Raw genomic sequence first — 57,671 nt, 5'->3', positions numbered from 1 at the left:
TCCGGTCGTTAGTTTTGATAATAGTGGCCAGACAGATATAATTGATCATAAACATAATGGATATTTAGCGAAATACAAAGATGCTAATGATTTGGCTACTGGCATTCGTTGGGTATTGGATAATGAAAATAAAGAAGCTCTTTCTTTGGCCTGTGCGAAGAAGGTGCAAGAGAACTATACTGAAAAGGTTGTTGCAGAAAAATATCTTTCTTTATATAATTCATTATTAGAAAGAAAATAAAATTGCTTTTATGACATTTTCTATAATCACCATCACTTACAACGCCTCCCGATGGCTTGAGCGTACCATATTAAGTGTACTTAGCCAATCATTCCCCAATATTGAGTATATCATTATTGACGGGGCTTCTACAGATGGGACAGTTGATATTATTAAAAGGTATGAATCTGGTATTGCTCACTGGATTAGTGAACCGGATAAAGGCCTGTATGATGCTATGAATAAAGGTCTGCAAAAAGCTACGGGAGATTATGTCTGGTTCTTGAATGCAGGTGATACGTTATATACCTCGGATATAGTACAGCAAGTTGTAATTGCTATAAGCAAGAGAAAGCGATTACCGGATGTTATCTATGGGGAAACTGCAATTGTTGATGCGGCTGGAAAGTTGTTAGGTATGCGTCGTTTGAATGCTCCGAGGAAATTAACATGGAAGAGTTTCCGCAAAGGTATGCTGGTTTGTCATCAGTCATTTATATCAAAACGGGAGATAGCTCCGTTATATAATACGAATTATCGTTTGGTGGCCGATTTTGATTGGTGCATCCGTTGCCTGAAAGAGGCGAGAGGCGTTTATAATACGCATCTTATTTTATCGAATTTCCTGGAAGAAGGAATGAGTAGTGTACAACGGAAGGCTTCGTTGAAAGAACGGTATGAAGTGATGTGCAAATATTATGGTACATTGCCAACTATATTAATGCATGGTTGGTTTGCTGTTCGTTTTTATTTTGCTAAATGGTTTAAAGGACGAGTTTAAAAAGAAAACAGATAATTTATATATGCAAGATTTAGTGAAGAAATGGGGTAAGCATGTACTTGCCCTAATCGTGTTTTTAGCCATATCTGCTGTTTATTTCTCTCCGGCAGTGTTTGAAGGAAAACAAGTGCGTCAGGGGGATATGGAAAAACATGCAGGAATGGGCCATAGCCAAATGGACAAGTATGCAAAGACAGCCCAACCAGGTGAGTTTAGTGCTTGGTCTGATGCGATGTTTGGGGGAATGCCGTATGTTTCGGGATATGGAAATCCTGCTCCGCAATTGCCTAGCTATGGGGTAGTCTCCAGCTTATTGTTGAAACTGGGGGCTTATGATGCGGGTATCGTTTTTGCCGGAATGGTATGTTTTTATCTTTTAATGTGTATCATGGGAGTAAATGTATGGCTGGCTATTGCCGGTTCTATTGCATTTGGATTTACCTCATTTAATATTATCATTATAGAAGCCGGACATATTACACAAGCTTGGGTAATTGCATTTATGCCTGTGACGTTAGCAGGAATGGTTCTTCTCTTTAAGAAGAAGTGGCTCTGGGGAGCTGCTCTGTTCTTGTTGGGAGTAGCTTGTTCTGTAAATTATGGCCATATTCAGATGACTTATTATTTAGTACTGATTTGTCTCTTTATATACTTGGGATATGCTGTCTGGAAAGTAAAAGAAAAAGCGTTTGCAGAACTTGCTAAAACGACGGGAATTATGGCTGCTTGTGTCATAGTAGCTGTAATGCCGAATGCAGGAGGAATGTATGTAAACTGGGATCTGGGGCAACACTCTATTCGTGGGGCTACGGAACTGACTACAACTACACCGAGTGGTGAGAAGATATCTTCCGGATTAGATAAAGATTATGCTTTTGCATGGAGTTATGGCAAAAGCGAATTGTTGACATTACTTGTACCGAATGCCTATGGTGGTGGCTCCGGAGGAATGCTGGGTAGCGATTCTGAATTGTATAAAGAACTGAAAGCGAAAGGTGCTCAGGTGGGTAAGGAAGTACAAGCGCCTACATATTGGGGTGATAAATCGTTTACATCGGGACCTGTTTATTTTGGAGCTTTGGTTTGCTTCCTCTTTGTATTGGGAATGTTTGTGATTAGAAATCCTATGAAATGGTGGGTATTTGCCGGCACAATGTTTCTTATACTGATGGCTTTGGGACGTAATTTTGATTCATTCAATACGTTTTTATTCCATTATCTTCCGCTATATAATAAGTTTCGTACGGTAGAATTTGCTTTGGTTATACCGGAATTGATATTCCCGATTGTAGGGATTTGGGGGTTGAAGGAGATATTATCTGATAATGTGGATGCGAAAGCATTTAAGCATGGGATGATAGGAGCTTTGGCTATTACAGGTGGCTTATCATTGATTCTTTGGATAATGCCAAGTGCCTTTCTTGATTTTCGTTCTTCTTTTGATGCTCAATATCAGTTGCCGGATTGGTACTATAATGCATTATTGATAGATCGTGCATCTTTGGCTTCTTCTGATGCGTTACGTTCATTGGTCTTTATTTTGTTAGGGGCTGGTTTGTTATTTTGGTATAATAAGGCTAAGGATAAGCCGACGGCTGCAATAATAGTAAGTGCTGGGGTTGCAATTTTGATTCTTGTCGATTTATGGGGCGTAGATAAACGTTATCTGAATGATAGTAACTTTGTGAGTCCTAATAAGACAAAAGAGATATTCAAGCCTTCGGTTGCTGATACGGAAATACTGAAAGATACTACTTCTTATCGTGTACTGAATCTGAATAATCCGTTTCTGGAAACTAATACATCCTACTATCATCATTCTATTGGCGGTTATCATGCTGCTAAGTTAAGGAGGTATCAGGAGTTGATAGATCATCGTCTGCAAGGTGAAATAGGTACAACAATAGAAGCTCTTAAGAATGCGCAAACAGTGAATGACCTATTGCCTGCTTTGGCTGCAAACCACTCCCTGAATATGTTGAATACCCGTTATATTATTTACAACCCTGAGCAACCTCCATTAGTGAATCCGTTTGCTTATGGCAATGCCTGGTTTGTAGATAAAGTGGATATTGTAGAGAATGCGGATGCCGAAATTGCTGCATTAAATACAATTAATCCTTTGCAAACAGCTGTTGTGGATAAGCGCTTTGCTGATGATCTGAAAGGATTTACTCCACAACCGGATTCTACGGCTACGATCAAACTGGATAGTTATCGTCCGAATAGGCTGGTATATACTTCCATCACTTCATCCGAACAATTGGCTGTATTCTCTGAAATCTATTACCAGCCGGGTTGGAATGCATATATAGATGGTAAACCGGCTTCTCATTTCCGTGTGGACTGGATACTAAGAGGTATATTAGTACCTGCCGGAGAGCATCAGATTGTGTTTGAGTTTAAACCACAAGGGTATATTATAGCTACGAATGTAGCAGCGTATAGCGGATTTGTTATTCTGCTTTTGCTCGTTGTTGCTGTAGGTTATTCTATTTGGAATATTATAAATAGAAAAAAAAATTCTCCTTTCAGAGATAACGAAAACTTATAAATATCAAAAGAAAATGATTTGTTGTTGAATAATGTGGATAGGTTATTTTTAAAATTAATTTGGAAAAAATTTGCATTTCTCAAAAACAATCGCTTCCTTTGTAGGACATAATAATCAAGACCTTAACTATGAAAAAACAACTTAACTATGAAAAAACAACTTAACTATGAAATAAAAGATCTATTTTAACCAAACTTAATATATGATTGGAGAGATCTTTATAAGGTGATTGTCCCAGACAAAGGAGCAATCACCTTTTTTTGTTTTTAGGGATATTCAGCAAATAATAAAAAAATCAGCCAACTGATTCGCAATGCTTTGAACATGAAATAGTTGGCTTTTTGTGTCAACCGTCATTATGTACGCCCTATCGTAAGGGGTAAGGAGACAAAATCTGTCGAGTTCGGTGCAAAGGTCAACAACATACAGATAGACGGGATCTCGTTCATCGAACACATCTCGTTCAAGGCATTTCGGAATACATACGGCAAACGCTATATTGATGATTGACAAAATCAAAAACAGACAGAGTAAAGCCGCATAGCGCATGATTAAAAAGAATCTATCATTGAATGTCCCTAAAAAGCTTATGATATGAAGGTACGGGCATACCTATCCTAGAAGGTTGAGGTTCCGTTTTATAAATCTGTGTTGATAAAATGAAGCAGTTTTTTTGTGAGACTTTCCCATGAAAGAACAGCTTTTTCTTTTTCTATGTTGTCAGCAATAATAAGCAATTTTTCGGGTGATAGCAAGTCTTTAATTCCTTGGGCTATGGCTTGTGAAGATATTTCAGGTACGACAATACCCGTTCCCGGGTCGGCAATACTATGCTGAAAGTCACCTACAGGTGTACTAAGCATCGGTAGGTTATAGTGATAGGCTATAGATACTACGCCGCTTTGAGTTGCCGAACGATAGGGCAGAATCAGAGCATCGGCAGCTGAAAAAAATACAGGTATTTCATTATCTGCAATATACCGGTTGTATGAATAAATACGTTTGCAGGCTGGTGACGCCTCAATTAAGATCTGGTATTTGTCGTAGTTGCCATAACATTCTCCGGCAATCAGCAGCTGATAGCTTTCATCCAGTTTGGACATTGCCTCTATTAACAAGTCAAGCCCTTTATAATCGCGTATAAGGCCGAAAAACAGTAAAGTTTTCTTGCAGGGATCAAGAGCTAGGGATTGGTGGGCTTTTTCTTTGTCTTGCTTTTTACCAAAATGATTATATAAAGGATGAGGGTTTTGTATATACTTAGCACTGTTACAGAGCGATTCCAAATCATTCTTTACCGTATCACTCATCACGATAAAACCATGACTTTGTTTGAATAATAATTTTGCCATCGGTTTGTCAAAGAAACGGGGTTCGTGCGGAATAGCGTTATGGATAAGGGTTATTACTTTGCAATGCTTCTTCATCCGGTTTGCAATGTGTGCATACCCAGGGACAAAGAAAGACATCCAGTAACTTATGATCAACACGTCTGGAGCAAATGTTTTAATTTCTTTTACAGTTTTGCAATAGCTTATAGGATTAATGCTGTCTAATGAACGAACACTATCTACCTTTATCGCTCTGTCTCCTTCTTCTACATATTGCGTTTTGCCGGGGAAAAGAAAATCGGGATAAAGGCGTGAAAAGTTGAAAGCCTTTACTTCGTGTCCTTCTTTTTGCAATTGAGTGTATAGCATGGCGCTAAACTGGGCAATGCCTCCACGGTAGGGATAGACAGGGGAGAGGATAGCGATTTTCATATTGGTTGTAGTTGACGGTTGACAGTGGACAGGTGCGCAGCGGTATTTTTAACTGTCCACTGTCACCTGAATTAATATCTATAGTGATCAGCTTTGTACGGACCTTCTACTGGAACACCGATATAGTCGGCCTGCTTTTGTGAAAGAGTGGATAGCTTGACGCCAATACGCTCCAGATGCAAGCGAGCAACTTCTTCGTCCAGACGTTTCGGAAGACGGTAAACACCTACTTCGTAAGCCATCTGCCATAAATCCATTTGGGCTAATACCTGGTTCGTAAATGAGTTACTCATCACGAAAGAAGGATGTCCTGTTGCGCATCCCAGGTTTACCAAACGGCCTTCTGCCAAAAGGAAGATAGAATTGCCGTTGGGGAATGTGTATTTATCAACCTGAGGTTTGATATTGGTATGCTGGATATTAGGATAGTTTACTAGCTTTTCTACCTGGATTTCGTTATCGAAGTGACCAATGTTGCAGATAATTGCCTGGTCTTTCATTTGTGTCATGTGTTCGATAGTAATGATGTCGCAATTGCCGGTTGTAGTAACGAATATGTTTCCTTCTTTAATAGCTTCTTCCATCGAGGTTACCTCGAAGCCTTCCATTGCAGCCTGAAGTGCACAAATCGGGTCTATCTCTGTAACAATTACACGGGCACCGTATGTACGCATAGAATGTGCGCAGCCTTTTCCTACATCACCGTATCCGGCAACAACCACAACTTTACCTGCAATCATTACATCGGTAGCACGTTTGATACCATCAGCTAATGATTCACGGCAACCATATAAGTTATCGAATTTGGACTTTGTAACGGAGTCATTTACATTAATAGCAGGAACCAGCAGCTCGCCACGTTCCATCATCTGATACAGACGGTGTACACCGGTAGTAGTTTCTTCCGATACGCCTTTCATTTCAGCTATAGTACGGTGCCAACGCGTATTATCTTCTGCCAAAATGCGGTGTAATGTGTCCAGAATTACTTGTTCTTCATGATTACCACCTTTACGATTTATTGTTTCGGCGTCGTTTTCAGCACGGTACCCCATGTGAACTAATAAAGAGGCATCGCCACCGTCATCTACAATCAGGTTCGGGCCTTTGCCGTCAGGGAAGCGTAATGCCATATCTGTACACCACCAGTATTCTTCCAGTGTTTCGCCTTTCCAGGCAAATACCGGAACTCCTGATGCAGCGATAGCGGCAGCGGCATGATCCTGTGTAGAGAAGATGTTGCAGCTTGCCCAGCGTACATCTGCTCCCAACGCAACTAATGTTTCGATTAACACTGCAGTCTGGATAGTCATATGCAGTGAGCCGGTGATACGTGCACCTTTCAGAGGTTTCTGATCGGCATACTTCTTGCGAAGCGCCATCAATCCCGGCATTTCGTGTTCGGAGATTTCGATTTCCTTACGGCCGAATTCTGCCAAACCCATATCTGCTACTTTATAAGGCAGATTAGTTGGAAATAATTGAGACATAATAAAATTACTATAAGTGTTTTTAAAGGCTACAAAGGTAGTTACTTTATTTTGTTTTTTAATGATGTTTTTATTAATAGCTCATTTAAAATGCTTCCGATAAATAAGATGGAAGGTATATATATCGGCATTGCGTATCTCCATGTTGTATTGGGACTTGCTAAAGCAGAAATGCCAATGTATATGATAATAAAGGAAAGTAGAAGACCAGATGTTTGCCAATATTTATCCGCGAAACTACTTTTACGCGTTGTAACAAAGAAATAGATTGAAGCAGCGGCAAATATTATCCAATAAATATAGTGCAGAATGTGCCGTGCCGGGTTTATGTCAGAGAATAGATTGCAAGTGTGTTTATAGTTATCTATCTGAATGTTGTAGTAATCTTGATACATTTTCTCATTTTTAAATTCACCACCATGTTCTCCTATCTCTCTGAATTCAAAGAAACCTGTGAAAGAAGGAATAATGAAACTGGTAATAAAATCGAAGGGATATGTAAATATTAGTTTCTGTGCATATTTAGAATATAATTCTCCTGCTTCTACCCAGGCAATAGGGTAAGGACGGTTGGTCATTTGCATGTAGTAAAATACAAACTGTTTAAAAGGAGAGGTTTGATCCCACATAAGCCCGGTTGACAATGCCGCCTGGGTTGTGAAAATGGAATCGGGGCAGGAGATGAGGAATTTATGATATAGCTGTTCTAATTCTGTGTCAAATTTAGTTACGGGTAGTTGTTTAGCTTTAGGAATTAGTACAGAAGCGTTGTTCATTAACTGCCATCCTCCAAATCCGGAAGTTGTGTTTACTCCGGTTACTTTTTTATATTCGGCCCGTGTAGAATTTTGCAGAAAGAGCAATAAGGCTATTGGAATGCAGGCAATGATTATTCGTAATATAATAGCTTTTTTTTGAAAAGCCAGAAATAGGACTATCATTGATACTGGTACATAAAACATACCTGCATATCTGACATTATATAGCATGGCAAGGCAGCATAGATGAATAATAATTATCCAGATATTTGAACTGTAAACCATCCATAAAGCTGTGGCCATAAATAAAATTGTTAGTGTATTGAATAATCCGTCGCTCATTAAGAAATTGGTACTGAACAGGATGGTTGGTGATAAGAATACAAATAAACAAAGCCCATAGAATATCCATTTATTCTTTAGTTCGATTAAGTATTTGAACGAATACAAAAAGAATAAAGATATTAACGCATTGAAGAAATATGACGCAATGAAGATGAAACTGAAACTACTGTTTATGCTATGCAGAAATTGTAAGTAATAAGAATACCCCATTGGTCTATATATGTTTAATATTCCGCTTTGTGCCGATAGTATGTAAGCTCCTGTATCAGGAAATACAAAAGGAAAAGGGTATAAATTATAAAATAGAACGCCGATTATACTTATTAAAAGTATTAAAACGCAGAGTTCTGTTTTTTGTTCTTTAAACGATATGTAGCGAATAAAATCTTTAAAACTTTTCATGTTGAATAGGTTAATCAGTAAAACGATATTTAATAAGTATCCAAATAGCTTCTATACCATCTGTCCATCGGATTTTTTTGCCTTCATTAATCGAACGGGGATAATAATGAATAGGAATCTCTTTTATCTTAATTCCGTATTTTGCCACTTTGGCTGTTACTTCCGGACAGAATTCAAAGCCAGTACATTTTAAAGGGATTGATTTCAAGAACTCGCTGTTAAAAGCTTTATAGCAAGTAGGTTCGTCTGTTAAATGTTGGTTAAACAGTATGTTTGTGACAGTAGTGACTAATAATCCTCCGTAATAAAAGCTTTGGTATGAATGTTTATTTTCTTTTATAAGAAAGCGTGATCCGTACACAACTTTTTTCTGATTATATATTAGTTCCGGTAAAAGTAGATTATAGTCTTCCGGTTCATATTCTAAATCAGCATCCTGAATAATAACATAATCGCCTGATACTTTTGTTATACCCGTACGTATAGCCATCCCTTTTCCTTGATTGACTGTATGTTGAATTAAATATATGCTCTCATTAGGGTGAGATGAAATGTAATTGTTAACCAGCTCTTTGGTCGAGTCCTTAGAACCATCATCTACAATGATAATCTCCTTTTGGGTTTGTTCAATGAGTTGAACTGATATTATTTTATTAAGTATCTGCACTATAGTCCTTTCTTCATTGTAAGAAGGAATAATGATAGATAGTGTTTTGTTTCGACTGTTTTCCATAGATTGACTTTCTCAGTACTCTAAGAACTTTGTTTATTTATGCAAAAGTAGTAATAATTTCTTATAAAAAGCTGTGTTTCTATTTCATAGACAGTTGAAAAAGGATGTTTTATTAATTAGTTTATCTTATTTATGCCTGGTTTGAAAGAAAAATCAAGGAGTGTGATATGATTGTTAACCGTAGTTCTTAGAGAACGATGCTATACAAAAAGGGTAGGTAATAAAAAAGGACTGTCTAAATAGTTTAATTCATTAGACAGTCCTTTACCTATAAATTTCCAATCATGCAAAGCCGACTATTTTAGTTTCCTCATCATCTTCTTCAACCAGAAATAGTAACCTGTTACAGCAAAAATTACTCCAAGCAATGAGACCAAGCAGGAAAGTACCCGGGTTATAATACCACCCCAGGAACCTGCATGTACAGAATAAATCCATCCTCTTATCTTACCGGATTTTGGAAGGTCATCATATAACTGAATTTCTGTAATTTCACCGGTTGCCGGATTAAAAGAGTAACGGTCACTACCTCGCGTATTGCCATATTTAAGAGAAGATACAGTTGCCGAACCATCTTGAATTGTAATAGAATTAAAATTAGCATAGCGGTTTTGCAAAGCCGTTAACACATCCGCCCATTGTGTATAATCTGTTTTTTTCTGCCGTTTTTCTTTTCTTTCCGCATTGGAATGTTCATGAGAACCGGCCTTTTTTCCGTAAGTTTCTTTTGAGGTCAAAGCAGAAGAAGGCGAAGTATGTACTTGTGTTTGAGTTGCCTTAACTCCAAAAACCGTATAGAAAGCATTACGATACCAATCAAAAGACCAGGTCAACCCAGTTAAACACAGAACAAGCAAAAGCAATGCAGCATAAAAACCTCCCGAAACATGCAGATCATAAAAGAATCGGAACCAACCGGCTTTAGTCTTTATTTTTAACCTGTTCTTCATTACTTTCTTATTACGCGGAAACCAGACAAAAACACCACTGACAATAATAATAACCAGTATTAGTGTAGAAACACCAACAAGCGTTTTTCCCCACGAAAAACCTCCGTCCCGTTTATATTCATCCAATAACCAACGGTGGAGACGCATCATCTGCATAAAGAAACCTTGTCCGTCATCTATTCCTGTTATCTCTCCGGTATATGGATTCATAAAAACCGCAGCTTTCTTTCCCGGCAAAACCAACTGATATGTTCGCTTTGGATCAGAAAAAATACGAATGCCATTTATCTTCATAGAATAAGGAAGTTGCTGTTGTGCCAAGCTTATTAGAGATGCAGGCGGAAGCGGTTCGTTCTTTACCTCTTTTACAAAATAGCGTGAAGGATAACACAATTCCAATATCTCCGTTTCAAATACAAGTATTGCCCCTGTCAGGCAAACAATAGCAATGATAATACCAAAAGGTATCGATAACCATAAATGTATTTTTAAAAAAAACTTTCTCATTTTCCGAATACTTGTTTTATTCCATCATATATCCCCGGAACAGCAACCGTCCCTGATCCCACCACAAACTAAGATCGATAGCTATATAAATATCGAACAACTCCGTGCTCTTCAGTCAAAAAGCGGCTAAACGTTTCACTACCTCCCCCTTCTAATGTTGTACCTGGAGAAACTTTACCACCACGTCCGGCAGCCGAAGCTGTAGGCGTGAAATCCCGTGTCCGGTCTGTGCTTGATACACCGATAATTATACTTGGCGGAAAGTACTTTCCTCTACCGGAAGAAAAAGCCTTACTGATCCCTACCAAAGCATGGAAAAACGAATCCCCGTCAAGAAGATAAATCACCGGATAAGTTTGTGCCTTATCCTGATCATAGTTTTCCGGAAGATTTATCCAGTAACCCTGTCCCTCCTGCAAAGCCGCAGAATACAATGTTTGTTTTTTACCGATATAAATATCCTCCTGGCTCCGCGTAACCGATGAGAGCAGGAGGAATATTAAAAGAAATTGAATTTTAACCATTTTCCGTGTTTAGCAACTACTAATCTTTAGAAACTGTAAGCTTTCCAACACCGCTGATCTGTTCAGACTCGACAGTAACACCTTTTGTTGCCACAGCCGTTTTAGGATCAATCTGATAAATCGCCGGCTGGTTTCCGTCCGTAGTGGTTACAGGCATATACACCTTGCCATTCTCTGAATAAGGGCTATTTCCAAATCCTGAGATAATATCTGTCGAAGGCATCCCCGTCACATAAGTTAATTTCTTGTCTTCGCCTTTGTAAACAGCCAGTTCTTTAGCTACAAATCCCGATTCTGTCAAAGGTCTGTCATACATCAACAACAAGAAATAGTCTTCTGCGATATGCCAGCAACGCAAAAAGGCTTTGCCATTCGTTGCCGCTTCGATATTGAAATAATAGCCGGAATCGAAATCATCAGTTCCGGATTTGATACGCACCACGCCTGCAGGCAAATTTGTTTTCTGGACATCTGCCGTCATGGTTTTTGCATAACTTGGCGAAAACACATATATGTCGCCATTATCAGCTGCCCAAATAGTCTGATAGTATTGCGATTTATTGCGTCCGCAAGCATAACTGATCTTATCTGTTTTAATCAGTTTCGGATTTTCCAATTTCTCGTTCTCATAAATTGCAATCCATGCTTCATTCGGATGCTGGGTCCATTGCAGTTCCCCTTTTTCGTATGCGCTACTATTGCTACCTCCGGATTCTGTTTTCACTAATTCCGGATATACAACATATTTGCCACCTTCGGCTTTTACTCCATATTTGCTTAATCCCATCGGAATCGGAGCAGAATATATTTTATTATTGGCCTGCAAAATACCGGCCAACGTAACATACTCACCATTACCCAGGTAGTTTTCAGACATAATCACATTATTATTTGTGGTAAATGTTTCATTGACCACATCCAGATAAGACAACAGGAAACCTTTCGGTAAATAACCATTCTCATCAGCGTAAGACGAACCCAAATCACCGGTAGAAGATGTAATGATATAATTATTATAAATACCGTAAGAGGTGAAACGTTTAATCTCGTATGTATTATCACGTTCTTCCACTTTTCCTTTTGCATTCAGTATATATGAAGAAGTAACTCCTGCATTGCCTTGATTATATACCAGGCGATATAAATACTTATCCTGATAGAATATCCACTGCGTTCCGCTTTCCGTTGTAAGACCGTTGTTCTTAGCCGACACTTTTCCTTCGGCCAGTTCGTCAGCGGTTAACAGATAATTAGCATCACCAACAGAAGCAGCGATAACATAACTGGTTAAAGCTTCATTATCGCCGTCGCCACCACCATTTCCGCCTTCAACCATATCATCGTTGCAGGATATTATTGATCCTAAACATAAGATAGCAGCAAGACTCCAGTTTAAATAGTTCTTTTTCATATACAAAACAGATTTTTAATAATTAATATTTATATGTATGCCAGTATGAGTTATTTACCGCCGAAATAAACCCTTACCTTTCCATAGAAAGCCCGTCCGGCTTTCTGGAGGCTAAAATTGTCGTACAGTTTTTCATTTGTAAAATTCCGGCATTCGAAAGAGATATTGTATCGTCCGTTTTGTATGCCGTAAGATAAAGTAAGGTTATGGGAGAATTGCGTAGGAACCACAAATTCGGACTCACTACCCACAGCTTCCGAATAGAGCGGAAAACTGTGCATATACAAGTTATCGTATGTAACTGTCAGCATATTACTTTTCTTTCCTAAGTTGCGCCAATAAAATGTAAGGTCCGAATTAGCAAACTGATATGGTAAATTCGGTATCCGCGCCTTATATGTCAGGCTTTCCTGATTACTTCCGTTGCTAACGGTTTTCACATTATCACGCACGTTCATCTGTGTAAAGCTTCCACCTGCACTAATCCAATCCGCAAAACCATATCGTGCAGAAAAAGTAAATCCTTTTGTCAACACGCGTCCATGATTCACATAAGTCGCCCCATATTTACCGCCGCTTAAATCGGATATATTACGCTGGATGTAGTCTTTTGTATTTCGGTAAATCACTCCGCTTTCAACATATATGGAATGCTTCCCAAACATTTCGTCATAACTCAGGTTAAGGTTCAGGTTATCGCTATTCTCCGGTTTCAATGCGATATCACCGGATTCCAGATCCTCATCACCAAACATCTCTTCATTGGTCGGCAAACGATATGCTTTCTCATAAGATAACTTTGCCTGTAGGTTCTTTAAAATAAAGTAAGTTCCTGCCGCTCCATATCCCATTGCATTTACAGAGTTGGTTGTACGTACATATTTATCCTGTGCAGCAGACGTAGCAACCGGGCCGGCTATAAACTGATTATAATATTTACCAAACACAGACACGTTCCAGTGCTCGGAAGGCATCAAACGATAAGACAGGCCGCTAATGTTCTTGCGGGTTTCCTTAGGAATTGCATTTGCCTCCGAATCTTCATTCAGAAGAGAACGGTTCGATCGCCGGAAAGCATTCAATACATGATTAAAGGTAAACATGTGTGCTTTGCCCAAACGGTAATTAGCTGTCAATGTTCCGTTCCAGTTGTTATTATCCGAACGGGTATTCTGATAGGATTGTTCGCCCGGCATTTTAAGAGGACGCATTTCACCACGCCAATTAAATTCATAAGAAGAAGTATCGACATTGTTCGTCATATTCTTATTATAGTTAGCCGTCAGTACCAAATCTAATCCTTTTGTGAACAGGTCTTGTTTACGGTAATCAAGTGATGGCATAAGGGAGTACCCTTTCCGGTACTTTCCGCCAAACACAACTTCCTGCCGGACACCGGTTTGAATGTCTTTATACATCCGTGAGTAGGTAAAACCAAACATGAACCGGTCAGCCCATTTCTTATTAACAATACCAATCTTTCCTACCACAGCTTCATTATGGAAATTGTCGTGAAACCGTTTCACATGTTCAATCTTTTTTTTATTAATTGCTCCGGTAGCAAAGTCTTTCACCGGAGTATCCACATAATAGTCGTTATCAGAATAGTTCTGAAAAGCATTGATTTCATAAGTAAACCCATTACTTAAGGTCTGTCCGAAATTAACATACGATTTATGTGTATTAAATGACCCAAAAGAATAAGAGGCATCTAGAAACCACTTTTTCTGATTCTTTTTGGTAATGATATTGATAACTCCTCCTATTGCATCGGTTCCGAAGCCAACAGGCACGACACCTTTATATACTTCGATCCGCTCTGCGTAATTAACCGGGATATTATTTAATCCGAATGAACTTCCTACGCCTTCCTGCGGTACGCCATCTATAAATATCTTAATATGTTTACCGCTGAATCCATCCATCATCAACTGCATATCCGAGCCAACACCTCCGGATTCACGTAATTTCATCCCCGGAGCTTGTGTTAGCGCTTCACTCAGGTTCTGGGTGGAATTTTGTAAAGCTTTCGTATCAAGAGCCACAGCATTGAATGCTGAACGTTTCAAGCGGCTTATTCCATTGGAAACGACCACAACTTCTTCCAGTTCTGTAGTTTGAGGAGAGATAGTTACATTCTGTTTCGTTCGTTCGCCGGCAACAAGTTTCACCGGCTTTTCTACAGTTTTGTAGCCAATAGCAGACACTACCAGTGTATAGTCGCCTGCGGGAGCTTTCAGATGGAAAATACCATCCTTATTAGTAGTGCCTCCATAATTCGTGCCTTTCAAGTAAACTGTTGCAAAATCTACGATCTCTTTTTCCGTAGACAGAACTTTGCCCGAAATCATGGAGCCATCCTGCGACCATGCATAAGTAGAAAAGACTGATAAAAGAAGTACCAGGAAAAACTTATAAATAACCGTTTTCAATGTATAATGAATTTTGTAACGTTAATAAAACGCTGCAAAGTTCCCTATAAATCAAAAACACATCAATCGCCATAAATAGGTAAAATACAGATAGGATTTTATCCTGTCCAGTCACTATTTATAGGTACTAACACCTAAAACAAGACAAAAAAAGGAAAGCGGAGGTCCGGCATAGCACCAGACTCCGCTTTCCATATATAATTAACTCTGTAATGTTTACTTATTGCAAGTACAACGCGGTTTGATCTGCTTGAAGAAATCGTTACCCTTGTTGTCTACCAGAATAAAAGCAGGGAAATCTTCTACTTCAATCTTCCAGATTGCTTCCATACCCAATTCTGGATATTCCACGCATTCAATACTCTTGATATTGTTTTGCGCCAGAATTGCAGCCGGACCACCGATTGAACCCAGGTAGAAACCACCGTGATTCTTACAAGCATCCGTTACCTGCTGGCTGCGATTACCTTTCGCCAGCATAATCAAGCTACCGCCATGGCTCTGGAACAGGTCGACATAAGAGTCCATACGGCCAGCCGTAGTCGGTCCCATAGAACCGCAAGCCATACCGGTCGGTGTTTTAGCCGGACCGGCGTAGTAGATTGGATGGTCTTTAATATATTGAGGCAGGTCTTCTCCCTTGTCCAAACGTTCTTTCAACTTGGCATGGGCAATATCACGGCCTACAATAATCGTTCCGTTCAATGACAAACGGGTTGCTACCGGATATTTATCCAATTCTTTCAGGATATCGGCCATCGGTTGGTTAAGATTGATTTTTACAGCGTTACCTTCACCTGCCTGGCGTAATTCGGCGGGAATCAATTCACCGGGATTGCTATCCAGTTTCTCAATCCAGATACCGTCTTTATTGATCTTACATTTGATATTGCGGTCGGCCGAACAGCTCACGCCTAAACCTACCGGACACGAAGCCCCGTGGCGTGGCAAACGAACGATACGAATATCATGCGCCAGATATTTTCCGCCGAACTGTGCACCCAATCCGATGTTATATACTTCATTCATTACCTGCTTTTCCAGTTCCACATCGCGGAAAGCACGGCCGTATTCATTACCTGTAGTAGGCAAATTGTCATAATAATGAGTAGAAGCCAACTTCACTGTCAACAGGTTCTTCTCGGCAGAAGTACCGCCAATAACAACAGCAATATGGTAAGGAGGGCAAGCTGCCGTACCTAATGTTTTTATTTTTTCAATGATAAATGGAACCAAAGTACCCGGGTTAAGGATCGCCTTTGTTTCCTGATACAGATAAGTTTTGTTTGCCGAACCGCCGCCTTTGGTTACACACAGGAATTTATATTCCATACCTTCCGTAGCTTCAATATCTATCTGTGCCGGCAAGTTGCATTTTGTATTTACCTCATCATACATATTCAAAGGAGCATTCTGGGAATAGCGCAGATTCTCTTCTGTATATGTTTTATAGACGCCCAAGGCCAAGGCTTCTTCATCGCAATAACCTGTCCACACTTGTTGTCCTTTCTCACCGTGGATAATAGCCGTGCCGGTATCCTGGCAGAACGGAAGTACGCCTTTTGCTGCCACTTCTGCATTACGCAGGAAAGTCAATGCCACATATTTATCGTTATCGCTGGCTTCAGGATCATTCAGGATCTTAGCCACTTGCTCGTTATGCGAACGGCGAAGCATAAAGGATACATCACGGAATGCGGTATTTGCCATTGCCGTAAGGCCTTCTTTAGCGACCTTTAAAATAGGTTTTCCTTCAAATTCCGAAACGGATACATAATCTTTTGTAAGCAAATAATACTCTGTGGTATCCGGTCCTAATGGGAACGGTTCCTGATACTTAAAAGGAGGTGTTGCCATAGCGTTTGTATTTTAATTTATAATATTGGTTTAGAATTACTGTCTTTCTTACGGACTGGCAAACTTAACTAAAATTCGTGAGATACAGCCGTTGTTTGGCCTTTTAAAATCTGTATTTCAAGTTTATTTTAAATTCCGTTAGTATATTTGAAGATTGTAAACAAAACATGCACATGAAGATATTAATTGTAGAAGACGAGCCTTCATTGCGGGAACTTATGTATAAAACGCTCTTACAGGAAAGGTACGTAGTAGAAACAGCAGGTACATATCTTGAAGCCAGTTTAAAGATAACGGATTACAGCTACGACTGTATTCTGCTTGATATTATGCTACCCGACGGAAACGGATTGAAACTGCTGGACGATTTAAAGAAGCAACATAAACAAGAAAGTGTCATTATCATTTCGGCCAAAGACTCTATAGACGACAAAGTGTCCGGATTAGAGCTAGGTGCAGACGACTATTTGCCCAAACCTTTCCATTTGGCAGAACTCAACGCACGCATCAAAAGCGTTATGCGCCGTAGATGGGGCAACGGCGACATGTCTATACAACTTGGCAACATACGGATAGAGCCGGATAGTTTCCGGGTATTTATTGCCGGCAAAGAAATCGAATTACTCAAAAAAGAATATGACATATTACTTTATTTCATGAACCGCCCGAACCATCTCATCGACAAAGCCGCATTGGCTGAAGCCGTATGGGGCGACCATATCGACCAGTCGGACAACTTTTACTTTGTATACGCTCAGGTTAAGAACCTGCGTCAACAATTAAAAAAAGCCGGAGCGGACGTTGAGATTCGTTCCATTTATGGTTTCGGTTATAAAATTGTAATCTGTAATAACGAATCTACCGGCAAACAATGAAATTGATATACCGCATACTAATCCGTCTTTCGGTTGTGCTGCTCCTTATACTTAGCGGCTGGGCAGTATTCTTTTATTACACAATGGTTGAAGAAATAAACGATGAAGTAGACGATGCCCTTGAAGACTACTCCGAAACAATTGTCCTTCGGGCACTGGCCGGACGGGAACTTCCTTCTGCCAACGACGGTACAAACAACACCTATCAAATACATGAAATAACCAAAGAGGAAGCAGACTCTTACCCCTCAATACATTATTATGATGCGGAGATTTACATTCAGGAGAAAAAAGAAACCGAACCCGCACGTATACTCCGGACTATTTTCGCCAATAACGAAGGACGTTATTTCCTGCTCGAGGTGTCTACACCTTCTTTTGAAAAAGAAGACTTGCGTGGAGCCGTTGCCTCCTGGATCGTATTCCTTTACGCAACACTTCTTGTTACTCTGCTGATTGTATGTGCTTGGGTATTCTACAGAAGCCTGAAACCGCTTTATACGCTGCTACATTGGCTGGACGGATATTTGCCCGGTAAACCGATTGCTCCGTTACAAAATAAAACGACAATCAGCGAATTCCGCCGTTTGAACGATGCTGCCCAACGCGCGGCAAAACGTTCGGAACTGGCATTCAACCAGCAAAAGCAATTCATAGGAAATGCTTCGCACGAACTTCAAACCCCACTGGCCGTATGCACAAACCGGATTGAATGGCTACTGGACAATACAGACCTGACTGAGGAACAGATGGCTGAATTGTTTAAAACAAAGCATACATTGAATTATATCATCCGCCTTAATAAATCTCTATTGTTCCTGTCGCGAATTGATAACCGGCAATTTACAGAAAGCTGCCCGATCGAAATAAACAATCTGGTAAAAAGACTCCTGGACGATTATAAAGAAATATTCTGCTATAACGGACTAATTGTTTCGCTGGAAGAATCCGGAACATTTACCCTTATAATGAACGAAGCACTGGCAGAGGCTCTAATCTCTAATCTGGTCAAAAATGCTTTCATTCATAATAAGGAGAATGGTTATATCCATATCACCCTGAAAGAACAAAGTTTTGTTATTGCCAATACAGGCACAGATTTCCCACTGGACAGCGAGCATATTTTCGACCGCTTCTATCAGGGAAGCCGCAAGGAAGAATCTACCGGACTGGGGCTAGCCATTGCAGACGCTATCTGCAAACAGTATCAGCTCCATCTTTCTTATGAATACAGAAAAGGAGAACACTTGTTCTCCCTTTCCAAATAAAAACATCTTTATTTATAAAATAATTCCGTCTTCAGTTATCCGCAAGTCCACCTCCAGCTTGCCCTGTTCCAATTCCACCAGATACCATTCTTCGGAAGGAGTCTGGATAAACTCTGCATCGTCAATCTCATAGGTGGCATAAGGAGATGCTTTAATTGCAGCAACTACGGCAGAAGGCAATTCGGAAGCATGCACGTCCGTTTTGGTTTGTACCCAAGAGCCATCCGCTTTAAACAATAGTTCACGCTTAACTTTTCCATCCAGTATATCGACTTCCGTCATATCTTTTTCTTTTTCGATCTCAATAATACGGGCATCCGGGTAAGTAGTCTTTATATATTCCTCAACATTTCCGGCAGGTTGGGCAGGGATAAAGTCCTCATAGTCATCGTCAGTATCGACATCAGCTACTGCCTTTATCAATATGCCGTCCGGCGAGTAATAAATATCCGTTTCAGTGTTTCCTTCTTCTACTTCAATTACGTAAACAGTTTCCATGTCTTTGCGTTCTATCATATCCACGTCATCAACCTTCCAGTTTTTATATTCACTCTGCTGGAAAGATGTTTTCACCGCAGAAGGAAGGGCATCGAATGGAATGTCCGTTTCAGTCATATACCAAACCCCGTTATTGTCATACCAGGCTTCTGTATCTTTATTGTCTTGCTTAAAATCGGCTACCAGGTACGTGTTACGCTTTTCCCATCCCACACTTTTAGCAGACGGATATTGAGTTGTAAAAGCAGTTTGGGTTGTTTCGCTTACCCACTCCAGACCTTTATCATTATTATCGTCACAACTCATTAACAACCCTGCAGCCAATACAATAGTGCATACCATTCTCTTCATAGTAAATTCCTTTCTTATTTAATTATCAATGTTAATCAGATTAAACTTCTTGTCAAATTTTAATTCGAGGCCATTCGATAACTTTGCCTCATAATCACGGGAGCTTTTTTCAATTTTCACGATAGTCTGTTCCGCATAATTCGACTTCACATAACGAAGAATTACAGAAGGAACAACCGCTTCGGGCACTGCTGCATATTTACAATCCACCTCTTTCCAACTGCCATCCTTATCAAACTCTACCTTAATACTATTCGTAAATATAACCTCATACTTCTTGTCGAACCATTCCTTTTCCATTTTAGTCAGGGCAACTTTATCGTTTGGGAAGTACTTCTTTACATACGCTTGTGCCTTGGCAGGCAACTCATTAAACGGAATAGGGCGGTCGTCGTCCGCATGTACCGCCGTATTTACGGCCAGCAGACACATTAATAAGACCAAAATCTTCTTCATTGTTGTTTATTTTTATTGTCAGACATCTTTTTACCAACCTTTCGGTAGGACAAAGATGAAGCACAATTTTAAAATGAATCTGAAATAGAATAAAGAAATGTACTTCCTACAGATTCTTTCCTGAGTTTTCCTTCCTTCATCATCCGTTTCAGATCGGCAGCGGCTTTTGTCTTTCCGCAATGGCAAAGGCTACGATATATTTTACCGGAAATGTAAGGGTGTGTTTTCAGGTATTCCATCGTAAAGGCTTCGCATTGTTCGGGTGTATACATTTCTCTTTCCTTTTCTTCCGAACGGACTACGGGCATTGCTTTTAGACGATCGCGCAATTTGGAAGACGAGCGGAAAGTTACATCACGAAAATGTACCGACTCTGCCCTTATTTCCTTTTTATCCATCACCGGACGGCATTTAAGCGCAATGCCGAATGTGCCTATCCCTTCCAGCTCGATATTGTATCCAAACAGCAAAGCATCGGCTATTACATCCTGCAATAATTGCAGAGCACCTTTTATATCGGCCGAAGAAAGGGACGAACGTCCGTTGGCATTTCTTACCAGATCGTCTAAACGCATAGTTCCGTTAGGTACGAAACGGGCATGAAGCGGCTGTTTTCCATTCTCTTTGTCAGGAGTAAGATTGCGTACTAATTTGTATTGTGCAGACATATTAAGTAAATTGATTTAGTTTTATACGTATTCTGTTAATCCTTTTGCCAGGATATATTACCTGTTTGCTCCCATACTTATAACTGTCCGCCATTCGACGGACAACCGTTCGATGTACGGAGGACAATCGTTCATTGGTCGGCGGACGATCGTCCGCCGACCAATGAACGATTATAAGTAAAGCACCAAAGATATAAAATATCAGCATATTTTTATCTACATTTGCCGGTATTATGAGTAAAGGGTTTCTTTTTATATCTGTTTTCCTGCTGTTGGCTGTCAAACCAACCATAGCCCAAATATCTCACGGAGGAAAGCCCCTGGCCTGGAATGCCCTGTCCGGAATAGAATCCAGAAGTGCAGAAGCTTCATTGTTTGTGGATATGCCGTCTTTTGACGTTGAAGAGGAATTACGCATCGATTCGCTTAATGAAAGTGATATGCGCGGCGGTTACCGTTTTGCCTATAAGTTCATAACCGACTACAATCCCAACAACTCAGGTGTAAATTTCACATTACCGGATGGCACGCGTGTGTGGCGGCTGGGAATCCGTTCCCCGGGTGCTTATTCTATTAATATCTTATTTACTCGATATGAATTGCCTGAAGGTGCCCAACTATTCTTATATAACCGGGACAGAAGCCAGATACTTGGCTCTTTCAACCAGATGAACAATTCCGAATCCGGAATCCTTCCTGTAGCACCAGTACAAGGCGACGAACTTATTATTGAATATCAGGAACCGGCCAAAGCCGCCTTCAGAGGGAAATTGACTGTTGGAGAAGTGAACCATGCCTACCGTAATTTAAGAGGAGACGAACCTAGGCCGGGCTCAGACGAATATAAAGCCATTCCTCCTTTAGCCTGTTACGCAACCGGGGGAAGTATTTATGAACCATTGGGCAGAAGTGTGGTAATGATGCTTATAGACGGAGTGATTGCATGTTCGGGCACATTAGTCAACAACATGCAAAATGACGGGAAACCTTATTTGCTTACGGCATCACATTGCCTGAACCGCAGTTTTACAGTCTCTAATCCCGATTACCAAAAGGTGGCCGGACGGATTGTGTTTTTCTTCAATTATGACAGTCCAACCTGCAATACTATTTTAAAAGGCACAGAAGAAATGTCCGTAGCCTCTGCCAAAAGTATTGCCATAAACGAACAAACTGACCTGGCATTACTTGAGCTATCACAACGCCCTCCGGTATATTACCAGCCATATTATGCCGGATGGAATGCAACACAGATAAGCAATCCTCCTTATGCAGGCATTCATCATCCCGGAGGTTCCGTAAAACGGATAAGTCTGTCGGAAGACAATATAAAGTTGAATACTTTTAATACAATCGGGACACATTTCTATGATAATTGTCATTGGCACGTACAAAAATGGTCTGACGGATTTACCTCAAAAGGCTCATCGGGTTCCGCACTATTCGACTCGGAAGGATACGTAATAGGAGCTTTATCCGGCGGACTATCCATGCAAGACAAACCATTTGACGACTTTTATTATGCACTTAGCCAGACGTGGACAATTTCGGAAGAAACAGATAAGCAACTAAAACACTGGCTGGACCCGGCCAATACAAATAAACTTTTATGCAAAGGGCTCGATCCTTACGAACAAGACCATTGTTTGAAACTGAGTAATGTGGAAGCTACCGGAAAACAGGAATTAATCGAAACGGCATCAATCCCGACAACTAACACCGAGCCTCTTTTCGGAAACAACTCCTTAGGTGTTACCGAATGTGCCGAAGCCTATACTATCACCGGCAAAGCCCTGATTTACGGAGCTTATTTTGTTACACCATCCGTTACAGGCAGTTATAAAGATCTGAATGTCGAGGTTAACGTTTATGGCGGGACAGACAAGCCCCAAACACTTTTACACACGGAACCATTCCGTCCCTCCTACCAGAACCTGAACACATCCGATAATTCTTTTCAGGAGACCGACAAGCCGTTAAACCGCTCACAAGAGACTTACATTCATTTTTCCAAACCTATCGCCGTTGATGGAACATTTTACATAAGTTATAAAATAACAGCCCCTAAAGGAACTACTTTCTCTGTCTATAATCTTCCGAAAGGAGAAACAACTAAAAACACGGCATGGGCTAATTACAACGGCAAGTGGATCGAGGCTACAACTTACCCGCAAAACCCATTCAGCACATCACTGTACATCGATCCGGTCATACAATATACAACAAGCGTTGGGATAGAAGATATAGAAGATAATAATCCTGTACGTATCTATTTAGAAAATAACCACAAAACACTACGCGTGTTGCTGCCCAACGGTACGGAAAAAGCCAGTTATGAACTATTATCCCTGGAAGGGAAAATTCTTCAGGCCGGAAACATCCGTTCCAATGTTGGCATCATCCCTGTAAATGTATCTGCAAAAGGAATTTATCTTGTGAAAATAACATGTAATAACAGATACTATACACAAAAGTTAATATTTTAATCAAAATTAGAAAGATTTTTCCTTATCTTTACCGCTCATAACAAAAAAAATACTTTAATTTTGCACTTTGATAGGTAAGGGACAATTGGAAGTGAATATATAAACATAGTAACATTTTAAACTTACATCAAATTATGAACAAAAAGTTTTTATTGCCTTTCTTAGTATTGGCAGCAATCGTAACCTTTTCTTCTTGTTCCAACAAGTTGAAACCGTTAGCAGAACAGTACATTAAAGCTGAACCGCAGCCGCTAGAGGCTATCGGTGGCAAAGTACCTGTAACTATCAATGCGACTTTCCCTGCTAAATGGTTCAATAAGAAAGCTGTAGTAACCGTTACTCCGGTACTTCGTTACCAGGGTGGTGAAGCTTGGGGTACTTCTTATACTTACCAAGGTGAAAAAGTGAAAGGTAACAACCAGGTTATCCCTCAAAAAGAAGGTGCAAACGTAACAATGAAGTCTTCTTTCACCTACAAACCTGAAATGAAGAAATCTGAACTGTATCTTACTTTCGAAGCAAAAATCAAAAACAAGACTGTTAAGTTGCCGGATGTAAAGATCGGTGAAGGCGTTATCGCTACATCAGAATTGGCAGACGCTGCATCAGCTAACGCTGCTATCGCCGCCGACAAATTCCAACGCATTATCAAAGAAGCTCATGATGCAAACATCATGTTCTTGATCCAACAAGCTAATCTTCGTGCAAAAGAAATCAACTCTGACGCAGTTAAAGAATGGAAGGAAATCGTTAAGAATGCAGACGAAGCTCCTAATCAGAATGTAGCTATCGAAATCCAGGCTTATGCTTCTCCTGATGGTGGTTTCAAATTGAACAATACATTGTCTGAAAACCGTGAAAAGAATACAACCAAATATCTGAACAAGGAATTGAAGAAGATGAAAGTTGATGCTCCGGTCGATGCTCGTTATACAGCTCAGGACTGGGAAGGTTTCAAAGAATTGGTATCTGCTTCCAACTTACAGGACAAAGATCTTATCTTGCGTGTAATCTCTATGTATCAGGATCCTGAAACAAGAGAAAAAGAAATCAAGAACATCTCTGCTGTTTATTTGGATTTGGCTAACACAATCCTGCCTCAGTTGCGTCGTTCTCGTTTGACAGCTAACGTTGAAATCATCGGTAAGTCTGATGACGAAATCAGCGCATTGGCTAAGAGCAATCCTTCTGAACTGAACGTAGAAGAAATTCTTTACGCTGCTACATTGACTAATAACAATGGCGAAAAGATGACTATCTATACTAAAGCTGCTGAATTATATCCTAACGATTACCGTACTTGGAACAACATCGGTATGATGGCATTCCGCGCTGGTGATTTGAACAAGGCAGAACAAATGTTCAACAAATCCAACTCAGTTAAGAACAATCCTGAAGCTAACATGAACTTAGGTTTGATCGCTTTAACTAAGGGTGACCAAGCTAAGGCTCAGCAATTGTTCGGTAGCGCTGCCGGTGTTGCTGAATTGAGCGAAGCTCTGGGTGTTCTTTATCTGGAACAAGGCGAATGGGCTAAAGCTGCTAACTCTTTCGGTTCAGTTAAGTCTAACAACGCTGCATTGGCTCAGATCCTGGTTAAGGATTACAGCAAAGCTTCTCAAACATTGAATGCAGTTGCTACTCCTGACGCTATCACTTCTTACTTGAAAGCTGTTGTTGCTGCCCGTACAAACGATGCTAACGGTGTTATCAGCAATTTGAAAGCTGCTATCGCTGCAGATAAGGCTTTGGCTAAAGAAGCTGCTATCGATCTGGAATTTGCTAAATATGCAACTAATGCAGATTTCGCATCATTGGTTAAATAAGTAACTATTTTAGATCATATAAAGCGGGTATCTCTTACGAGGTACCCGCTTTTCTTTTATCCAGACTTTCGAAAATGCAATGAAAAACAACAAGTTTCAATAATACACACAAATAATTTGTTTATATTTGCAAAAACTACGAATATTCACAAAAAACACATGCCATGAAATCATTAATAGCATTTATCGGGAGTATAATCCTTCTACTATTTTCTTCCTGCGAGCAGAAAGGTGTATATGTGGAAAAAGAAGAACCAAAGCCTCCTTTGACCGAGGAGAATGATTTTACCTTCCAAACAAAAAAAGATAAAACTGTAGAAGTGATTGCCATCAACGGCAAAGGTAATTATGCCGCAGGTGTTCCATTCTATTTCTATATGGAAACACCTTATACTGACGAAGGAGATTTAAAAGATATTTCTCCTATATTCTATGGAATTACCGGAGAAAATGGAATACTCACAGCCAATATAACAGTACCGGATGCTGTAAAGATTTTATATATCAGGACAGATATTGCCGGTTTTGGCGGTATGCAAACCTATCAAGTACCGGAAGAAGGAACCGGAACAGTCACTTTTCGAGGTCCTTCCCCATCTTTTATATCCGGAACAAGAAGCAGCAACCTGAAAGCAGAAGAAGAGTTCCCATCCATAGCAATATTTCCTGAAACAGTCAACAACGTATACACCTTTTACGAAGGAGCAACCGATTCTTACAACGGTTTACCTGCCTATACGACACAGAATCCCAAACCGGCAGAAAATACATCACTCGATACAAATGGTTCTCCATTAGTGAATTATAAAGGTATCGTTTCTTTTGTAGATGACATGGTGTCTGTCAACAAGAAAGCAGATGAGCTATTCCCTGAATTAAATGTTTCCTTTAAAGAAGAAAACAAATATTTATTAGAAGAAAAAAATAATACCGACTTGGTTGTAACAAGCGCGAATGGAGCAGAAATCTGGGCAACCTATATCGGAGATGGAGGATTCAGCCTGAAAAACGAAAATGTATCCTATAATACACTATGTTATTTCCATTATCCGGCAGGCACTATTCCTGATGCGAGCACAATACGGAAAAATATATTATTCCCGAATACGGATCCGGAATGCACTCCTTCGGGAATACGGGTACAATTACTTTACTGGGATGGAAACAAATATACGAAAGTCTTTCCTAAAGGGACAAAAATAGGTTGGTGCATGATACAAAACGGTTATGGAAAAGAATCCAATATGGCTCAACATCCAAACCGTTTCAGCGAATGGAGAATGAAAATATTAGAAAGCTACCGGTACTCTCTTGCTCCTATGAACAAAGAAATACGGGCAATAAAAGGATTTCCGTCAGAACCAAGTTACAATCAATTTGTAGGACGTTTTGTTGAAGAACTGAACGGAACCATCTACGGAGCAGAGAACAGGGTTACCATGTCCAAAGAAAACGGGAAAATATCGGATGACGATTTTAATGACATTTTATTTTTTACCACCTCTAATCCGGTAGTCAAGCCCAACACAGACATAAACGATAACTTTGAAGATACTAATAATAAAGATGTCATAAGTGAACTGTGCGGTACACTGGCTTTCGAAGATATGCATCCAAGTATCGGCGACTATGATCACAACGATGTGGTTATTGATTACAAATACAATCTGATTAAAAGTAAAGAAACTGCTCAGCTAAATGCAATACAATTAGATTTCTTAGTCAGAGGAGCCGGAGGCATGCGCACTTCCGGTTTCGGTATAGAATTGCCGCAAATTAACAAAAGCGACATCGCCAATATATCAGAGAATGTTATTTATGAATCTGATTGCAGCAAACCTGTATTTATTATTTATAATAACATACGGGAAGTATTTGGAGGAACGAGTGGTATAATTAATACATATCCCGGTACACCCCATATACCTTCATCACCAAAAACGGTTCGAATCGATTTAAAAACATTGTCTGCAGAAGAATCGAACAGCATTACCGTACTGGCATTCAATCCGTTCATATTTGTAGATAACAGAGGCAACGAAACACATCTTATCGACTATAAACCGACAACTAAAAACACAAAGAAGTTCGGTACTATGGATGATAAGTCGGATGGCGTCAGCACATTCTACCGTAGTAATAATGGATTTGCCTGGGCATTGGATATCACCAAAGCAAACTCCAGTGCCGAATCATGGTACTATCCTAAAGAGGGAACAAATATTACTGAGGCATACCCCGGATATACCAATTGGGCTAGTGGTAATCATACAAATACATCATGGTTTGACCGGACAAACGGAATCGAGGAAAATCTCTATATTCCTCCGAAAAATACAGAAGAGTAGAATACCGGAATTCATAAAAAATACAAAATTAATAAGACCCTGTACGTATAAATACGTTTATCAGGGTCTTATTTGCGTTATCGTATTAATATTACCGAAAAACATGAACATATTAGGGAAAACTATTACACTATTCATGCTGCTGTCTTTATGCAGCATACAAACAGTCAATTCGAGTACAACAAAGCCGGTTCGTGGAACATGGCTTAATCTAACTTATCAGGATGTACGCAATAAATACATGAACCCTGCACATATAGATAATACCAACCCGGATTTATGGAGGCTCAAAGTAAAAGAACTGTCGGAAATGGGTGTGAATTATCTGGTCATTTTGGCCGTCGCCAATGAAGGAAAGGCATTTTACCCGTCTAGCTTTATGCCACCTGCCTATCCGGCAGACCGTGAAAGTCCGGTAGAAGCTATTATGAACGCAGCCGATGGTAATAACATGCAGGTTTTTATGAGTTGTGGCTGGGCTAAAAACCAAGATGATGATCTTCGCAAACCCGAAATACGCAAAACACAGATACGGATAATGGAAGAAGTAGCCGCAAAATTCGGTCATCATAAATCATTCTACGGATGGTATTTACCGGTTGAAGATGCCGTTAATCCTTATCTGCCGGAACATGCCGTCGATGCTGTTAATACATTAACGGCAGAAGCACGCCGTTGCAAACCGGATGCTGTAGTAATGGTTTCTCCTTATGGAGTTCGTTTATCAAATGTAGATGATCCTAAGTTCGGGGAACAAATAGCAAAATTAAAAGTAGATATTATTGCATTCCAGGATGAAATAGGGTGTGTGCCTGAAACACTTCCACTGCCTCTGATGAAAGAAAATTTCCGTAAGCTATGCGATATTCATAAAAAAGCCGGAATCCGTTTTTGGGCAAACAACGAATCGTTTACTTGGGAGAAAGGAACAAATTCCAGAAAATCGGCATTAATCCCTGCAGCATTTCCGCGTTTCCTTTCCCAAATGACCGGAGTAACGAAGGCTGGCGCCGAAGAAGTAATCAGTTTTGCTATGTATGGTATATATGACAAGCCGAGCTCGGAAATGCCTATCGGACAACCATGCTTGTCAGCCAAAGCCTATCTGGATTATATGGATTGGAAAGCAGGGAAAGGACGCTGGCCTTTGTTAGAAGCTACATTTACAAATGATCTATACCACGATGCCATAGATAAGAATATAACATTTATATCACAACCAAGTTCTAAATATAATAGAGGAAATCTGACAGACAAGAAACTAGGTGATGAAGATATGAAAAACCCGAATTGGTTAGGATTTAAAGATAAAGACATGGATGCCATATTAGATTTAGATTCTGTAAAGGTTATCCGGACATTAGCAATCCGCTTCCTGAACTATCTGCCTAAATCCATAGCTTTGCCTGATATGGTAGACTTCTATTTGTCTACGGATGGAGAATCCTTTAAAAAGGTAAAGACCGTGGCAATGGAAACAACACCTAATAACATACATGATTGCTGGATTGATATTGCTGTAGCCGACGGATTAAATGAACAGGCACGCTACATTAAGATTGTTGCCTCCAACAAGGCCAATTACTGGCTGTTGGCAGACGAAATACTAGTAAATCCCGAATTTAATTAAAATTCAAAGGATGTACAAATACAAAGCGGGCACCTATGAATTTCTAATAAATATATTGAGCGAGGAATGAAGCTGCAATAATCGTAAAAAACACAGCATGTGCAAGCTTTTAAACAAAACAATATAGGCGATATAAATTGATTTATACCGCCTATACCTCTACTTTATCTGTTAAAAATTTTATCTTCCGGCACGTTTGCGTTCTATTTCATCCAAAATAATTTTACGCATACGCATACTATTAGGCGTAATTTCAACATACTCATCTCCTTTGATATATTCCAAAGCATCTTCCAAACTAAATACTGTAGGAGGAGCCAAAGAGACTTTGTCGTCGGAACCGGATGCACGCATATTTGTAAGTTTCTTTGATTTCGTAACATTTACTACCAAATCATTTTCCTTAGTATGCTCTCCAACAACCTGTCCTGCATATACCTCTTCCTGAGGTTCAATAAAGAAACGTCCGCGTGACTGCAAGTTATTCAAAGCGTAAGCATAAGCCGTACCAGTTTCCATTGCTATGATAGAACCATTCATACGGCGTTCTATATCACCTTTCCAAGGTTGATATTCCAAGAAACGGTGTGCCATAATAGCTTCTCCGGCCGATGCGGTAAGGACAGCATTATTCAAACCGATAATACCACGGGAGGGAATTACAAATTCCAAATGCATACGTTCATTCTTACTTTCCATCATAGTCATTTCACCCTTACGCTTGGTTACCATATCAATAATACGGCTCGAGCAGTCTTCCGGTAAATTAACTGTAAGCTGTTCTACCGGTTCACATTTAACGCCATCAATCTCTTTAATGATAACCTGCGGTTGTCCGACTTGTAATTCATACCCTTCACGGCGCATGGTTTCTATCAAGACAGACAAATGCAATACGCCACGGCCATATACTAGCCATGAATCTGCCGAGTCTGTAGGAACAACACGCAAAGCCAGATTTTTATCCAATTCTTTCTGCAAACGTTCGAAAATATGACGGGAAGTAACGAACTTTCCTTCTTTTCCGAAGAATGGAGAATTATTGATTGTAAAAAGCATAGACATCGTTGGTTCGTCAATAGCAATTGTTGGCAAAGCCTCCGGCTCATTCGCGTCTGCAATTGTTTCACCAATTTCAAAACCTTCGATACCGATAATAGCACATATATCGCCAGACTGAACAGCATTTACCTTGGTACGTCCTAATCCTTCAAAAACGTCAATTTCCTTGATTCTTGATTTTACCATCGAACCATCGCGCTTACACAACATAATGTCCTGACCTTCTCTTAATTCGCCACGATGTACGCGACCTACCGCAATACGGCCTACATATTTGGAATAGTCAAGCGAAGTGATCAACATCTGTGAAGAACCTTCCAATACCTGAGGCTCTGGTATATGTTCAACAATTGCGTCCAGCAAAGCGGTAATATCTTCTGTCGGATGATTCCAATCTGTAGACATCCACCCTTGTTTTGCAGATCCGTATATAGTAGGGAAATCCAATTGTTCTTCTGTCGCATCCAAACTAAACATCAGGTCGAACACCATTTCCTGTACTTCAGACGGACGGCAATTCGGTTTATCTACCTTATTAATTACAACAATTGGTTTTAATCCGAGTTGGATCGCTTTCTGTAATACAAAACGGGTCTGAGGCATCGGACCTTCGAATGCATCAACTAATAACAAGCATCCGTCTGCCATATTCAATACACGTTCAACTTCTCCTCCGAAGTCTGCGTGTCCCGGAGTATCAATGATATTGATCTTACAATCTTTATAGTTAATTGATACGTTTTTGGCAAGGATAGTAATACCTCTTTCGCGTTCCAGGTCGTTATTATCCAGGAACTGATCCGGCTCAGCCTGTCCTTCACGGAAGAGCTTGCCGGCTAATAACATCTTATCCACGAGTGTTGTTTTACCGTGGTCTACGTGCGCGATAATCGCGATGTTTCTGATCTTTTGCATTGAAGACTAATTTATTGGGCACAAAAATACAATATTTTTATGACATCTCAGTGACATTCAATGCCCAAAATATAAAAAAGAAAGACAAAAGTCTTGCAAATCAAAAAGTAATCCATATCTTTGCATCCGCTTAGATAACATAGTATTAATTTATTAAAGTAACAAGAATCATGTTTTTAGATTCAGAAAAGAAAAAAGAACTTTTTGAGAAGTACGGAAAGTCAGCTACTGACACCGGTTCTGCAGAAAGCCAAATTGCTTTATTCACAGTTCGTATTGCTCACTTAACAGGACACTTGAAGGTTAATCACAAAGACCATAGTTCTGAAAGAGCACTAAAGATGTTGGTAGGTAAGCGTCGTCGTTTATTGGATTACCTGATAAAAGTTGATATCGAAAGATATCGTTCTATCATCAAAGAACTTGGTATAAGAAAGTAAAAAATTCACTTCATACGAAGTTTATAAAGGGGTAGCTTGATCATAAAGCTACCCCTTTTTCTTTTACTTATTGAGTGTATAATAAAATATTAATGTAAATTTGCGGCGTTTGGTTACAAAATATCAAACTTAATACGGATTCTAATATAAAATCATACTTATGGGAAATAACAAAATAATCGGTGCCAAAATACAAAGCATCCGAGAATCAAAGCAATTGTCGATCGAAGAAGTTGCAGAACGCTCAGGTTTGAAAGTGGAACAGATTGAACGTATTGAGTCAAATATAGACTTTCCGTCTTTGGCTCCTCTAATAAAAATAGCCCGGGTATTCGGTGTAAGATTAGGAACGTTCCTCGACGACCAATCCGAATTAGGACCTGTCATCTGCCGCAAAAAAGACAGCAATGAAACAAACAGCATAGGCTTCACCAACAACGCATCTATGGAACGAAAGCACATGGAATACCATTCGCTTTCACAAGATAAATCCGGACGCCACATGGAACCGTTCCTGATTGATATAGCTCCATCGGAAGAAGGTGTAGACTTCGTTCTTTCTACACATGAAGGTGAAGAATTTATCTATGTATTAGATGGTATAGTGGAAATAAACTATGGAAAAAACACGTTCGTCTTGGAAGAAGGAGATAGTATTTATTATGATTCAATTGTAGCCCATCATGTACATGCCGGAACAGACAGTACGGCCAGAATCTTAGGTGTTGTTTATACTCCTTATTAATCTTTACAGATATGGAATTACAAAACAGAACACTCGGCCAATGGCTTGAGCATTGGGCGGAAACCACACCAGACAAAGAATATATTGTATATTCCGATCGTGATTTGCGCTTTACATGGAGTGAGTTTAATAAACGTGTCGACAACATGGCGAAAGGATTACTTTCCATTGGAGTAAAACACGGAACACATGTCGGAATCTGGGCAACAAACGTTCCGGATTGGTTAACATTCCTTTTTGCAGGTGCTAAAATCGGGGCTGTATTGGTAACAGTCAACACCAATTACAAACAGAGTGAATTAGAGTTTCTGGTTGAAAATGCAGACATCCATACTCTATGTATTACAGACGGTGTATTCGACGGAAGTTATGTTGACATGGTTTATACTATGCTTCCCGAATTAAGAGAATCGCAACGAGGCTATCTGAAAAGTAAAAAATTTCCTGTATTAAAAAACATAGTTTATATCGGTCAGGAAAAATATCGTGGTATGTACAATACCCCGGAATTATTGCTATTAGGCGATAATGTAAGTAATGAAACATTAGCTGAAGCAAAAGCAAAAGTAAACTGCCACGACGTTGTGAATATGCAATACACGTCCGGAACAACCGGATTTCCCAAAGGAGTCATGCTGACACACCATAATATAACCAACAATGGTTTTTTAACGGGTGAACACATGAAGTTCACAGCAGATGATAAGCTTTGTTGCTGTGTGCCTCTGTTTCATTGTTTTGGTGTAGTATTAGCTTCTATGAACGTATTGACACATGGTTGTACGCAGGTTATGGTTGAGAAGTTTGACCCGCTAGTTGTACTTGCCTCTATTCACAAAGAACGGTGTACTGCTCTTTATGGAGTACCTACTATGTTTATAGCAGAGCTGAATCATCCAATGTTTAAGATGTTTGATCTTACCTCTCTCCGTACCGGTATTATGGCAGGTTCCCTTTGTCCCGTTGAACTAATGAAACAGGTAGATGAGAAAATGTTCATGCGCGTAACCAGTGTGTATGGCTTAACAGAAACATCACCGGGCATGACTCATTCACGAATTGACGATCCGGCTGAAATACGATATAATACAGTAGGACGTGACTTCGAGTTTACCGAAGTACGCGTGATTGATCCTGAAACCGGAGAAGAATGCCCTGTTGGCGTACAGGGAGAAATGTGTAACCGCGGTTATAATAATATGAAAGGTTACTATAATAACCCGGCTGCTACTGCTGAAATAATTGATAAAGACGGTTTCTTACATAGTGGTGATCTCGGAGTAAAAGATGAAAACGGAAATTACCGTATTACCGGACGTATCAAAGATATGATAATCCGTGGTGGTGAGAATATTTATCCTCGTGAAATAGAAGAATTTTTATATCATTTAGAAGGTGTAAAAGACGTGCAGGTGGCAGCTGTTCCATCAAAAAAATATGGAGAAGAAGCCGGAGCTTTCATTATTCTACATGAAGGAGTGAGCATGACAGAAGATGTAGTAAAAGATTTTTGCCGTGGTAAAATTGCCCGTCACAAAATACCCAAATATGTGTTTTTTATCGACACATTCCCTATGACCGGAAGTGGCAAGATACAAAAGTTTAAATTAAAAGATCTAAGCCTGCAGCTACTAAAAGAACAAGGAATAGAACCAATATAAGTATTATAATAAGTACATAAGTAAAGGGGCTATCTACACTCGTTAGATAGCCCCTTTCTTTATAATAATAATGAATGATTATTCTTGACGGTCACGGTATGGTGTACGATTTTCACGATCCTGACGAGGACCACGATCGCCACGTTCCGGTCTTGGTCCGCGCTCTTGTCTTGGCGGACGTTCTTCATAACCTTCCGGTTTAGGAAGAAGGACTTTGTGAGAAAGTTTGAACTTACCTGTTTTTGCGTCAATATCGACTAACTTAACAGAGATGGTATCACCTTCTTTCAAACCTGCTTGTTCCACTGTTTCCAAACGTTTCCAGTCAATTTCAGAAATGTGAAGCAAACCATCTTTTCCCGGCATAAACTCTACAAATGCGCCGTAAGGCATGATAGAAGATATTTTACCTTCGTAAACTTCACCTACTTCTGGAACAGCAACGATACCTTTGACAGCTCTGATTGCTGCATCAATAGTTTCTTTATTGTTGCCTGCAATTTCAATTCTTCCAGCACCATCTACTTCTTCAATAGTGATTGTTGCTCCGGTTTTTTCCTGGATTCCCTGGATAATCTTCCCGCCCGGGCCGATTACTGCACCGATGAATTCTTTACCGATAATCATTGTTTCGATGCGTGGAGTATGCGGTTTCAAATCTGAACGGGTTTCCGGTTGTGCTTCCATTATCTTGCCTAGGATGTGCATACGGCCGGCTTTTGCCTGGGCTAGCGCATTCTCAAGAATTTCGTAAGACAATCCGTCTACTTTGATATCCATTTGAGTTGCAGTAATGCCATCTTCTGTGCCGGTAACCTTGAAGTCCATGTCCCCTAAGTGGTCTTCGTCCCCTAAGATGTCCGAAAGGATAGCGTAATTCGTACCTTTGTTTTCGGAAATAAGTCCCATAGCGATACCTGATACTGGTTTTTTCATCGCTACACCTGCATCTCTCAGGGCTAATGTTCCTGCACAAACAGTTGCCATAGAAGAAGAACCATTTGATTCCAAAATGTCGGAAATGACGCGTACAACATAAGGATAGTTTTCCGGAATCATACGTTTCAGGGCACGCCATGCTAAATGGCCGTGTCCAATTTCACGACGTCCGACACCGCGGGATGCTTTAGCTTCACCAGTGGAGAACGGAGGGAAATTATAATGTAAAAGGAAACGTTCTTTGCTTTGGTTCAATACGTCGTCTATCATCTTTTCATCAGATTTAGTACCTAATGTGACGGTAGATAATGATTGTGTTTCACCACGTGTAAAAATAGCGGATCCGTGAGGGCCTGGCAAACAGTCAGTTTCGATCCAAATCGGACGGATTTCAGTTGTTTTACGGCCATCCAAGCGTTTTCCTTCATCAAGGATAGCTCGACGCATTGCTTCTTTTTCTACATCATGATAGTAACGGCCGATCATTTCAACTTTTTCGTCGGTCAGTTCTTCTTCGGAGAATTGAGCCTTATAATCTTCGATAATTTTCTCGAAAGCTTCGGCACGCTCGTGCTTGCCTATGCCTGACGTTGCAACTGCATAAGCGCTTGCATAGCATTTGTCGTGTACATCTTTGCGAAGTTCTTCATCGTTTACTTCATGGCAGTATTCGCGTTTGTTTAATTTGCCACAAGCTTCAGATAATTCAATCTGTGCCTGGCACTGTTTCTTGATTGCTTCGTGAGCAACTTTGATGGCTTCAAGCATTTCGGATTCCTGAACTTCGTTCATTTCTCCTTCTACCATCATGATGTTGTCTAAAGTGGCACCAACCATGATGTCGATATCCGCTTTTTCTAATTGTGAGAAAGTCGGGTTTACGATAAACTGACCATCAACACGGGCAACACGTACTTCAGAGATAGGACCATTAAAAGGAATATCGGAAACAGCTAATGCTGCAGAAGCTGCTAAACCAGCTAATGCGTCCGGCATATCTTCGCCATCAGCAGAAAACAATATGATGTTTACGTATACTTCAGCATGGTAGTTGTCTGGAAAAAGCGGACGGAGGGCACGGTCTACCAGACGTGATGTAAGGATTTCATAGTCGGAAGCTTTACCTTCTCTTTTTGTAAAACCTCCAGGAAAACGGCCAAATGCAGAATATTTTTCTTTGTATTCAACCTGTAACGGCATAAAGTCAACACCGGGATTTGCATCTTTTGCGGCACATACGGTAGCTAGAAGTACAGTGTTGTTCATACGAACAGTAACTGAACCATCTGCCTGTTTTGCCAATTTCCCGGTTTCGATTGTGATGGTTCTTCCATCACTTAATTCGATCGTCTTGTTAATTGGATTAAGCATAATCTTCTTTTCTTATTTTTCTATCTATAAAAATTGCTGCAAATGTAATGAAAGTTTGAGTGTAAATACATGAAAATGAAAATAAATAACGAGTTAAAAGTAGTTTTTTGTAAAAAACCTCGGAAGAATTATAGAATAATAGTGTCACAATTGCAAATTAATGTATATTTGCAGCACAAAATATATAGATATAAAAAGCAATGAAACAAATATCTACTAAATTGCTGGTTGTGCTCTGTGTGATGTCATTTTTATTTACGTCTTGTAATAAATCTGAATTTACGGTGAAAGGTGTGGTAGCGGGTGCTGATGGCCAGATAATGTATTTGGAGAATGTAGGCATATCAAATGTTACTTTACTGGATTCGGTAAAATTGACTGCTTCCGGTAAATTCAAGTTTTCGAAACCCCGTCCTGCTTTTCCTGATTTTTATCAACTGAGATTAAATAATCAATTGATTAACTTTTCTGTAGATTCAACGGAAACTATTACAATTGCTGCTGATGCAGGTACATTTGCGACCTCTTATACTGTCGATGGTTCTGAAAATTGTAAAGCGATGAAAGCTATTACTCTGGCTCAATTGGATGCAAATCAGATAATAGGTCGTTTACGTAAAGAGTATGAAGCGAAACAATTAGCAGATACTACATACAGGGACAAGGTTCTGGCTGCGGCAAATGCATATAAAGATGTGGCATTTAAGTATATTTATTCCGCCCCGATGTCGGCTGCGGCTTATTTTGCTTTATTTCAGCAGGTAGATGGCTTATTATTTTTCGATTTATATGACAAGAAGGATTCTAAAGCTTATGGCGCGGTTGCTACTAGCTTTGATCATTATTATCCGGAAAGTCCCCGCTCGAAACATCTCCATAATTTAGCATTGCAATCTATAAAAGTAATTCGTGCCCAACGTCCTGTGACATTGAATAATGTAGATGCAAATGAAATAAGTTTCGTGGATATAGCATTGCCCAACGTTCGTGGTAATGTTGTTAAGCTTTCAGAGATTGCTAAAGACAGGCCGGTGTTGATTAATTTTACGGCTTTTCAGACTGAATGGTCTCCTGCGTTAAATATGGAGTTGGGAGATTTGTACACTAAGTACCATGATAAGGGATTGGAAATATATCAGATTTCTCTGGATAGCGATTCTCATTTCTGGAAAAACGGTGCTTCAAATCTTCCATGGATATGTGTGCGTGATCCGCAATCGGTTTATTCTCAAATTGCCGGTTTATATAATGTGAAACAACTACCTGCAATATTTATTTTAGACCGGAAAGGTAATTTGGTAAAACGTGTTGATGATGTGAAAAAATTAGAATCTGATGTGAAGTCGGTTCTGTGAAATTCTTAGTAAACAATCAAGTAGATATGTTGTAAAGCACTTTTAGAAAGTTGTATGTCTTGAAAAAAAAGCATACTTTTGTAAAGTGTTAATGAAATAGAAGAGGAGTTCCGGCCAGGTACTGGTCGGGATTCTTTTTTTATTATGTCGTAAATAAATTTGTTAAAATAAAAATTTAAGGAGGATTTAATATGGCTGTTAGTTATATGACAGAGGAAGGTTATAACAAGATTTTGGCAGAGATCAACTATCTTGAAACCGTGAAACGTCCTGAAATCTCTGCACAAATAGCTGAAGCGAGAGACAAAGGCGATTTGTCTGAAAATGCAGAATATGATGCAGCTAAAGAGGCACAGGGAATAATGGAGGCAAAGTTGGCTCAATTAAAATCATTGATTTCTAATGCCCGTTTGATTGATGAGTCTCGTGTGCAGACAGAAGAAATTCAGATTTTGAATAAAGTAAAGATAAAAAATACGAAGAATAATGCGGTAATGACATATATGCTGGTGTCAGATTCGGAGGCTAATCTGAAAGAAGGTAAGATTGCTGTAAGTACTCCTATCGCTCAGGGTTTAATGGGCAAGAGAGTGGGTGATATTGTTGAAATAAAAGTACCGTCTGGTATAATGAGTTTCGAAATTATGGATATATCTATTTAATCATAAAAGGCAATGGCAACGATATTCAGCAGAATAGTAGCAGGAGAGATTCCGTGCCATAAAGTGGCAGAGAATGACGAATTTTTTGCTTTTCTGGATATAAATCCGGTAGCTTTAGGGCATACGTTAGTAATTCCGAAAAAAGAAGTTGATTATATTTTTGATATTGACGATCCCATGCTCGGCCGAATGATGGCATTTGCTAAACGGGTTGCTCATGCGCAAGAATCTGCTATAGCCTGTAAACGAGTAGGGCTGGCTGTTATGGGGTTGGAAGTTCCCCATGCCCATATTCATTTGATTCCTATTACAAAAGAATCGGATATGTATTTTGGTGGAAAGAAGCTGGAAATATCCCAGGAAAAGTTAGCAGAAATTGCGGCTAAAATTCAGAAAGAATATAAATAAGAAATATTTATTTTAATTTCTAAATAAGATTATTATATTTGTAATCTCTATTATGTAAGCTATGTTTATTAGGACTTGCAAATAGGCTAAATTAGATTCATTAGTGGTTTTTACTCATAAATTTGTTAACCTTGGAAGAAGGCCCCTCTGAGACAGAGCGGCCTTCCTTTTTTTAACGCACAATTATAACTATGGAAATTATTTATTTTAACGAAGCTGTATTATATATGAATGGAAAGATTGTCCCAAAGTAACGTGTTCCATCCATTAATATTGGTGTAATATAGATAGATACCGCAAATTAACATTGAAATGATCCATAATACTAATAAAGTCCATTTGGCTTGTGTTGGTAATGGTTTTGCTTTAAATAACTGTCCGCATATAGTGTATACCAAAGAAAATACCGGAATACCAATCAATAAAATCGTTCCCAGGCATCCTAAAATAACTAATGGGATAGGAGCTCCATTGTATAAATCCATTCCGAATGGTGATAAATGATAGATAAAGCCGGCTCCTCCGGCTGCGAGTGCAATTGTTACTATAACCAGAATAAATATAACTAATAAAAGTACCGGTAATAAGATAATACCTATTAGTATAGTGAAAAATTTGAGTATAAAACCGATAATCATAACAAATGCATCAGCTAATTTCTGGAAGAAATTTCTGGGTTGTTCGGAGCTGATGTAGTCATTTACATTATTACTTACTTTTTCAAAACCATCGGTAACAGTTTTTCCTATATTTTCCAATGTAACACTTTCTCCACGCATAATTAATTTATCAGCAGCAGTATGTGCAACAGGCATGACAATCCAAAGAATGATATAAATAATTACTATTGGCGCATAAGGTATGAGAAGAAGAATAATCATAGCTAAACGGACAGCTGTTACGTCCCAACCCATATAAGCAGCAATACCGCCAGCTACTCCTCCTAATACGCGATTGTCCGGATCACGCATGAGTCTTTTCTTTTCAGAGTAAGCCTGATGTTCTTGCATAGGACGGGCTTTGGGCTCTTCTTTGCTTTTTTCTTCCTCTTCTTCAAAGATTTCTTCGGGTTTACCCATGCGCTTTATCACTTCTTCTACATTCTCTATTGTGATAACATTATAGCCCAGCCGGACACGCTCGCTCAGTAACTCTGAAATACGCATTTCAAAGTCTCCCATAATTTCATCGGTTCCTTCTTCTTTATTGAAGTGGACCCGGAGATTAGATAAATATTTGTCTAATAACTGATATGCATCTTCGTCAATGTGGAAAACCGTTCCTCCCAGATTAACAGTAAGCGTCTTCTTCATTGTCTTTATTTTTAATTGTTTCTAATGTGGTTTATTGTATCATTTAATTCCTGCCAGGAAGTTTCCAGTTCTCCAAGGAAGACAATGCCTTTTTCTGTTAACTGGTAATACTTGCGAGGAGGCCCCTGAGTTGATTCTATCCATTGATAACTTAAAAGTTCGCTGTTTTTTAAGCGAGTTAAAAGAGGATATAATGTACCTTCTACAACAATCAGTTTTGCTTCTTGTAACTTCTGAATTATGTCAGAGGTGTAAGCCGGCTCTTTTTTGAGGAGTAGTAGAATGCAATATTCCAATGTTCCCTTCCTCATTTGTGATTTTACGTTCTCTGCATTCATTGTTTATTGTTTTATGTTACAAAAATATGTAATGCCTGTGTACTATGCAATACATACTACTATGGTTTATGTTCTTTTAACAATATGAGAAGTGTTATTGTTTATTATCTACTATTATTAGGTGGTGCTGTCGGTGTTTATTTCTCTAGCATAAAGCATTTGTTTTATCTGCATAAAACTTTTGTTTCATTAGGATGAAACTTTTGTTTTTCCGGTATAAAACAATTTGGAACCGGTTATCATTATAGACTCTAATTATTGCACAAAATAGATTGATCTGTGTAAAAATAGAAGTAAACCTATGTCTTTTAGAATATAAAAGCTTATTTTTGCGTCAACAATACAAAATAAAGGGTTATGATTTATTATCATTATGCCGAGTTGATACAGCGGCAAGCTGAAAAATATGGTTCGCGTACAGCTCTTAAATACAGAGATAATGTAAGCGGGAAATGGTTGAAAATCTCATGGAGAGAATTTGCCGATAAAGTTATGCTGACTGCTGAAGCTATGGCTGAGTTTGGAATAGAAGTACAGGAAAATATTGGTGTCTATTCCCAGAATATGCCTCAATGTTTATATACTGATTTTGGAGCTTATACAAATCGGATTGTATCTGTGCCGATGTATGCAACCAATTCTCCTGCACAGATTGAATATATTATTAATGATGCTAATATCCGTACTCTTTTTGTCGGTGAGCAATTACAATACAATAATGCATTTAAAGTTCAAAAAGAATCTGCCATATTAAAGCGTATAATTATTTTTGATTCTTCCGTAAAGTTGAACCCGGAGGATAAAACATCTGTTTATTTTGATGACTTTTTGCGTTTTGGGGATAATACTCATGCTGCATCTGCTGTGAAAATCCGTATGAACGGAGCTACTCCGGAAGATTTGGCTACGATAATATATACGTCAGGTACAACAGGGGAATCCAAGGGAGTGATGCTTCATCATTCTAATTATTTGGAAGCAATGCGTATCCATGATATCCGTTTGCCAATGGTTACAGATAAAGATACTTCAATGTGCTTTCTCCCATTGACCCATATTTTTGAAAAAGCGTGGGTATATTATTGTTTGCATAAAGGTGTGAAAGTTGCAATTAATTTGGATCCAAAAATGATTCAAAAGACTTTGGTGGAGGTACGTCCTACTTTAATGTGCAATGTTCCTCGTTTTTGGGAAAAAGTTTATGTAGGAGTTCATGAGAAAATTAATTCGTCATCTCCGTTCATGAAAAAAATCTTTTTGGATGCGATAGAAACCGGACGTTTGTATAATTTGGAATATAAAAATAAAGGATTGAAAGCACCATGCGGACTTAGTACGAAGTTTGCTTTTTATGATAAAACTGTTTTCACGCTCTTAAAAAAGGTTTTAGGTATAGATCGCGGGCGCTTTTTCCCTGTCGCTGGAGCTCCTTTATCCGATGAGGTTAATGAATTTTTGCAATCTGTTAATATTCCGATCCGTTATGGATACGGGCTAAGTGAAACGACTGCAACCGTTTGTTTTTATCCCGAAGAAGGATTCATATTTGGTTCTATAGGAACTATTATGCCGGATATACAGGTTAAAATAGACGAAGCTAATAATGAGATACTGGTAAAAGGAAAAACAGTAACTTCCGGTTATTATAATAAACCTGAAGAGAATGCGAAATCTTTTACTGAAGATGGTTTTTTCCGGACAGGAGATGCTGGCCGGTTGGAAGGCAATGTGCTGTTCTTTACAGAACGAATTAAAGATTTATATAAAACTTCCAATGGTAAATATGTCGCCCCGCAGGCTATTGAAATGTTGATGAGCAGCGATAAATATATAGAACAGATTGCTGTTATAGGCGACCAGAGAAAGTTTGTTAGTGCTTTGATTGTACCGGTTTACTCTTTATTGGAGCAGTATGCAGAACAAAAAGGTATTCGATATGAAAACCGTGAAGATTTGATGAGCAATAAAGATATAATTCGATTAATAGAGTCTCGGATTGAAGAACACCAGAAGAATCTGGCTTCTTATGAACGAATTAAACGTTTTACTTTATTATCACAACCGTTTACAATGGAAGGCCGTGAGCTTACCGATACTCTTAAATTACGTCGTCCGGTCGTAGCAAAGAAATATGCGGAACAGATTGAGGCCATGTATCAGGAATAATAGGGTTGCCGGGTGTTGACTTAATACTTATCTTTGTAGAAAATAATAATAACATAAATATGATAACATCAGACCAACTAAATAATGTGTTGGAGCGTCAGCGGGCGCTGAGGGGGTATCTTTGACATAGATGGCAAGACCATCCAGTTAGAGGAAGAAGAACTTCGTACCCATGATCCTGAATTTTGGGAAGATGCCAAACGTGCTGAAGCCCAGATGAAAAAGGTAAAAGAACTGAAAAAGTGGATTGAGTTATATAATGAAGTTCAAAATGCTGCGGAAGAGTTACAACTGTCGTATGACTACGTAAAGGAAGAAATTATTACGGAAGAGGAAGTAGACCAGGCATATAGTAAAGCCATTCGGTTAATAGAAGATTTGGAATTCCGTAATATGCTTCGTGACGAAGCAGACCAAATGAGTTGTGTACTCAAGATTAACTCGGGAGCCGGAGGAACCGAAAGTCAAGATTGGGCTTCTATGTTAATGCGTATGTATATGCGTTGGGCAGAAAACAATAACTATAAGATTTCTATTGCCAATTATCAGGAAGGCGATGAAGCGGGTATAAAAACGACAACCATTAATATTGAAGGCGATTATGCTTATGGTTATCTGAAAAGTGAAAATGGTGTCCATCGTCTGGTACGTGTATCTCCTTATAATGCACAAGGGAAGCGGATGACTTCTTTTGCTTCTGTATTTGTAACTCCTTTGGTGGATGATACAATAGAGGTGAAGATTGATCAAGCTGCTATTTCCTGGGATACATTCCGTTCAGGAGGAGCAGGTGGGCAGAATGTTAATAAGGTTGAATCCGGAGTACGTTTGCGTTATCAGTTCAAGGACCCGTATACAGGAGAGGAAGAAGAAATTTTAATTGAAAATACGGAAACGCGTGATCAACCTAAAAACCGTGAAAATGCAATGCGTCAATTGCGCTCAATTCTTTATGATAAAGAATTGCAACATCGTATGGCTGAGCGGGCAAAGATTGAAGCCGGAAAGAAAAAAATAGAATGGGGATCACAGATTCGTAGTTATGTTTTTGATGATCGCCGGGTAAAAGATCATCGTACCAATTATCAAACTTCTGATGTTAATGCTGTAATGGATGGTAAAATAGATGGTTTTATTAAATCATACTTAATGGAGTTCTCCGCAAAAGAAGTTGCAGAAAAATAATTTTCCCATTTAAATGGAAAAGGGCAGAATATTGATATATTCTGCCCTATGTTAATCTTATTTCATGAAAGATACAGATAAAATAAGAAACCTTTTGCAAAAAGTGTCGGAAGACAACATGATTGCATTTAACCAATTCTATGATTGCTATTATACAAAGACTTTTCGTTTCTGTTATTGTTTTCTTCGTAATAAGGAAGCTTGTCGTGAAGTAGTTTCTGATGTCTTTCTTTCTGTTTGGAAATCGAAGAAAAGATTGCCCGAGATTACAAATATTGAATTGTACCTTTATATTATTGCCAAAAATGCATGTTACCGTTATTTGAATAATAACTCTTCGTCTAAGTATGTAATGCTGGATCAGATCCCCATGTCTGTGGAACAATTGGACGATAATCCCGAAAGTGACCTTTTGACAAGTGAAATAGAGCAAATGTTAACCGGAGTAATCAATGACCTTCCGGAAAAAAGCCGTATTATTTTTATGATGTCCCGTAGGGATGGACTTAAGTATCGGGAAATAGCTGAGATACTTGGTCTGGCAGAAAGCACTGTCCATGTACAAGCTCGAATTGCAGTAAAAAAGATTGTAGAACAAATGCGCAAATACTATCCGGATATTGATCTGGCGATACTATTTTTTATCGTTTTGTAAAATAATTGATAAAAATATCGATTTCTTTTAAACCTTTTTTTTAAAGCATGACTCCTCTATATAAAAAGGAGGTGTTTTGTGAAAGAAATAATGAAAAATACAGAAGAGGAAAGTCGTTTTACTAAACGGATTCAAATTTCTTCGTCTGTTGAATCGGTAGCAGAGGAATTGAAAGAAGATATTAGAAGTCGCGTTATTCATAAAATCAAAGGAGCCCGACGCCATTCAATATTTGTGAAACTGATATCTGTGGCTGCTGTAGTTGCTGTTCTAGTGTCTGTGGGAGCATTTTTTTATTTGCATGACATAAATTCGTCAGGAGACTTAGTCCGGGTTGAGGTTATGAATGGCGAAACGAAAGAATTGATTTTACCAGATAAATCTAAAGTGATATTAAATGCAGGTTCTGCAATTGAATATAATTCAGCTTTTTGTAAAAATCGAAATATAAACTTATCAGGTGAAGCTTATTTTGAAGTAACGCATGATTCGGATCATCCGTTTATTGTTACCTGTGAAGCATTGAAAGTTTGTGTTTATGGAACAAAGTTTAATGTTCAGTCGTATAATGAATCGTTAAATACTGCAGTAACTTTGCTTGAAGGACAGGTTGGTGTGCGGGATTTGGCAAATAAAATGGAAGAAACTGTCTTGGTACCGGGCGAACAGCTTTTATTTAATAAGGAAAACAATAAGTTTTTAAAACGTCAAATAGAGACTGATCCGTATACTTCCTGGTTAAAAGGAGAAATTTATTTTGAGAAAAATAACTTCAATGAAATTGCTGCTATTCTCGGACGTCATTTTAAAAAAGAATTTGTTATAGCTTCCAACAATTTAAAGAAGATAACTTTTACCGGACAGTTTAAGTCTACGGATAGTTTGGAAGAGATACTTCATATCATATCCTGGGACAACCGGATAAGATATAATATCAAAAATGACTCGGTTTTTGTATACGAGAAATAAGATGCTAAAGTTGTTAACCTGTTTAAAAGTATAATTATGAAAGATTCAACCTAGTTCGTGAAGTCTATAAAAAAGGCCAGAAAACCCGCCAGTCTTCTGACCTTTAAGATTTAAATCACAAAAAGTTTAATTTAAAATCAGTACAAAGTTATGAAAAAAAAGCACATCCTGTATCTACCTGTGTATCCAGGTGGGTGTGGTAAGTTATTTAGTGTTATGAGATTGACATTTATATTCTGTTTGCTTTCCTTGTTTACTGTATCTGCAGCTGATGTTCATTCCCAAAATGTCAGAATTTCTCTGGCGCTGAATAATGTCACATTGGAAAAGGCTTTGGATGCAGTGAAAAAACAGAGTAATTATTCATTCTGGTTCAGGGATGATGAAATAAATCTGCAAGAAAGTGTTTCTGTTCATGCTCAAAAAGAAAGTTTAGATAATGTATTGGGCATTTTGCTGTCTAATTCAGAATTGAATTATCGTATAGAAGGCTCGCATATTATTCTTTATAAGAAAACGGATGTTCCCGAAAAATCGGTGACGCATCAGGATGATAATACTGTGCGAGGTAAAATTTCTGATATTACAGGGCAGGGGCTTCCCGGTGTTAATATTGTAATTAAAGGGTCTACAAGTGGAGTTGTATCCGATGTGAATGGTTATTATGTAATCAAGGCTCAAAAAGGAGATATTCTTCAGTTTTCTTATATCGGATTTAAATTGCAGGAAGTGCCGGTTGGTAAAAATCCCTCATTGGACATTGTTTTGAAAGAAGATGTACAGGAGCTGGATGAAGCAGTTGTTGTTGGTATGGGTAAACAGCGTAAAGCTAGTGTGATTGGATCTATAGCTGCCGCTCCTATTGAAAATATGAAAATACCCCAACGTTCGTTGACTTCAGCACTTTCGGGACGTATTGCGGGTGCTGTTGTTGTGCAGCGCTCAGGTGAGCCTGGGCAAGATAATGCCGATTTCTGGGTTCGTGGTATTTCTTCGTTTGGGGCTAATCAGAAACCATTGATGCTGGTTGATGGCGTTGAACGTGATATGTCTGATTTGTCCATTGAAGAAGTAGAATCCATTTCTATTTTAAAAGATGCATCTGCAACTGCCGTGTATGGTGTACGTGCAGCAAATGGCGTTGTTTTGGTTACAACCCGTAAAGGTGTTGCACAAGCACCGTCGGTAGAAGCTAAATTTGAATATGGAACTTCCGATCTGCCTAATTTGCCGAAGCTTTTGGGCGGAGCAGATTATGCAATGTTATATAATGAAGCATTCGGGCAGGAAAATTATTCACAAGACTATATTGAAAATTTACGTAACAATGCAAACCGTTTCCTTTATCCGAATGTGAATTGGATAGATGAAGTTTTTAAGAAGTATTCTTCTAATATGAATGCCTCTCTTAATATTCGGGGTGGAGGTGAGAGAGCTCGTTATTATATTAGTGCCAGCTTTTTGGAAGATAATGGTAATTTGAAAAATAGTAAGGAAAATGATTATAAATCTAATGTAACTCTTCGCCGTTATAATTTTCGTTCCAATGTGGATGTTACTTTAACCAAAACAACTAATTTAAACATTGAATTAGGTGCTAATCTGACAGATACACACCAGCCTGGCGTAGGAAACGAATGGTTGTATGGTACTTATTATACACCAGTTGAGATGTTGTATTACTATACATATTTATCTACTCCGCTTTCTTGTCCGGTACGGCTTCCTATCGGTACGAACTCTGACGGTTCTACAAAATGGGGATGGGGAGCTCCCAATCAGGTGGGCGAATTAAATCCGGCTGAACGTCTATATGGATCCGGTTATAATAAACTGTTTCGCACACAGATTATGAGCCAGATTGTATTAACTCAGGATTTGTCTTTCTGGTTGAAAGGATTGGAATTTAGAGGATCATTTTCATTTGACTCCAATAGCCAGTCTATTCAAAATCGCAGGAAAATGTCTACAACGTATGCTGTGACAGGCGTAGACGATGAAACCGGTAATTTATTATTCTCAGAAGTAAATAAAGGTTCGGAATTCTTGGGTTATGATGTCAGTTCTTCTAATAACCGTGCAGAAGAATTGAAATTGCAGCTCAATTATAATCAGTTATTTAAAGAAATGCACCGTGTGAGTGGAATGGTAATGTATTATCAGCGTGACTATGTGGATGGTACGGCGAGTGCTTCTATTAAATCTTTGCCGTATAAGAAACAAGGTCTGGCTTTTAGAGGAACATATGCTTTCAAGGATAAATATTTTGCAGAGTTTAATCTTGGATATAATGGTTCTGAAAACTTTCCCAAGGGACATCGTTTTGGTTTCTTTCCTGCCGGAGCTTTAGGATATTTGCTCTCTAACGAATCGTTTTGGAAAATACCATCTGTCAATGTATTAAAAATAAGGGGTTCTGTTGGTTTGGTTGGTTCGGAATCTTTGCCGGAAAATATGCGTTTCGGTTATTTATCTACTTATGGAAGTGGATTGGGTGGTTGGTCTTTTGGTTTGAATCCTTCATATATAAATGGTGTTGGAGAAGATCAGATTGGTATTCAAAATCTGACATGGGAAAAAGGTTTGAAAAAAGATATAGGTATAGAATTGAAGATGTTTAATAATGCTATATCATTAGATTTCGATTATTTCCACGAAAAGAGAACGGATATTCTTATCCAGCGTGCCTCTTTACCTGCTATTGCGGGTTTAAATCAGCAGCCATTTGCTAATATGGGTGTTATGACTAACCAAGGTGTGGATGGTACGCTTGAATTTAGTCACCATTTGGGTAAAGTGGATTATCGTTTATACGGAAATTTCACATTTACGCGTAATAAAATTCTTGAAATGGATGAGCCGGAAAAGAAATGGGCTTATCGTATGAGAACCGGTAATCGCTATAAACAACAGTTTGGTTTGATAGCTTTAGGGTTATTTAAAGATCAGGCCGAAATTGATGATCCTTCTACACCAGAGCAAAAATTCGGAGTAGTTCGTCCCGGTGATGTGAGATACAAAGATGTAAATGGTGATGGTATTGTCGATATTGAGGATGAGGTACCTATAGGTTATTCTTCTATCCCTGAAATTAATTATGGTTTTGGTACGCAATTAAGCTGGAACGGTTTTGATTTTGGTGTTTTCTTCCGCGGGCAGGCTCATGTCTCTTATGCTTTAGGAGGTTCTACTTTTATTCCGTTTAATGAAGGTGTTGGTAAAGGAAATTTATTTGAAAAGGCTTTAGATCGCTGGACGCCTGAAAATCCCAATCCGAATGCTTTCTATCCTCGTTTGTCAAACGGACGTTCTTCCAATAACTGGCAAGCTTCTACTCGTACTATCTATGATGGTAGTTTGCTACGTCTGGCAGATGTGGAGGTTGGCTATTCTTTTAAGAAAAAATGGATTGCGCCGATAGGCATGAAGTCTTTGCGTATTTATGTGTTGGCAAATAATGTTGCCTTGTTCTCCAAATGGGATATGTGGGATCCGGAGACGGGAACTTCTAATGGTAATAAATATCCGCTTCCGAGAAAGATTAATTTTGGTGTAAGAACTTCATTTTAAATAATACAGATATGAAAAACTATATAATAGGTTTATTTGCAGCTCTCACTATGTTTTCCGGATGTGCAGATTATCTGGATAAACAACCCGATGATATGAAAACAGATAAAATGGTTTGGAGCTCGCGCATAGAGACTGAAGGTTATTTAGCAAACGTATATGCAGGTATTCCAATGCATAATTTGCATCAGGATGATCCATGGTTGGGATGCTCAGATGAGTGTGATTTGTCGTGGGTAGTTTATAATACGTATAATATTAATCTGGGTAACTGGACAACTTCAAGTAACTTCTATAATAAATATGCTCTCTGGTATCGTGCCATTAGAGCTTCTTTTGTCTTCGAAAACAATGTAGATCGCTGTGGAGAATTGAGTGAAGATTTGAAAAAGCAGTATAAAGCAGAAGTCAAGTTCTTGAGAGGATATTATTATTGGTTATTAATCCGTCAATATGGCCCCGTTGTTTTGATTAAAGAAGAACAACCGAATGACGCAGATTTTGCAAATATGGCACGTGCTCCGTTTGATGAATGTGTAGATTATGTTTGCGAGATGATGGATGAAGCGGAGAAAGATCTTCCACTGCATTGGCAGGATAATACCAATTGGATGGGTAAGCCTAACAAAATTGTTTGTAAAGCTGTAAAGTCATTAATTCTGACTTTTGCTGCCAGTCCGCAATGGAATGGTAATAAAGATTATGCCGATTTTGTAAATAAAGATGGGACTTTATTGGTAAATACGACGTATGATGAAAATAAGTGGCGCAGAGCTGCTGCTGCCAGCCGTGAAGTGATTGATATTTCGGAACAACATCCTGAAGCCAATTTGCGTTTGTACAGAAATAACGAAAATGGAGATGCTGAGTTTAATCCTTATAAATCATGTGTGGATGTACATCTGGTCAACTGGAACTGTGAAGTCATTTTTGCCCGTTCGGAAGGTTCAAATACACAGGCCTGGATGATTCATACTTTTCCCGGACCTAAAACATTGGGTGGAGTAGGTGCTACTCAACGCATAGTAGATGCATTTCTGATGGAGAACGGAAAACCGATTGAAGATCCGGCATCTGGTTATGTGGAAGAAGGCTTTTCTACAGCCCCTAACAAGCATTGGAACCCAAATAACCGTGAAGTGAATACGGAAGAAGGCCGCAAACAGATGATATCAGATATCCGTAAGTCTGAAGCCTGGGGGCATTGGGCTGGAGACTGGAATATGTATGCTAACCGCGAACCTCGTTTTTATGCTTCTATTCTGTATAATAAACGTATTATGCCTTCTTTACCGGACGATATAGAAAAGCGTAATTTCTATAATTCACCGGGCCAACAAGATGGTTATGCCCGCGCAGAGCTGTATTACGGAGGTAAATCCCGCCAGTCCGGTTCTTATACATTTTTCTCCCGTACGGGCTATCTGGTATATAAAAACAATGACCCGATGGCAAATATGTACGATCGTGTTTTCCCACAGCAATACGGAAACGTATTTATCCGCTATGCCCAGATTTTGTTGAATTATATTGAAGCATTAAATGAATATGATCCGGGGAATCAGAATATACGCAAATATTGGGATATGATCCGTAGCCGTGCCGGTGTGCCAAGTGCTTTTATTGCCACTCCTCAGATTGCCGGAAACAAAGAAGCGCAGCGTGATTATATAATCCGAGAACGCCAGATTGAACTTTGTTTTGAAGGCGACCGTTACTTTACAACCCGTCGTCGTTGGTTGGCCGATACACCGGACGACGGCGCAGCAAAAGACCGTAAGTTTGGTGATGGCGGACGTATGTTCGGGATGGATATTAATGCCGGAGATGCTAATACAAACAGTTTTGCATTTACAGATTTCTACAAGAGAGTGCCTTTTGAAACCCGCGTATTTAAAAAAGCCTATTATTTGTTCCCTATACCTGAGACAGAAATAGAAAAGAGTAAAGCGTTGGTTCAGAATCCTTGGTGGTAATATTAAATAAGAAACAGATTATGAAAAATATAATTTTATTATCAGGCGTAATACTCTATTCTGTATTTTGTTTTACGTCTTGTGAAGAGGAAGGAATGGATGAATCTATTCCTGTAAATCCGGTAATGACTCCTATCAAGGCCGTTACTGCTGAAGATGGAGCGGAGACTGTTCAGGCTGTAATATCCGATAAAACAAGAACGATTGAATTGAGTTTGAAAAATTTACAGAGCTTATCCAATGTTAATGTGCATTTGAGTATTGCCAAACGGGCTAAATTGATTGCACCTTCCGATACGATTCTGAAATTGGATCTTACGAAACCAAATGAAGTAGTAGTGAACAACTTGCTTAAAGATGTTACCTATACATTGACTGCTACTATTCCGGAATTTACAATGATTGATGTTAGCAAACATAAAGCTCATTTATTATCCAATGATTCTCGTGTGCTTGAAGGAAATATAGATAAGTTGTGGGACGGATTGAGGATGTCTAAACCCGAAGCGTATGACGAAGTTAATTATGGAAATTATCTTTGTGGTGATCCCGAAAATGCACCTTCTTCATTTACTTATGACATTGGAGAAACAATAAATCTGTATCGTTTTCGCGCCAGTTTGTATTGGGCATATACAAATGTATGCCCTAAGCGTTATGAATTATGGGGTTATTTAGGTGATGGTGTCCCTTCTCAGAATGGAGATTGGGATGAATGGACAAAACTGGGTGACATAGATAATTCTAATTCCAGATTGACAGACTTCGGTGAAGGCGATAATCTTTATTTCGAAAAAGATAAAAGTCCAAAAGTCCGTTATCTGAGACTTCGTTGTTTGGAAAATTATAAGGGGACGACCTCATTCTCTCTCTCTGAAGTGAATGTATGGGGTTATAATATGTAATATAGGTTATTTTTAAGAGTGTGATAAAAGGAGAACAATTCTTTTGTTACACTCTTTTTTTATATTTGTAGTGGAGTTTTAATTAAAATATTTAATAATCATGAAGAATGTGAAGTTGTTAAGTGTAATTGCAGGTTTGGTAATGATGTTGTGTGTAATGCCGGAAACAATATTGGCAATAAAACCCTTTGCCCGTGATATGGTGTTGATTTATGCCGGAGGATCACATCGTAAGGCATGGGATAAAAGCCAGTTTGAGCCTTATGTGGCCATGAAAGATGGTAAAGGAAAGAATCAATGGTTGTTTGATGGTTATCTTTTCCTGGAAATTAAAAACGGACAGGGAAGGGGATTTGCTTCATACTATGAAAAAGAAGGAGCTCGCAGACAAGAATGGACAAAATTGCTGGATGATTATTTTACGCCGGGGCAGATGGTGTGTGCTTTGAATGATTGTGTTGGCGAAGTACGTGCAGCCAATCCGAAAAAATTTGAAAAGAAAAAAGTCGTAATTGGCATGCCGGAACCTATTCCAAATCAAAAAGATTGGGGAGAGATAGATGGAAAGGTGATGGACTTTTCGAATGGTGAGGATCGTTTGGCTGCTTGTCAGTGGTTTGTAAATTATGCCATTAAAAAGTTTAATGAAGCTAATTTGGACAACTTGGAGCTTTCCGGTTTCTACTGGATTGCTGAAGAGGCAACTAATAGCCGTTCATTAGCACATAATGTTGGCGACTATGTCCGTTCTAAAGGTTTCAATTTTAATTGGATTCCTTACTTTAAATCCGATGGATTTCAGGAATGGAAAACTTTAGGCTTCGATATAGCTTATTTGCAACCTAATTATTTCTTTGATAAAAAAGTTCCTTTCGAACGCCTTGACCAAGCGTGTAAACTGGCTGCCGAAAATGGTATGTGCCTCGAAATGGAATTTGATGAAAGAGCATTGAAGAGTGGAGGCTTTGGTAGTCGTCTTTCCGACTATATTAATGCTTTTGATGAATGTGGGGCATTTGCTTCGTTCCCGATAGCTTATTACCAGGGCGATAGGGCTTTCTATAATCTGTTTCATTCTAAGGATATTGAAGATAAACAGTTATATATGGAATTGGCAAAACGTATTGCAGAAAGACAAAAGAGTAAAAAACTAAAAGGTTTGACGAAATGAAATTATACTCATTAATTATATGTTTGATATTATTCGTGTCTTCCTGTGGAGATACGAATGATACCGAACCTGTGCCTGCTCCCCCTGTTGATGAATCAGATTATCCTTGGGAAAAGGAACGTACGGCTTTGTTGCCAACCAAAGATATGGTATTAATTTATGGTGGCGGTGCGCATCGGACAACTGTATGGGATAAGGAACATCTTGTTCCTTATGTTTCTTATACGGATGAATCTGGAAAAGAACAGTGGTTGTTTGACAGTTTTTTATTCCTTGAAATTCATAATGGAAAGGGAAAGATGTTTGCGTCCGGATATACAGATGCTCCGGCTACTCAGAAAGACTGGATGGATTTGGCGGACTTTTATTTCCAGTCGAAAATTGCAGTCGGTGCACTTGATAAATGTATTGGCGATGCGATCCCCCGGATTGGAAAACCTGCCAGAAAACACCGTATTGTGATAGGCTTGCCCGAACCTATACAAGGACAAAAGGACTGGGGCTCGCTAAAGGATGGAAAGATGCTCGATTTTTCCTATTCTATAGATCGTATTGCCGCCTGTGAGTGGTATATTGATTATGTTCGGAAAAAATTCAAGGAATTGATGCCGCAAAATGTAGAGTTGGCAGGCTTTTACTGGATTGCAGAGGAAGCAACTAATACACGTGCCATTGTCCGTGATATTTCTGCTTATCTGAATGAACTGAAATATAGCTTTAACTGGATTCCTTATTTCAAGTCGGACGGTTATAATGAGTGGAAAGGTTTGAGTTTTAATTATGCATTTCTCCAACCCAATTATTTCTTTAATGAATCGGTTCCTTATGATCGATTAGATGAAGCTTGTCAAATTGCGGTCAAAAATGAGATGGATATGGAAGTGGAGTTTGATGAAAATGTGTTGGTTGGAATGAATGAATGGGGCAATCGCCTTTATGATTATATGAATGCTTTCCGTGAAAATGGTATATGGGATACCAAACGTTTGGCTTATTATCAGGGTAATAATGCTCTGTATAAGTTGAGTGTATCATCTCATTCTACGGATAAAAAGTTGTATCATGATTTTTGCCGTTTTGTAGTAGATCGGCCGGAAATAAAGTAGTTTGTTTAAAAAATATGCAAATCATTTGCATAAGTCAGGATTGTTTCATAAGTTTGCATCCGATTTCAGAGTTAGTCTTTGAATAGGTCCCATAGCTCAGTTGGTTAGAGCACCTGACTCATAATCAGGGAGTCCTTGGTTCAAGCCCAAGTGGGACCACGGATTGAAGATAAAGCAGTTACAATGAAAGTTGTAGCTGCTTCTCTTTTATATTCTCTCCTTAATATACTTACGCGTCCCGTAGTTTTTGTTTGTTTCAATTCTTGTAAATATTTCTCTTTAATTATAATTATCCATACTTTTGTGTATAATTAAAGTAATTCAGTTGGGATTACTTGCCCTTGTTGTAGCAAAAATATTAACATCAAAATCAGAGACTATGGAACAATTGCAATTGATACAGAGCAAGATATACGAGATACGGGAGCAAAAGGTTATGCTTGACTTTGACTTGGCGGAAATATATCAGGTGGAAACCCGTGTATTAAATCAGGCCGTAAAACGTAATATAGAACGATTTCCTGAAGATTTTATGTTCCAGTTGACTGATGCGGAATGGGGCGCTATGTCGTCACAATTTGTGATGACATCAAGAGCTAAAAGGCCTAAATCTGCTGTTCCTTTGGCGTTTACAGAACATGGGGTAGTAATGCTGGCGAGTGTATTACGTAGCAAAATAGCTGTACAAGTCAGTGTTTTAGTAACACGCGCATTTGTGGCTATCCGTCAGCTGGTTGTTCTACCTCGGGTTGACAGAGTAGACGAACTGGAAAACCAGATAATGGAATTAAAAAAATACATAGACGACGTATTTGCCGACTACAATGACATTAACGATGATACCCGTATGCAGCTAGAGTTGATTAACGAAACATTGGCTGGATTACAAAACCGTAATAACTCCCTGAATAAACCGCGGCCGAAGATTGGCTTTGTTAAATGAATATTCAGGGAGCTATCCATTACTCTGTTATCACCGAAAACTCACCTATACCCGCCTGTTTCAAATCGTCTACAATGCGGGTGGCGACAAGACGTATTTGTTGGCCGTTGGTTGCAGGGAAATGGATTTCCTGTTCGATCGGATTGGCTTTTATATTCGAAAACTCTCCTTCGGCTACCTTCCGGTTGTCGATGTAAAGCTGATAGTTTGCAATATGTCCGCTGGCATCACGTCCTTGGTTGGGGGTATAACGAAAACCTCTTATTTTGTATGCTTTATCAAGTTGTACAGTAAACTCTTGCTTTCCTATTGGCAAGTAGAAGGAGGTGTAGCCGTTTCCGTCAAATATCAGGGATGTATTTTTGTCTTTCGGAGAAAGAACCTTGTAACTGTCGGATGCTATGTCTAGCAATTTGGTAGAAACAGGACTGGTTTTGCCGAATGTAGCGTCATATAAAATAGCCTTAACAGTTCCTTTCTGACGAAAAGTAAATGGTGTTTCATATAAAGGAGAGTCTTTGGTTGGCTCTGAGCCATCTGTTGTATAGTGTATTTCTGCCACTTTGTCACCGGCCAGGATTGTTACATCTCCATGCAGGTTACGGGTAATAACTGGCTCTGTCATTAAGGCTGGTGCCAAAAATGCTTCTACATTATTAATACAGAGTGGACCACGCGAATCTGTAAAGTTGATACGGATTTTTTTCGCTTTTACTGTTGGAAAGCGTACAATACGTTTATAACCTACCGTGGTAGTTGTATCGGCAGACTTTACCGGGTGCCATATTCCTTCCTTCTCATATTCTATATTGAATGATTTTACGCGTTGTCCTAGTGGGATGTATTCCTGTATCATAATACGGTTTACATCTGATGGATGAGCTAGTGTAAATGTTAGAGAGCCGTTGTGTACATTATCTTCTGTAGCCCAATATGTGTCCCATTCTCCGTCTGTTGCATAACTGGCACGGAATTTTTGCCCGCGAGTGTTGCTGGCTTCTATACGGGAATCTTTCAGTATATTTGTTTTCAAGTCGTTTTGGATGGTCTGATACCATTCGATAGCCCGGATAGAGTCCTGTGGACTGATTTTTCCGTTTAATGCAACCGGGAAGTTCAGCAGGAAATTAGTATTATGACCAACACTGCGATAATACAAGTCTACAAGATGAGCGAGCGATTTTACTTGATGATCTTCACGTGCATGATAAAACCAACCCGGACGTATTGATACATCACATTCGCCTCCCAGCCATTGATCGCCATCCTCCATACCCCATTGGCTTTGCTGGTAGTTGGTCTCTTTGTCGTATGAATAAAAACTCCATTGAGTATCACCTGCCCATCCTTCTTCATTGCCGATCCAGCGTATATCTGGGACAGTTCCTCCGAATATCATTACATCAGGATGGTGAGCCTTGATGGTATCACGGGCTTCTTCATATTTGTAATATGTCTTTGGATCGATAGAACGGGTTTCGTCTGCACCGCCATACCACCCGTTTCCTCCATTTGCTCCGTCAAACCAGTATTCGAATAAGGGGCCATAGTTGCTGACGAGTTCATGCATTTGGGCATGAAATTTTTTTACATAGTCCGGGGTGCCGTAGTTTGAGCTGTTTCTATCCCAGGGAGAAAGATATATCCCGAATTTGAGTCCGTGTTTCCGACATGCATCTGATAGTTCCTTTACCATATCTCCTTGTCCGTTTTTCCAGGGAGAGTTTTTTACACTGTAGTCTGTCGTTTTTGTTTGCCATAGGCAGAAGCCGTCGTGATGTTTGGCAGTCAGGATTACACCTTTCAGACCGGCTGCTTTAATAGTGCGTGCCCATTGGTCGCAGTCCAGATCGGTCGGGTTGAACGTTGAGGCTGGCGTATTGCCATATCCCCATTCCAGATCATTAAATGTGTTTAGCCCGAAATGCACAAATGCATACGTTTCCATTTTGTGCCATTCTGTTTGTGCAGGTGTGGGAACCGGCAAAATGGGGGCAGGAGCCGGAACTTCTTTGCAAGAAAGCAACGTACACAATCCAAATCCCAATAATAAAATGCTGTTTCTCATTATTTCGTGTTTTTTATTAAGTATAGATGTACAAAGATAATGACTTAAATTTACATACGTCAAAAAAAATCATCGTAATGATTTACTCAATTCATCGTAATGATTTTGAAAAGTCATAACTATGAATCTGTTTTTACGTAACAGTCGTTTTCTGTGATATAAAAAAGCAGAGATTAAAACATAAAATAACCGAACGAAATAAGATAGGCTGAGATATATTATCGCTACCTGACTCATTTCCAGTATTTGCATGTAATATGTATATAAAAACATTAAAAAAATCCCTTAAAAAGTTTGGATAGTAAAAAAGGTAATACTACTTTTGTCCCCGCATTCAAGCGAGAGTGGTTGATAACAATATAGGTTTAAGGTAATTTAGGAAGGGGATGAGGTTAGCCGGGCTAAGCAAAATGTCCAACCTCCTGAAAAGTTCGGGAAACTTTTTTCAAAAATTTCTTTTGAAATATTTGTTAGTTTCAAAATAGTCCTTACCTTTGCACCCGCAATCGAAAGAAAGCGCACGAGTTCTTTGAAAGATTTACATACAACAAGTAGTACAAGTATTATACAGACATTAGATGTTTGTTTTATAGAATAATAATACCGTCAATTACT

The 57,671-nt window shown here is 39.1% G+C and carries 42 protein-coding genes and 1 tRNA gene (1 of these 43 running past the window's edge); 26 read left to right on the top strand and 17 right to left on the bottom strand.

All coding sequences use genetic code 11. The annotated features are described in order from the left end of the window. The 3 genes in view from C4S38_RS10000 to C4S38_RS09990 are tightly spaced (at most 22 nt apart) and all read left to right on the top strand, a layout consistent with a single transcriptional unit that may run on beyond the window. Positions 1-241, top strand: partial view of a glycosyltransferase family 4 protein gene (locus C4S38_RS10000; protein ID WP_317044659.1) — the final stretch only. Its footprint begins 1,082 nt before the window's first position; only the last 241 of its 1,323 coding nucleotides appear in the window; its start codon lies beyond the left edge, outside the window; it ends in the stop codon at positions 239-241. A gap of 10 nt (positions 242-251) precedes the next feature. Then, on the top strand, positions 252-1,001 hold the full coding sequence (locus C4S38_RS09995) for a glycosyltransferase family 2 protein (protein ID WP_103983623.1): 750 nt from the start codon (positions 252-254) through the stop codon (positions 999-1,001). Between the two features lie 22 nt (positions 1,002-1,023). Continuing rightward, positions 1,024-3,555: a YfhO family protein gene (locus tag C4S38_RS09990; protein ID WP_103983681.1), complete on the top strand. Its 2,532-nt coding sequence runs from the start codon at positions 1,024-1,026 to the stop codon at positions 3,553-3,555. A 638-nt stretch (positions 3,556-4,193) separates the two neighbouring features. Here C4S38_RS09990 and C4S38_RS09985 read toward each other — a convergent pair. The 9 genes from C4S38_RS09985 to C4S38_RS09945 form a co-directional block, all read right to left on the bottom strand. Continuing rightward, positions 4,194-5,318, bottom strand: a complete 1,125-nt coding sequence (locus C4S38_RS09985; protein WP_103983622.1) for a glycosyltransferase — start codon at positions 5,316-5,318, stop codon at positions 4,194-4,196. A gap of 71 nt (positions 5,319-5,389) precedes the next feature. After that, the gene (gene ahcY, locus C4S38_RS09980; RefSeq protein ID WP_103983621.1) at positions 5,390-6,808 is read right to left on the bottom strand and encodes an adenosylhomocysteinase; all 1,419 of its coding nucleotides are present in this window, start codon (positions 6,806-6,808) and stop codon (positions 5,390-5,392) included. Positions 6,809-6,849: 41 nt separating this feature from the next. Further along, positions 6,850-7,869 (bottom strand): hypothetical protein, encoded by a 1,020-nt coding sequence (locus C4S38_RS09975; protein ID WP_103983620.1) that lies wholly within the window; start codon positions 7,867-7,869, stop codon positions 6,850-6,852. A gap of 454 nt (positions 7,870-8,323) precedes the next feature. Next, positions 8,324-9,046 (bottom strand): glycosyltransferase family 2 protein, encoded by a 723-nt coding sequence (locus tag C4S38_RS09970; RefSeq protein ID WP_103983619.1) that lies wholly within the window; start codon positions 9,044-9,046, stop codon positions 8,324-8,326. A gap of 296 nt (positions 9,047-9,342) precedes the next feature. Next, entirely contained in the window at positions 9,343-10,503 is a 1,161-nt protein-coding gene (locus tag C4S38_RS09965; RefSeq protein WP_103983618.1) for a PepSY-associated TM helix domain-containing protein, read from the bottom strand. Between the two features lie 68 nt (positions 10,504-10,571). After that, complete coding sequence (locus C4S38_RS09960; protein ID WP_234999341.1) at positions 10,572-11,027, bottom strand: alpha/beta hydrolase-fold protein; 456 nt, start codon at positions 11,025-11,027, stop codon at positions 10,572-10,574. 19 nt (positions 11,028-11,046) lie between these two features. Continuing rightward, complete coding sequence (locus C4S38_RS09955; RefSeq protein ID WP_103983617.1) at positions 11,047-12,438, bottom strand: DUF4374 domain-containing protein; 1,392 nt, start codon at positions 12,436-12,438, stop codon at positions 11,047-11,049. Between the two features lie 50 nt (positions 12,439-12,488). Then, entirely contained in the window at positions 12,489-14,789 is a 2,301-nt protein-coding gene (locus C4S38_RS09950) for a TonB-dependent receptor (RefSeq protein WP_103983680.1), read from the bottom strand. Between the two features lie 297 nt (positions 14,790-15,086). Further along, positions 15,087-16,727, bottom strand: a complete 1,641-nt coding sequence (locus C4S38_RS09945) for a fumarate hydratase (RefSeq protein ID WP_103983616.1) — start codon at positions 16,725-16,727, stop codon at positions 15,087-15,089. Between the two features lie 173 nt (positions 16,728-16,900). Here C4S38_RS09945 and C4S38_RS09940 point away from each other — a divergent pair, with 173 nt between their 5' ends. Continuing rightward, entirely contained in the window at positions 16,901-17,602 is a 702-nt protein-coding gene (locus C4S38_RS09940) for a response regulator transcription factor (protein ID WP_099464638.1), read from the top strand. Beyond that, positions 17,599-18,870 (top strand): sensor histidine kinase, encoded by a 1,272-nt coding sequence (locus C4S38_RS09935; RefSeq protein ID WP_099464637.1) that lies wholly within the window; start codon positions 17,599-17,601, stop codon positions 18,868-18,870. The genes C4S38_RS09940 and C4S38_RS09935 overlap by 4 nt, the downstream gene beginning before the upstream one ends. Positions 18,871-18,882: 12 nt before the next feature. Here the strand turns inward: C4S38_RS09935 and C4S38_RS09930 are convergent, their stop codons facing one another. The 3 genes from C4S38_RS09930 to C4S38_RS09920 form a co-directional block, all read right to left on the bottom strand. Beyond that, positions 18,883-19,719, bottom strand: a complete 837-nt coding sequence (locus C4S38_RS09930; RefSeq protein WP_103983615.1) for a PepSY-like domain-containing protein — start codon at positions 19,717-19,719, stop codon at positions 18,883-18,885. A gap of 18 nt (positions 19,720-19,737) precedes the next feature. Further along, positions 19,738-20,175 (bottom strand): PepSY-like domain-containing protein, encoded by a 438-nt coding sequence (locus tag C4S38_RS09925; RefSeq protein ID WP_099464635.1) that lies wholly within the window; start codon positions 20,173-20,175, stop codon positions 19,738-19,740. A 68-nt stretch (positions 20,176-20,243) separates the two neighbouring features. Next, positions 20,244-20,843, bottom strand: a complete 600-nt coding sequence (locus tag C4S38_RS09920) for an HU family DNA-binding protein (protein ID WP_099464634.1) — start codon at positions 20,841-20,843, stop codon at positions 20,244-20,246. Positions 20,844-21,076: 233 nt separating this feature from the next. Here C4S38_RS09920 and C4S38_RS09915 point away from each other — a divergent pair, with 233 nt between their 5' ends. The 4 genes from C4S38_RS09915 (at position 21,077) to C4S38_RS09900 (ending at position 29,133) form a co-directional block, all read left to right on the top strand. Continuing rightward, entirely contained in the window at positions 21,077-23,329 is a 2,253-nt protein-coding gene (locus tag C4S38_RS09915; protein ID WP_103983614.1) for a trypsin-like peptidase domain-containing protein, read from the top strand. A gap of 134 nt (positions 23,330-23,463) precedes the next feature. Then, a complete protein-coding gene (locus C4S38_RS09910) occupies positions 23,464-25,155 on the top strand; it encodes a tetratricopeptide repeat protein (protein WP_103983613.1) in 1,692 nt (563 codons plus the stop codon). Between the two features lie 164 nt (positions 25,156-25,319). Next, positions 25,320-27,503 (top strand): LruC domain-containing protein, encoded by a 2,184-nt coding sequence (locus tag C4S38_RS09905; RefSeq protein WP_103983612.1) that lies wholly within the window; start codon positions 25,320-25,322, stop codon positions 27,501-27,503. 103 nt (positions 27,504-27,606) lie between these two features. After that, entirely contained in the window at positions 27,607-29,133 is a 1,527-nt protein-coding gene (locus C4S38_RS09900; RefSeq protein ID WP_103983611.1) for a DUF4434 domain-containing protein, read from the top strand. A gap of 180 nt (positions 29,134-29,313) precedes the next feature. On the opposite strand, the gene typA is transcribed toward C4S38_RS09900, so the two are convergent. Further along, entirely contained in the window at positions 29,314-31,110 is a 1,797-nt protein-coding gene (gene typA / locus C4S38_RS09895) for a translational GTPase TypA (protein ID WP_103983610.1), read from the bottom strand. A gap of 170 nt (positions 31,111-31,280) precedes the next feature. On the opposite strand from typA, the gene rpsO reads away from it, so the two are divergent. From rpsO to C4S38_RS09880, 3 genes are all read left to right on the top strand, one after another. After that, positions 31,281-31,550, top strand: coding sequence for a 30S ribosomal protein S15 (gene rpsO / locus C4S38_RS09890; protein ID WP_099464629.1), 270 nt, complete (start codon positions 31,281-31,283; stop codon positions 31,548-31,550). A 160-nt stretch (positions 31,551-31,710) separates the two neighbouring features. Further along, positions 31,711-32,295 (top strand): helix-turn-helix domain-containing protein, encoded by a 585-nt coding sequence (locus tag C4S38_RS09885; RefSeq protein ID WP_099464628.1) that lies wholly within the window; start codon positions 31,711-31,713, stop codon positions 32,293-32,295. A gap of 11 nt (positions 32,296-32,306) precedes the next feature. Further along, positions 32,307-33,956, top strand: a complete 1,650-nt coding sequence (locus C4S38_RS09880) for an AMP-binding protein (RefSeq protein WP_103983609.1) — start codon at positions 32,307-32,309, stop codon at positions 33,954-33,956. A gap of 78 nt (positions 33,957-34,034) precedes the next feature. On the opposite strand, the gene C4S38_RS09875 is transcribed toward C4S38_RS09880, so the two are convergent. Next, entirely contained in the window at positions 34,035-36,266 is a 2,232-nt protein-coding gene (locus C4S38_RS09875; RefSeq protein ID WP_103983608.1) for a polyribonucleotide nucleotidyltransferase, read from the bottom strand. A 200-nt stretch (positions 36,267-36,466) separates the two neighbouring features. Here C4S38_RS09875 and C4S38_RS09870 point away from each other — a divergent pair, with 200 nt between their 5' ends. The 3 genes from C4S38_RS09870 to C4S38_RS09860 all read left to right on the top strand — a co-directional run bounded on the left by C4S38_RS09870 (position 36,467) and on the right by C4S38_RS09860 (position 38,691). After that, the gene (locus tag C4S38_RS09870; RefSeq protein WP_103983607.1) at positions 36,467-37,621 is read left to right on the top strand and encodes a TlpA disulfide reductase family protein; all 1,155 of its coding nucleotides are present in this window, start codon (positions 36,467-36,469) and stop codon (positions 37,619-37,621) included. A 191-nt stretch (positions 37,622-37,812) separates the two neighbouring features. Beyond that, positions 37,813-38,283, top strand: a complete 471-nt coding sequence (gene greA, locus C4S38_RS09865; protein ID WP_099464624.1) for a transcription elongation factor GreA — start codon at positions 37,813-37,815, stop codon at positions 38,281-38,283. Between the two features lie 12 nt (positions 38,284-38,295). Next, positions 38,296-38,691 carry an HIT family protein gene (locus tag C4S38_RS09860; RefSeq protein ID WP_099464623.1) on the top strand — a complete coding sequence of 132 codons (396 nt, stop codon included), beginning with the start codon at positions 38,296-38,298 and terminating at the stop codon, positions 38,689-38,691. A 221-nt stretch (positions 38,692-38,912) separates the two neighbouring features. Here C4S38_RS09860 and C4S38_RS09855 read toward each other — a convergent pair whose 3' ends face one another. Then, positions 38,913-40,004, bottom strand: coding sequence for a PspC domain-containing protein (locus C4S38_RS09855; protein ID WP_103983606.1), 1,092 nt, complete (start codon positions 40,002-40,004; stop codon positions 38,913-38,915). 11 nt (positions 40,005-40,015) lie between these two features. Then, positions 40,016-40,342: a PadR family transcriptional regulator gene (locus tag C4S38_RS09850; RefSeq protein ID WP_099464621.1), complete on the bottom strand. Its 327-nt coding sequence runs from the start codon at positions 40,340-40,342 to the stop codon at positions 40,016-40,018. Positions 40,343-40,699: 357 nt separating this feature from the next. Between C4S38_RS09850 and C4S38_RS09845 the strand changes: the two genes are divergently transcribed. The 11 genes from C4S38_RS09845 to C4S38_RS09795 all read left to right on the top strand — a co-directional run bounded on the left by C4S38_RS09845 (position 40,700) and on the right by C4S38_RS09795 (position 54,988). Next, positions 40,700-42,508, top strand: coding sequence for an AMP-dependent synthetase/ligase (locus C4S38_RS09845; RefSeq protein ID WP_103983605.1), 1,809 nt, complete (start codon positions 40,700-40,702; stop codon positions 42,506-42,508). Between the two features lie 59 nt (positions 42,509-42,567). Next, a protein-coding gene (gene prfB, locus C4S38_RS09840) for a peptide chain release factor 2 (protein WP_146059474.1) occupies positions 42,568-43,693 on the top strand; the annotation gives its coding sequence in 2 pieces (ribosomal slippage) (positions 42,568-42,630 and positions 42,632-43,693; 1,125 coding nt in all). A gap of 64 nt (positions 43,694-43,757) precedes the next feature. Continuing rightward, positions 43,758-44,348 (top strand): RNA polymerase sigma-70 factor, encoded by a 591-nt coding sequence (locus C4S38_RS09835; protein ID WP_103983603.1) that lies wholly within the window; start codon positions 43,758-43,760, stop codon positions 44,346-44,348. Between the two features lie 78 nt (positions 44,349-44,426). Then, positions 44,427-45,317: a FecR family protein gene (locus tag C4S38_RS09830; protein ID WP_146059473.1), complete on the top strand. Its 891-nt coding sequence runs from the start codon at positions 44,427-44,429 to the stop codon at positions 45,315-45,317. 216 nt (positions 45,318-45,533) lie between these two features. Next, positions 45,534-48,887 (top strand): TonB-dependent receptor, encoded by a 3,354-nt coding sequence (locus C4S38_RS09825; protein WP_160034697.1) that lies wholly within the window; start codon positions 45,534-45,536, stop codon positions 48,885-48,887. 11 nt (positions 48,888-48,898) lie between these two features. After that, on the top strand, positions 48,899-50,863 hold the full coding sequence (locus C4S38_RS09820; protein ID WP_103983600.1) for a RagB/SusD family nutrient uptake outer membrane protein: 1,965 nt from the start codon (positions 48,899-48,901) through the stop codon (positions 50,861-50,863). Between the two features lie 20 nt (positions 50,864-50,883). Beyond that, the gene (locus C4S38_RS09815; protein WP_103983599.1) at positions 50,884-51,768 is read left to right on the top strand and encodes a DUF5000 domain-containing lipoprotein; all 885 of its coding nucleotides are present in this window, start codon (positions 50,884-50,886) and stop codon (positions 51,766-51,768) included. 100 nt (positions 51,769-51,868) lie between these two features. Then, positions 51,869-52,939 carry a DUF4855 domain-containing protein gene (locus C4S38_RS09810; RefSeq protein ID WP_103983598.1) on the top strand — a complete coding sequence of 357 codons (1,071 nt, stop codon included), beginning with the start codon at positions 51,869-51,871 and terminating at the stop codon, positions 52,937-52,939. Continuing rightward, the gene (locus tag C4S38_RS09805) at positions 52,936-54,045 is read left to right on the top strand and encodes a DUF4855 domain-containing protein (protein ID WP_099464612.1); all 1,110 of its coding nucleotides are present in this window, start codon (positions 52,936-52,938) and stop codon (positions 54,043-54,045) included. The genes C4S38_RS09810 and C4S38_RS09805 overlap by 4 nt, the downstream gene beginning before the upstream one ends. Before the next feature lie 85 nt (positions 54,046-54,130). Next, positions 54,131-54,204: transfer RNA gene (locus C4S38_RS09800), tRNA-Ile, on the top strand. A gap of 220 nt (positions 54,205-54,424) precedes the next feature. Continuing rightward, complete coding sequence (locus C4S38_RS09795) at positions 54,425-54,988, top strand: ORF6N domain-containing protein (RefSeq protein WP_099464876.1); 564 nt, start codon at positions 54,425-54,427, stop codon at positions 54,986-54,988. 19 nt (positions 54,989-55,007) lie between these two features. On the opposite strand, the gene C4S38_RS09790 is transcribed toward C4S38_RS09795, so the two are convergent. Beyond that, positions 55,008-57,056 (bottom strand): alpha-L-fucosidase, encoded by a 2,049-nt coding sequence (locus C4S38_RS09790; protein WP_103983597.1) that lies wholly within the window; start codon positions 57,054-57,056, stop codon positions 55,008-55,010. Positions 57,057-57,671 lie beyond the last annotated feature (615 nt).

The sequence above is a fragment of the Parabacteroides chinchillae genome (assembly GCF_900108035.1).
Lineage (GTDB): Bacteria > Bacteroidota > Bacteroidia > Bacteroidales > Tannerellaceae > Parabacteroides > Parabacteroides chinchillae.
The sequence above is the reverse complement of the archived record's forward strand: the minus strand, read 5'-3'. Positions and strand labels throughout refer to the sequence as shown.

Coding starts and splice junctions, on each gene's coding strand:
- C4S38_RS09995 (WP_103983623.1), top strand. CDS start 252: ATGACATTTTCTATAATCACCATCACTTACAACGCCTCCCGATGGCTT.
- C4S38_RS09990 (WP_103983681.1), top strand. CDS start 1,024: ATGCAAGATTTAGTGAAGAAATGGGGTAAGCATGTACTTGCCCTAATC.
- C4S38_RS09985 (WP_103983622.1), bottom strand. CDS start 5,318: ATGAAAATCGCTATCCTCTCCCCTGTCTATCCCTACCGTGGAGGCATT.
- ahcY (WP_103983621.1), bottom strand. CDS start 6,808: ATGTCTCAATTATTTCCAACTAATCTGCCTTATAAAGTAGCAGATATG.
- C4S38_RS09975 (WP_103983620.1), bottom strand. CDS start 7,869: ATGGCCACAGCTTTATGGATGGTTTACAGTTCAAATATCTGGATAATT.
- C4S38_RS09970 (WP_103983619.1), bottom strand. CDS start 9,046: ATGGAAAACAGTCGAAACAAAACACTATCTATCATTATTCCTTCTTAC.
- C4S38_RS09965 (WP_103983618.1), bottom strand. CDS start 10,503: ATGAGAAAGTTTTTTTTAAAAATACATTTATGGTTATCGATACCTTTT.
- C4S38_RS09960 (WP_234999341.1), bottom strand. CDS start 11,027: ATGGTTAAAATTCAATTTCTTTTAATATTCCTCCTGCTCTCATCGGTT.
- C4S38_RS09955 (WP_103983617.1), bottom strand. CDS start 12,438: ATGAAAAAGAACTATTTAAACTGGAGTCTTGCTGCTATCTTATGTTTA.
- C4S38_RS09950 (WP_103983680.1), bottom strand. CDS start 14,789: ATGATTTCGGGCAAAGTTCTGTCTACGGAAAAAGAGATCGTAGATTTT.
- C4S38_RS09945 (WP_103983616.1), bottom strand. CDS start 16,727: ATGGCAACACCTCCTTTTAAGTATCAGGAACCGTTCCCATTAGGACCG.
- C4S38_RS09940 (WP_099464638.1), top strand. CDS start 16,901: ATGAAGATATTAATTGTAGAAGACGAGCCTTCATTGCGGGAACTTATG.
- C4S38_RS09935 (WP_099464637.1), top strand. CDS start 17,599: ATGAAATTGATATACCGCATACTAATCCGTCTTTCGGTTGTGCTGCTC.
- C4S38_RS09930 (WP_103983615.1), bottom strand. CDS start 19,719: ATGAAGAGAATGGTATGCACTATTGTATTGGCTGCAGGGTTGTTAATG.
- C4S38_RS09925 (WP_099464635.1), bottom strand. CDS start 20,175: ATGAAGAAGATTTTGGTCTTATTAATGTGTCTGCTGGCCGTAAATACG.
- C4S38_RS09920 (WP_099464634.1), bottom strand. CDS start 20,843: ATGTCTGCACAATACAAATTAGTACGCAATCTTACTCCTGACAAAGAG.
- C4S38_RS09915 (WP_103983614.1), top strand. CDS start 21,077: ATGAGTAAAGGGTTTCTTTTTATATCTGTTTTCCTGCTGTTGGCTGTC.
- C4S38_RS09910 (WP_103983613.1), top strand. CDS start 23,464: ATGAACAAAAAGTTTTTATTGCCTTTCTTAGTATTGGCAGCAATCGTA.
- C4S38_RS09905 (WP_103983612.1), top strand. CDS start 25,320: ATGAAATCATTAATAGCATTTATCGGGAGTATAATCCTTCTACTATTT.
- C4S38_RS09900 (WP_103983611.1), top strand. CDS start 27,607: ATGAACATATTAGGGAAAACTATTACACTATTCATGCTGCTGTCTTTA.
- typA (WP_103983610.1), bottom strand. CDS start 31,110: ATGCAAAAGATCAGAAACATCGCGATTATCGCGCACGTAGACCACGGT.
- rpsO (WP_099464629.1), top strand. CDS start 31,281: ATGTTTTTAGATTCAGAAAAGAAAAAAGAACTTTTTGAGAAGTACGGA.
- C4S38_RS09885 (WP_099464628.1), top strand. CDS start 31,711: ATGGGAAATAACAAAATAATCGGTGCCAAAATACAAAGCATCCGAGAA.
- C4S38_RS09880 (WP_103983609.1), top strand. CDS start 32,307: ATGGAATTACAAAACAGAACACTCGGCCAATGGCTTGAGCATTGGGCG.
- C4S38_RS09875 (WP_103983608.1), bottom strand. CDS start 36,266: ATGCTTAATCCAATTAACAAGACGATCGAATTAAGTGATGGAAGAACC.
- C4S38_RS09870 (WP_103983607.1), top strand. CDS start 36,467: ATGAAACAAATATCTACTAAATTGCTGGTTGTGCTCTGTGTGATGTCA.
- greA (WP_099464624.1), top strand. CDS start 37,813: ATGGCTGTTAGTTATATGACAGAGGAAGGTTATAACAAGATTTTGGCA.
- C4S38_RS09860 (WP_099464623.1), top strand. CDS start 38,296: ATGGCAACGATATTCAGCAGAATAGTAGCAGGAGAGATTCCGTGCCAT.
- C4S38_RS09855 (WP_103983606.1), bottom strand. CDS start 40,004: ATGAAGAAGACGCTTACTGTTAATCTGGGAGGAACGGTTTTCCACATT.
- C4S38_RS09850 (WP_099464621.1), bottom strand. CDS start 40,342: ATGAATGCAGAGAACGTAAAATCACAAATGAGGAAGGGAACATTGGAA.
- C4S38_RS09845 (WP_103983605.1), top strand. CDS start 40,700: ATGATTTATTATCATTATGCCGAGTTGATACAGCGGCAAGCTGAAAAA.
- C4S38_RS09835 (WP_103983603.1), top strand. CDS start 43,758: ATGAAAGATACAGATAAAATAAGAAACCTTTTGCAAAAAGTGTCGGAA.
- C4S38_RS09825 (WP_160034697.1), top strand. CDS start 45,534: ATGAGATTGACATTTATATTCTGTTTGCTTTCCTTGTTTACTGTATCT.
- C4S38_RS09820 (WP_103983600.1), top strand. CDS start 48,899: ATGAAAAACTATATAATAGGTTTATTTGCAGCTCTCACTATGTTTTCC.
- C4S38_RS09815 (WP_103983599.1), top strand. CDS start 50,884: ATGAAAAATATAATTTTATTATCAGGCGTAATACTCTATTCTGTATTT.
- C4S38_RS09810 (WP_103983598.1), top strand. CDS start 51,869: ATGAAGAATGTGAAGTTGTTAAGTGTAATTGCAGGTTTGGTAATGATG.
- C4S38_RS09805 (WP_099464612.1), top strand. CDS start 52,936: ATGAAATTATACTCATTAATTATATGTTTGATATTATTCGTGTCTTCC.
- C4S38_RS09795 (WP_099464876.1), top strand. CDS start 54,425: ATGGAACAATTGCAATTGATACAGAGCAAGATATACGAGATACGGGAG.
- C4S38_RS09790 (WP_103983597.1), bottom strand. CDS start 57,056: ATGAGAAACAGCATTTTATTATTGGGATTTGGATTGTGTACGTTGCTT.